The organism is Pseudomonas sp. QLc11A (assembly GCF_052112305.1).
Lineage (GTDB): Bacteria > Pseudomonadota > Gammaproteobacteria > Pseudomonadales > Pseudomonadaceae > Aquipseudomonas > Aquipseudomonas laurylsulfatiphila.
On sequence record NZ_JAVAJJ010000006.1, the window covers coordinates 57,672 to 114,469 of the forward strand.

At 59.9% G+C, this 56,798-nt stretch carries 53 protein-coding genes (2 of these 53 cut by a window edge); 25 read left to right on the forward strand and 28 right to left on the reverse strand.

What is annotated here, in order from left to right; genetic code table 11:
• Positions 1–478: the 3' portion of a hypothetical protein gene (locus tag Q8X48_RS10980; protein WP_407800769.1), read on the forward strand. 263 nt of this gene lie to the left of the window's left edge; only the last 478 of its 741 coding nucleotides appear in the window; the start codon falls outside the window, past its left edge; its stop codon occupies positions 476–478.
• A gap of 125 nt (positions 479–603) precedes the next feature.
• On the opposite strand, the gene Q8X48_RS10985 is transcribed toward Q8X48_RS10980, so the two are convergent.
• The gene (locus tag Q8X48_RS10985; protein WP_102673743.1) at positions 604–1,461 is read right to left on the reverse strand and encodes an SDR family oxidoreductase; all 858 of its coding nucleotides are present in this window, start codon (positions 1,459–1,461) and stop codon (positions 604–606) included.
• A 188-nt stretch (positions 1,462–1,649) separates the two neighbouring features.
• Here Q8X48_RS10985 and exbB point away from each other — a divergent pair, with 188 nt between their 5' ends.
• The 6 genes from exbB (at position 1,650) to Q8X48_RS11015 (ending at position 8,584) form a co-directional block, all read left to right on the forward strand.
• A complete protein-coding gene (gene exbB, locus Q8X48_RS10990) occupies positions 1,650–2,624 on the forward strand; it encodes a tonB-system energizer ExbB (protein ID WP_407800768.1) in 975 nt (324 codons plus the stop codon).
• Positions 2,625–2,630: 6 nt separating this feature from the next.
• Positions 2,631–3,059, forward strand: coding sequence for a TonB system transport protein ExbD (gene exbD / locus Q8X48_RS10995; protein ID WP_407800767.1), 429 nt, complete (start codon positions 2,631–2,633; stop codon positions 3,057–3,059).
• On the forward strand, positions 3,056–3,805 hold the full coding sequence (locus Q8X48_RS11000; RefSeq protein ID WP_008047091.1) for an energy transducer TonB family protein: 750 nt from the start codon (positions 3,056–3,058) through the stop codon (positions 3,803–3,805). Before exbD ends, Q8X48_RS11000 begins: the two co-directional genes overlap by 4 nt.
• 285 nt (positions 3,806–4,090) lie before the next feature.
• Positions 4,091–5,020, forward strand: coding sequence for a hydrogen peroxide-inducible genes activator (locus tag Q8X48_RS11005; protein ID WP_407800766.1), 930 nt, complete (start codon positions 4,091–4,093; stop codon positions 5,018–5,020).
• A 9-nt stretch (positions 5,021–5,029) separates the two neighbouring features.
• Complete coding sequence (recG, locus tag Q8X48_RS11010; protein ID WP_407800765.1) at positions 5,030–7,105, forward strand: ATP-dependent DNA helicase RecG; 2,076 nt, start codon at positions 5,030–5,032, stop codon at positions 7,103–7,105.
• Between the two features lie 78 nt (positions 7,106–7,183).
• A complete protein-coding gene (locus tag Q8X48_RS11015) occupies positions 7,184–8,584 on the forward strand; it encodes an aminoacyl-tRNA deacylase and HDOD domain-containing protein (RefSeq protein ID WP_407800764.1) in 1,401 nt (466 codons plus the stop codon).
• A 47-nt stretch (positions 8,585–8,631) separates the two neighbouring features.
• On the opposite strand, the gene Q8X48_RS11020 is transcribed toward Q8X48_RS11015, so the two are convergent.
• The 5 genes from Q8X48_RS11020 to Q8X48_RS11040 form a co-directional block, all read right to left on the reverse strand.
• Positions 8,632–9,945 (reverse strand): delta-60 repeat domain-containing protein, encoded by a 1,314-nt coding sequence (locus Q8X48_RS11020; RefSeq protein WP_407800763.1) that lies wholly within the window; start codon positions 9,943–9,945, stop codon positions 8,632–8,634.
• 150 nt (positions 9,946–10,095) lie between these two features.
• A complete protein-coding gene (locus Q8X48_RS11025) occupies positions 10,096–10,491 on the reverse strand; it encodes a helicase (RefSeq protein WP_407800762.1) in 396 nt (131 codons plus the stop codon).
• Positions 10,492–10,801: 310 nt separating this feature from the next.
• The gene (locus Q8X48_RS11030; RefSeq protein ID WP_003195589.1) at positions 10,802–11,077 is read right to left on the reverse strand and encodes an HU family DNA-binding protein; all 276 of its coding nucleotides are present in this window, start codon (positions 11,075–11,077) and stop codon (positions 10,802–10,804) included.
• A 194-nt stretch (positions 11,078–11,271) separates the two neighbouring features.
• The gene (locus Q8X48_RS11035) at positions 11,272–12,420 is read right to left on the reverse strand and encodes an NAD(P)/FAD-dependent oxidoreductase (RefSeq protein WP_407800761.1); all 1,149 of its coding nucleotides are present in this window, start codon (positions 12,418–12,420) and stop codon (positions 11,272–11,274) included.
• Positions 12,421–12,438: 18 nt separating this feature from the next.
• Positions 12,439–12,609, reverse strand: a complete 171-nt coding sequence (locus tag Q8X48_RS11040) for a rubredoxin (protein ID WP_007975200.1) — start codon at positions 12,607–12,609, stop codon at positions 12,439–12,441.
• A 199-nt stretch (positions 12,610–12,808) separates the two neighbouring features.
• On the opposite strand from Q8X48_RS11040, the gene Q8X48_RS11045 reads away from it, so the two are divergent.
• Positions 12,809–13,372: a chorismate--pyruvate lyase family protein gene (locus Q8X48_RS11045; RefSeq protein ID WP_407800760.1), complete on the forward strand. Its 564-nt coding sequence runs from the start codon at positions 12,809–12,811 to the stop codon at positions 13,370–13,372.
• Positions 13,372–14,262 carry a 4-hydroxybenzoate octaprenyltransferase gene (gene ubiA / locus Q8X48_RS11050; RefSeq protein ID WP_126048321.1) on the forward strand — a complete coding sequence of 297 codons (891 nt, stop codon included), beginning with the start codon at positions 13,372–13,374 and terminating at the stop codon, positions 14,260–14,262. Before Q8X48_RS11045 ends, ubiA begins: the two co-directional genes overlap by 1 nt.
• Positions 14,263–14,323: 61 nt before the next feature.
• Here ubiA and Q8X48_RS11055 read toward each other — a convergent pair whose 3' ends face one another.
• Positions 14,324–14,707 carry a COG4315 family predicted lipoprotein gene (locus tag Q8X48_RS11055; RefSeq protein ID WP_407800759.1) on the reverse strand — a complete coding sequence of 128 codons (384 nt, stop codon included), beginning with the start codon at positions 14,705–14,707 and terminating at the stop codon, positions 14,324–14,326.
• A gap of 153 nt (positions 14,708–14,860) precedes the next feature.
• Here Q8X48_RS11055 and phoB point away from each other — a divergent pair, with 153 nt between their 5' ends.
• From phoB to Q8X48_RS11070, 3 genes are all read left to right on the forward strand, one after another.
• Positions 14,861–15,550, forward strand: coding sequence for a phosphate regulon transcriptional regulator PhoB (gene phoB, locus Q8X48_RS11060; RefSeq protein WP_015097384.1), 690 nt, complete (start codon positions 14,861–14,863; stop codon positions 15,548–15,550).
• Positions 15,551–15,630: 80 nt separating this feature from the next.
• Complete coding sequence (gene phoR / locus Q8X48_RS11065; RefSeq protein ID WP_407800779.1) at positions 15,631–16,917, forward strand: phosphate regulon sensor histidine kinase PhoR; 1,287 nt, start codon at positions 15,631–15,633, stop codon at positions 16,915–16,917.
• A gap of 123 nt (positions 16,918–17,040) precedes the next feature.
• The gene (locus Q8X48_RS11070) at positions 17,041–18,381 is read left to right on the forward strand and encodes a hemolysin family protein (RefSeq protein ID WP_007975205.1); all 1,341 of its coding nucleotides are present in this window, start codon (positions 17,041–17,043) and stop codon (positions 18,379–18,381) included.
• A gap of 179 nt (positions 18,382–18,560) precedes the next feature.
• Here Q8X48_RS11070 and Q8X48_RS11075 read toward each other — a convergent pair whose 3' ends face one another.
• From Q8X48_RS11075 to Q8X48_RS11110, 8 genes are all read right to left on the reverse strand, one after another.
• Complete coding sequence (locus tag Q8X48_RS11075) at positions 18,561–19,457, reverse strand: peptidoglycan DD-metalloendopeptidase family protein (RefSeq protein WP_407800758.1); 897 nt, start codon at positions 19,455–19,457, stop codon at positions 18,561–18,563.
• 208 nt (positions 19,458–19,665) lie between these two features.
• Positions 19,666–20,568 (reverse strand): response regulator, encoded by a 903-nt coding sequence (locus Q8X48_RS11080; RefSeq protein ID WP_407800757.1) that lies wholly within the window; start codon positions 20,566–20,568, stop codon positions 19,666–19,668.
• 168 nt (positions 20,569–20,736) lie between these two features.
• Complete coding sequence (phoU, locus tag Q8X48_RS11085) at positions 20,737–21,498, reverse strand: phosphate signaling complex protein PhoU (protein WP_015097389.1); 762 nt, start codon at positions 21,496–21,498, stop codon at positions 20,737–20,739.
• A gap of 109 nt (positions 21,499–21,607) precedes the next feature.
• Entirely contained in the window at positions 21,608–22,441 is an 834-nt protein-coding gene (pstB, locus tag Q8X48_RS11090; RefSeq protein ID WP_015097390.1) for a phosphate ABC transporter ATP-binding protein PstB, read from the reverse strand.
• A gap of 143 nt (positions 22,442–22,584) precedes the next feature.
• Positions 22,585–24,255 (reverse strand): phosphate ABC transporter permease PstA, encoded by a 1,671-nt coding sequence (gene pstA / locus Q8X48_RS11095; protein ID WP_095964356.1) that lies wholly within the window; start codon positions 24,253–24,255, stop codon positions 22,585–22,587.
• A gap of 15 nt (positions 24,256–24,270) precedes the next feature.
• Entirely contained in the window at positions 24,271–26,304 is a 2,034-nt protein-coding gene (locus tag Q8X48_RS11100) for an ABC transporter permease subunit (protein WP_193601780.1), read from the reverse strand.
• A 411-nt stretch (positions 26,305–26,715) separates the two neighbouring features.
• The gene (locus Q8X48_RS11105; protein ID WP_015097393.1) at positions 26,716–27,717 is read right to left on the reverse strand and encodes a phosphate ABC transporter substrate-binding protein PstS; all 1,002 of its coding nucleotides are present in this window, start codon (positions 27,715–27,717) and stop codon (positions 26,716–26,718) included.
• Between the two features lie 252 nt (positions 27,718–27,969).
• On the reverse strand, positions 27,970–29,268 hold the full coding sequence (locus Q8X48_RS11110) for an MFS transporter (protein ID WP_126048331.1): 1,299 nt from the start codon (positions 29,266–29,268) through the stop codon (positions 27,970–27,972).
• Between the two features lie 363 nt (positions 29,269–29,631).
• Here Q8X48_RS11110 and Q8X48_RS11115 point away from each other — a divergent pair, with 363 nt between their 5' ends.
• Both Q8X48_RS11115 and Q8X48_RS11120 read left to right on the forward strand, forming a co-directional pair.
• On the forward strand, positions 29,632–30,036 hold the full coding sequence (locus tag Q8X48_RS11115) for an acyl-CoA thioesterase (protein WP_007942704.1): 405 nt from the start codon (positions 29,632–29,634) through the stop codon (positions 30,034–30,036).
• Positions 30,037–30,104: 68 nt separating this feature from the next.
• Positions 30,105–31,004: a D-hexose-6-phosphate mutarotase gene (locus Q8X48_RS11120; protein ID WP_407800756.1), complete on the forward strand. Its 900-nt coding sequence runs from the start codon at positions 30,105–30,107 to the stop codon at positions 31,002–31,004.
• Positions 31,005–31,066: 62 nt separating this feature from the next.
• Here Q8X48_RS11120 and Q8X48_RS11125 read toward each other — a convergent pair whose 3' ends face one another.
• The 5 genes from Q8X48_RS11125 to Q8X48_RS11145 all read right to left on the reverse strand — a co-directional run bounded on the left by Q8X48_RS11125 (position 31,067) and on the right by Q8X48_RS11145 (position 34,873).
• Positions 31,067–31,603 (reverse strand): DUF3299 domain-containing protein, encoded by a 537-nt coding sequence (locus tag Q8X48_RS11125; protein WP_407800755.1) that lies wholly within the window; start codon positions 31,601–31,603, stop codon positions 31,067–31,069.
• A gap of 87 nt (positions 31,604–31,690) precedes the next feature.
• Positions 31,691–31,936, reverse strand: a complete 246-nt coding sequence (locus Q8X48_RS11130) for a GlsB/YeaQ/YmgE family stress response membrane protein (RefSeq protein ID WP_095964360.1) — start codon at positions 31,934–31,936, stop codon at positions 31,691–31,693.
• 101 nt (positions 31,937–32,037) lie between these two features.
• Positions 32,038–33,120 (reverse strand): 5-(carboxyamino)imidazole ribonucleotide synthase, encoded by a 1,083-nt coding sequence (locus tag Q8X48_RS11135; protein WP_095964361.1) that lies wholly within the window; start codon positions 33,118–33,120, stop codon positions 32,038–32,040.
• 11 nt (positions 33,121–33,131) lie between these two features.
• Positions 33,132–33,623 (reverse strand): 5-(carboxyamino)imidazole ribonucleotide mutase, encoded by a 492-nt coding sequence (purE, locus tag Q8X48_RS11140; protein ID WP_007971731.1) that lies wholly within the window; start codon positions 33,621–33,623, stop codon positions 33,132–33,134.
• Positions 33,624–33,955: 332 nt separating this feature from the next.
• A complete protein-coding gene (locus Q8X48_RS11145; RefSeq protein WP_102673733.1) occupies positions 33,956–34,873 on the reverse strand; it encodes a LysR substrate-binding domain-containing protein in 918 nt (305 codons plus the stop codon).
• Positions 34,874–35,053: 180 nt separating this feature from the next.
• Here Q8X48_RS11145 and aspA point away from each other — a divergent pair, with 180 nt between their 5' ends.
• The 6 genes from aspA to Q8X48_RS11175 all read left to right on the forward strand — a co-directional run bounded on the left by aspA (position 35,054) and on the right by Q8X48_RS11175 (position 43,166).
• Positions 35,054–36,478 carry an aspartate ammonia-lyase gene (gene aspA / locus Q8X48_RS11150; RefSeq protein WP_003229645.1) on the forward strand — a complete coding sequence of 475 codons (1,425 nt, stop codon included), beginning with the start codon at positions 35,054–35,056 and terminating at the stop codon, positions 36,476–36,478.
• 530 nt (positions 36,479–37,008) lie between these two features.
• On the forward strand, positions 37,009–38,457 hold the full coding sequence (locus Q8X48_RS11155) for an alanine/glycine:cation symporter family protein (protein WP_015097402.1): 1,449 nt from the start codon (positions 37,009–37,011) through the stop codon (positions 38,455–38,457).
• 139 nt (positions 38,458–38,596) lie between these two features.
• Positions 38,597–39,601 (forward strand): asparaginase, encoded by a 1,005-nt coding sequence (locus tag Q8X48_RS11160; RefSeq protein WP_407800753.1) that lies wholly within the window; start codon positions 38,597–38,599, stop codon positions 39,599–39,601.
• A gap of 160 nt (positions 39,602–39,761) precedes the next feature.
• Positions 39,762–40,760 carry an AraC family transcriptional regulator gene (locus Q8X48_RS11165; RefSeq protein ID WP_407800752.1) on the forward strand — a complete coding sequence of 333 codons (999 nt, stop codon included), beginning with the start codon at positions 39,762–39,764 and terminating at the stop codon, positions 40,758–40,760.
• A 262-nt stretch (positions 40,761–41,022) separates the two neighbouring features.
• Entirely contained in the window at positions 41,023–42,054 is a 1,032-nt protein-coding gene (locus Q8X48_RS11170) for a histone deacetylase family protein (RefSeq protein ID WP_407800751.1), read from the forward strand.
• 11 nt (positions 42,055–42,065) lie between these two features.
• Positions 42,066–43,166 carry a polyamine ABC transporter substrate-binding protein gene (locus tag Q8X48_RS11175; RefSeq protein WP_407800750.1) on the forward strand — a complete coding sequence of 367 codons (1,101 nt, stop codon included), beginning with the start codon at positions 42,066–42,068 and terminating at the stop codon, positions 43,164–43,166.
• 63 nt (positions 43,167–43,229) lie between these two features.
• Here Q8X48_RS11175 and pdxR read toward each other — a convergent pair whose 3' ends face one another.
• Positions 43,230–44,783, reverse strand: coding sequence for a MocR-like pyridoxine biosynthesis transcription factor PdxR (pdxR, locus tag Q8X48_RS11180; protein ID WP_407800749.1), 1,554 nt, complete (start codon positions 44,781–44,783; stop codon positions 43,230–43,232).
• Positions 44,784–44,875: 92 nt separating this feature from the next.
• Between pdxR and Q8X48_RS11185 the strand changes: the two genes are divergently transcribed.
• From Q8X48_RS11185 to Q8X48_RS11195, 3 genes are read left to right on the forward strand one after another with little or no spacing between them, the layout of a single operon-like run.
• A complete protein-coding gene (locus tag Q8X48_RS11185; protein WP_126048349.1) occupies positions 44,876–45,499 on the forward strand; it encodes an FMN-binding negative transcriptional regulator in 624 nt (207 codons plus the stop codon).
• Positions 45,500–45,509: 10 nt separating this feature from the next.
• Positions 45,510–45,956: a GNAT family N-acetyltransferase gene (locus tag Q8X48_RS11190; protein WP_407800748.1), complete on the forward strand. Its 447-nt coding sequence runs from the start codon at positions 45,510–45,512 to the stop codon at positions 45,954–45,956.
• Between the two features lie 17 nt (positions 45,957–45,973).
• Positions 45,974–46,645: a GNAT family N-acetyltransferase gene (locus tag Q8X48_RS11195; protein WP_407800747.1), complete on the forward strand. Its 672-nt coding sequence runs from the start codon at positions 45,974–45,976 to the stop codon at positions 46,643–46,645.
• A gap of 158 nt (positions 46,646–46,803) precedes the next feature.
• Here Q8X48_RS11195 and Q8X48_RS11200 read toward each other — a convergent pair whose 3' ends face one another.
• The 4 genes from Q8X48_RS11200 to Q8X48_RS11215 form a co-directional block, all read right to left on the reverse strand.
• Positions 46,804–47,082, reverse strand: coding sequence for a helix-turn-helix domain-containing protein (locus Q8X48_RS11200; protein WP_095964371.1), 279 nt, complete (start codon positions 47,080–47,082; stop codon positions 46,804–46,806).
• Positions 47,079–48,431: a HipA domain-containing protein gene (locus Q8X48_RS11205; RefSeq protein WP_095964372.1), complete on the reverse strand. Its 1,353-nt coding sequence runs from the start codon at positions 48,429–48,431 to the stop codon at positions 47,079–47,081. The genes Q8X48_RS11200 and Q8X48_RS11205 overlap by 4 nt, the downstream gene beginning before the upstream one ends.
• A gap of 326 nt (positions 48,432–48,757) precedes the next feature.
• On the reverse strand, positions 48,758–50,566 hold the full coding sequence (gene oadA, locus Q8X48_RS11210; protein WP_407800746.1) for a sodium-extruding oxaloacetate decarboxylase subunit alpha: 1,809 nt from the start codon (positions 50,564–50,566) through the stop codon (positions 48,758–48,760).
• Positions 50,567–50,577: 11 nt separating this feature from the next.
• Complete coding sequence (locus Q8X48_RS11215) at positions 50,578–51,993, reverse strand: acetyl-CoA carboxylase biotin carboxylase subunit (RefSeq protein ID WP_007971702.1); 1,416 nt, start codon at positions 51,991–51,993, stop codon at positions 50,578–50,580.
• Positions 51,994–52,185: 192 nt separating this feature from the next.
• On the opposite strand from Q8X48_RS11215, the gene Q8X48_RS11220 reads away from it, so the two are divergent.
• Positions 52,186–53,148, forward strand: a complete 963-nt coding sequence (locus Q8X48_RS11220; RefSeq protein ID WP_007971700.1) for a LysR family transcriptional regulator — start codon at positions 52,186–52,188, stop codon at positions 53,146–53,148.
• Here Q8X48_RS11220 and Q8X48_RS11225 read toward each other — a convergent pair.
• Both Q8X48_RS11225 and hexR read right to left on the reverse strand, forming a co-directional pair.
• Positions 53,090–53,299 (reverse strand): PA3496 family putative envelope integrity protein, encoded by a 210-nt coding sequence (locus tag Q8X48_RS11225; protein WP_007971698.1) that lies wholly within the window; start codon positions 53,297–53,299, stop codon positions 53,090–53,092. The genes Q8X48_RS11220 and Q8X48_RS11225 overlap by 59 nt on opposite strands.
• Positions 53,300–53,500: 201 nt before the next feature.
• Positions 53,501–54,367: a transcriptional regulator HexR gene (hexR, locus tag Q8X48_RS11230; protein WP_007954250.1), complete on the reverse strand. Its 867-nt coding sequence runs from the start codon at positions 54,365–54,367 to the stop codon at positions 53,501–53,503.
• Positions 54,368–54,717: 350 nt separating this feature from the next.
• Here hexR and Q8X48_RS11235 point away from each other — a divergent pair, with 350 nt between their 5' ends.
• Complete coding sequence (locus Q8X48_RS11235) at positions 54,718–55,032, forward strand: hypothetical protein (RefSeq protein WP_407800745.1); 315 nt, start codon at positions 54,718–54,720, stop codon at positions 55,030–55,032.
• A gap of 60 nt (positions 55,033–55,092) precedes the next feature.
• Here the strand turns inward: Q8X48_RS11235 and Q8X48_RS11240 are convergent, their stop codons facing one another.
• Positions 55,093–56,798 carry the 3' portion of an EAL domain-containing protein gene (locus Q8X48_RS11240; protein WP_407800744.1) on the reverse strand. The gene runs 1,165 nt beyond the window's last position, so only the last 1,706 of its 2,871 coding nucleotides appear in the window; the start codon falls outside the window, past its right edge; the stop codon is at positions 55,093–55,095.

Here is a 56,798-nt window from a genome sequence, read left to right on the forward strand (position 1 = left end):
GAAAATCGACTTTTACGGCAGCTCGGCCAGCGAGCTGAAGCGTGATGGCAAGCAACTCAGCCAGTCCGCCAGCGAAAACGAACCCGAGCAGGTTTTCGACCGCGCCCCGATTCCGGTGCCGGACGGCGCTCCGATCGGCGCCAGTTTCGAGCGTGCACTGTACTCAGCCTACATGGGCGGCAGCTGGACAATCGTCAGCGGTACCGGCGAAGGCAACACGGTTCAATTCCAGGCCGACGGCCAGGTGACCGGTCTGCCCGGCAGCGACCGCTATGCGTTGTGCCTGGCTGGCGATTGCGCCTCCATGAGCGGCGGCAATGACAACATGTGGCTGCAACTCAATGGCCAGGGCAACGCCTGGATCTTTGCGCGCAAGGGCAAGGAGCTGGAGATTTTCCAGACCGTGAACACGGCGCAGGCGGACGAAATGCCTTCGTTCACTCCGGGTGAGCGCAAGTGGTTGCTCGAGAAGCAGTAATCTGCGCATAACCCATGTGGGAGCGGGCTTGCGAAAGCGGTGTAACAGCCAACAGAGATGTTGAATGTCATGCCCCATTCGTGAGCAAGCCCGCTCCCACATTTGGTTTGTGGCAAGCGGTAACGTCAGCAGCGCCCTTCAATGATCGCCGCATACCCCTCGCGAAAACTCGGGTACTTCGGCGTCCAGCCCAAGGCCTTCGCCCGCGCATTACTGCAACGCTTGCTGCCGGTGCGCCGCACGCTTGAATCGTCGTCCCACTCAGTCACGCCCAGATACCCGCGCAACCAGCCCACCACATCGGCCAGCGCTGCCGGCTCGTCATCGACGCCGATGTAGACATCCTCCAACGCCACACCACGCCGGTCCGCCTCAAGCAGGCACGCCATCAACCCTGCGGCATCGTCCGCATGTATCCGGTTGGCATACAACGGTGGTTCGACCGCCACGCGATAACCCCGGCGGACCTGAGTCAGCAACCACTCACGCCCCGGGCCGTAGATGCCGGTCAGTCGCACGACACTGGCCGGGATACCGCTCTTGAGCGCGATCTGCTCGGCCTCCAGCATCACACGCCCAGAATAACCGGACGCCACCGTAGACGAACTCTCATCGACCCACTCGCCATCCTGCTGCCCGTAAACACTGCTGCTGGACACAAACAACAGGCGATTGGGCACCTGACCGTAGTCGTTCAGCCACTCCAGCACATGCTCCAGCCCCTGGACATAGGCAGCACGGTAGCCGGCTTCGTCGTGATCGGTGGCTGCCGCGCAATACACCAGGTAATCCACGGCACCGATCGGCCAAGTGGCCGGGCAGTCCTTGTTGAACAAATCACCGGCAACGCCGATGACGCCCGCGGGCAGGCGTGAAACATCCCGCCGCAGGCCATGAACCTCCCATCCCGCCGCCAGCAACTGTGTGGCCAGGCGGCTGCCAACATCACCGCAACCGGCGATCAAAACAGTAGGCGCAGACATCAGAAAACTCCTATCGCAAAGCCACAGACTAGCGCCGGCAACAGACAGGCGGCTAGCAATGCAGGAAAAAAAGAGACGCTATTACTTCTGTTAACAAGAATTACTTGCAATAATACGCCCCACTTTTGTTCTCGGCCCTTCGAGGCCTGGAAGAACTTCACCCGTTTTTTCTCTCAGGTCCGGCCAGCATGACACGTAATCAACTCTCCGCTTCGCCAACCAAACGACCTCGCGCCTGGAGCGCGGTGGCCGCCCTGCTCCTCAGCCTGATGCTCGCGCCAGTCGCGGCTTTCGCCGATGCCCAGGCGCCAGCTACTCCGGCCGCCGCCGCAGCCCCTGCACCGGCCGATCACGCCTCCCCGGCCGTTGCGCCCGCCGCGACCGATCCTGCTCAGGCTGCACCGGCAGAGAACCTGGGTGAAGACGTTCCTGAAGTCCTCGAAGCCGACAACACTCTGGGCATGGCCCATGACCTGTCGCCGTGGGGCATGTACAAGAATGCCGACATCATCGTGAAAATCGTGATGATCGGCCTGGCCATCGCCTCGATCATCACCTGGACCATCTGGATCGCCAAGGGTCTTGAGCTGATGGGCGCCAAGCGTCGCCTGCGCGGTGAAATCGCCCAACTGAAAAAATCCACCTCCCTTAAGGAAGCCAGCGCCACGGCGGCGAAGGAAGGCACCCTCGCCAACCTGCTGGTGCACGATGCTCTCGAAGAGATGCGCCTGTCGGTCAACAGCCGTGAGAAAGAAGGCATCAAGGAACGCGTCAGTTTCCGCCTTGAGCGCCTGGTCGCGGCCTGCGGTCGCAACATGAGCAGCGGCACCGGCGTGCTGGCGACCATCGGTTCCACCGCGCCCTTTGTCGGCCTGTTCGGTACCGTGTGGGGCATCATGAACAGCTTCATCGGCATCGCCAAGACCCAGACCACCAACCTCGCCGTCGTCGCTCCCGGTATCGCCGAAGCCCTGCTGGCCACCGCACTGGGCCTGGTTGCAGCGATCCCTGCGGTCGTGATCTACAACGTCTTCGCCCGCTCCATCGCCGGCTACAAGGCTCAGGTGTCCGATGCGTCGGCACAGGTCCTGCTGCTGGTCAGCCGCGACCTCGACCACCAGCCTGAGCGCAGCTCGCAACCGCACATGGTGAAAGTGGGGTAATCGGCCATGGGCCTGCATTTGAAAGAAGGGGCAGACGACGATCTGTCCGAAAACCACGAAATCAACGTCACGCCGTTCATCGACGTGATGCTGGTGCTGTTGATCATCTTCATGGTGGCGGCCCCGCTGGCCACCGTGGACATCAAGGTCGACCTGCCCGCTTCCACCGCCAAACCGGCGCCGCGGCCAGAGAAACCGGTGTTCCTCAGCGTCAAGGCTGACCAGCGCCTGTTCCTCGGTGAAGACGAAGTGAAAGCCGAAGTACTCGGCGCCACGCTCGACGCCAGGACCCAGGGCAAGAAGGACACGACGATCTTCTTCCAGGCCGACAAAGGCGTGGATTACGGCGACCTGATGAGCGTGATGGACAACCTGCGATCGGCCGGTTACCTGAAGGTAGGTCTGGTCGGACTCGAGACGGCAGCCAAAAAATGATCACGACGCGCCATAAGCTGACGCGTTACAGCGGTAGCCTGGCCGTGGTGCTGGGTGTTCACGCGCTGGCCATCGCGCTGGCGCTGAACTGGTCCACCCGCCCGCCCATCGAATTGCCTCCTCAGGCAATGATGGTCGAACTGGCACCGGTCCCTGCCCCGCCACCGCCTGCTCCGCCGAAGGTCGTCACCCCACCGCAGCCACCGGCTCCGGTTGAAGAACTGCCGATCCCCAAGCTCGCCGAAGCGCCGAAAGCTGAAATTGCCGTGCCCAAGCCCGTCAAGCCAAAGCCCAAGCCACAGCCGCCCAAGCCGGTAGAGAAGAAACCCGAACCGCCGAAGGAAAAACCGGCCGAAGAAAAGCCTGCCGAAACGCAACAGACTCAGGCGCCAACGGAGAAATCCGCTCAGCCTGCACCGGGTCCTTCGCCGGCTCAACTGGCGGCCAAGGCCAGTTGGCAAGGCACGCTGCTGGCGCACCTGCAGAAGTACAAAAAGTACCCTGCCAGTGCACAGGCACGGGGCAAGGAAGGCATGAACCGCCTGCGTTTCGTCGTGGATGCCGAAGGCAATGTGTTGTCGTTTGAGCTGGTAGGCGCCTCGGGCACTGCCGATCTGGACCGGGCCACCCTGGAAATGATCCGTCGCGCTCAACCGCTGCCCAAGCCGCCGGCCGACATGCTGACCAATGGCTCCATCGAAATCGTTGCACCCTTTGTGTATTCGCTGGAAAAACGCCGTCGCTAAACGCACCACCGCCCCATGTGGGAGCGAGCTTGCTCGCGATAGCGGTCTAACATTCAACGTAGATGTCGAATGTTGGGCCCTCATCGCGAGCAAGCTCGCTCCCACAGAGATTTCTGCCAACAGGAAGGTCGCGTTCCAAGCCAAAAAGGCACCGAAAGGTGCCTTTCTCTTATCTGCCAGCGGCAAACCGGCGTTGCCCGGTGTCACCGGACACGTTCAGTCTGATAACGTGCGTCTATCGATTGCAGCCGGTATGCTTGGCCCGCAACTTCATGGACGCTTGCTATGACCCTCACAGAATTACGCTACATCGTTACCCTCGCCCAAGAGCAGCACTTCGGCCACGCGGCCGAGCGTTGCCACGTCAGCCAGCCGACCCTTTCGGTGGGCGTGAAAAAGCTTGAAGACGAACTCGGTGTGCTGATTTTCGAGCGCAGCAAAAGCGCCGTGCGCCTGACGCCGGTCGGCGAAGGCATCGTGGCCCAGGCGCAAAAGGTGCTGGAACAGGCCCAGGGCATCCGCGAACTGGCCCAGGCCGGCAAGAACCAGCTGACTGCCCCGCTCAAAGTTGGCGCGATCTACACTGTCGGGCCGTACCTGTTCCCGCACCTGATTCCACAACTGCACCGGGTCGCCCCGCAGATGCCGTTGTACATCGAAGAAAACTTCACCCACGTGCTGCGCGACAAACTGCGCAACGGTGAACTCGACGCGATCATCATCGCCCTGCCGTTCAGCGAAGCCGACGTGCTGACCCTGCAGCTCTACGACGAGCCGTTCTACGTGCTGATGCCGGCGCAGCACCCGTGGACGCAAAAAGAGTCCATCGATGCCAGTCTGCTCAACGACAAGAGCCTGCTGCTGCTCGGTGAAGGCCACTGTTTCCGCGATCAGGTACTGGAAGCCTGCCCAACCCTGACCAAAGGCAACGACGGCGCCAAGCACACCACGGTGGAATCCAGTTCCCTGGAAACCATTCGCCACATGGTCGCGTCCGGCCTGGGTATTTCGATCCTGCCGTTGTCGGCAGTCGACAGTCATCACTACGCCCCCGGCGTGATCAAGGTGCGTCCGTTGTCGGCACCCGTACCGTTCCGCACCGTGGCCATTGCCTGGCGCGCCAGCTTCCCGCGTCCGAAGGCGATTGAAATCCTCGCCGACTCCATTCGCCTGTGCTCGGTGGCCAAGCCAGCGGCGCAGGTCGCTGCGGGCTAAGCGACGGTCATGAGCGAGTTGTCGCAAGTGTCGGTTACGACACTCAAGGGTGTCGGTGAAGCCATGGCCGAGAAACTGGCCAAGGTCGGCCTGGAAAACCTCCAGGACGTGTTGTTTCACTTGCCCCTGCGCTATCAGGACCGCACCCGCGTGGTCCCGATTGGCGCGCTGCGACCCGGGCAGGATGCGGTCATCGAAGGCACCGTCAGCGGCGCCGATGTGGTCATGGGCCGTCGGCGCAGCCTTGTGGTGCGCTTGCAGGACGGCACCGGCGGACTCAGCCTGCGCTTCTATCATTTCAGCAATGCGCAGAAGGAAGGCCTCAAACGCGGCACGCGGATTCGCTGCTACGGCGAGGCACGGCCCGGTGCTTCGGGGCTGGAAATCTACCACCCGGAATATCGCGCTATCACTGGCGACGAACCACCGCCGGTGGATGAAACCCTGACTCCGGTCTACCCGCTCACCGAAGGCCTGACCCAACAGCGCCTGCGCCAGTTGTGCATGCAGACCCTCACCCTGCTCGGCCCCAGCAGCCTGCCCGACTGGTTGCCCAGCGAGCTGGCCCGCGACTACCAATTGGCGCCGCTGGCCGATGCAATCCGCTACCTGCACAACCCGCCCGCCGATGCCGACGTCGATGAACTCGCCCTCGGCCATCACTGGGCACAACACCGCCTGGCTTTCGAAGAACTGCTGACCCATCAACTGTCGCAACAGCGCCTTCGTGAAAGCATGCGCGCCCTGCGTGCGCCGGCGATGCCCAAAGCCACCCGGCTGCCAGCCAAATACCTGGCCAATCTTGGCTTCAACCCGACGGGCGCCCAGCAACGGGTCGGCAACGAAATCGCCTACGACCTCAGCCAGCACGAACCGATGCTGCGGCTGATCCAGGGCGACGTCGGCGCCGGCAAAACCGTGGTCGCCGCCCTTGCCGCACTGCAAGCGCTGGAGGCCGGTTATCAGGTCGCACTGATGGCGCCCACCGAGATTCTCGCCGAGCAGCACTTCATTACCTTCAAGCGCTGGCTCGAGCCGCTGGGCATTGAAGTCGCATGGCTCGCCGGCAAGCTCAAGGGCAAGAACCGCACCGCCGCGCTGGAGCAAATCGCCAGCGGCACGCCTATGGTGGTTGGCACTCACGCGCTGTTCCAGGACGAAGTGCAATTCAAGAACCTGGCGCTGGTGATCATCGACGAACAGCACCGCTTCGGCGTTCAGCAGCGTCTGGCCTTGCGGCAGAAAGGCGTCGGTGGACGCATGTGTCCGCACCAGTTGATCATGACCGCCACGCCGATTCCGCGCACGCTGGCCATGAGCGCCTACGCCGATCTCGACACCTCGATCCTCGACGAACTGCCCCCCGGCCGAACCCCGGTCAACACCGTGCTGATCACCGACACCCGGCGGGTCGAAGTCATCGAGCGGGTGCGCAGCGCTTGCGCCGAAGGGCGTCAGGCCTATTGGGTATGCACGCTGATCGAAGAGTCGGAAGAGCTGACCTGCCAGGCCGCCGAAACCACATATGAAGACCTCACCGCCGCCCTCGGCGAGCTGAAGGTCGGGCTGATCCACGGCCGCATGAAACCTGCGGAAAAAGCCGCGGTAATGGCCGAGTTCAAGGTCGGCAACCTGCAACTGCTGGTCGCGACCACGGTGATCGAAGTCGGCGTGGACGTGCCCAACGCCAGCCTGATGATCATCGAGAACCCCGAGCGCTTGGGCCTGGCGCAACTGCACCAGTTGCGCGGCCGCGTCGGTCGGGGCAGCGCCGTCAGCCATTGCGTGCTGCTCTACCATCCGCCGCTGTCGCAGATCGGCCGTCAGCGCCTGGGCATCATGCGCGAAACCAACGATGGTTTTGTCATCGCCGAAAAGGACCTGGAATTGCGCGGCCCCGGCGAAATGCTCGGCACCCGCCAGACCGGCCTGCTTCAATTCAAGGTCGCCGACCTGATGCGCGATGCCGATTTGCTGCCCGCCGTGCGAGATGCCGCCCAGGCATTGCTCGAGCGCTGGCCGACCCACGTCAGCCCGCTACTCGACCGTTGGCTGCGTCATGGCCAACAATACGGCCAAGTGTGACAACCGTCACAGTTTCTGAGGCGTGGCCTTAGGCAAGCTGGTTATACTCCTGCAATTGTTTAATCACGGATACAGACCATGACCGACGTTGCCTTCGCACCCGATACCCCGCACGCTCCGTCGGTTATTCGGCTGATGCTGGGCAAGTTGGGCATTGCCTACGAAGAAGTGTTGGAGCATCACGGCCTCAATGCCGCACGCAAAGTGCAGGCCGTTCTGCTCGATGACAGCGTCGGCGCGTTGATGGTGTTGTTCCCGCAAAGCCAGTTGCTGGACCTCAATCGCCTCACTGAACTCACCGGTCGCCGTCTCACCGCCGTACCGATCGAGCGCCTGACAAAAATGCTCGGCAAGCACAACCTCAGCTTGCTGCCGGGCCTGCCGGCGCTGACCAGTTCACCCTGCCTGTACGACGAAAGCCTGCTGCGTGAGCCGAAGTTGCTGATCAACTCTGGTGAGCCGGGCGTGCTGCTGGAAGTCTCCAGCGAAGACTTCAAGACCATGCTGACCAAGGCCAGCGCCGCCAACTTCGGCGAAAACCTGACCAGCATCCGTCCGAACCTCGACCGCCCCGATGACGACCGCAAGGAAATCACCCAGGCCGTCCAGGCGTTTACCGCGCGGCGCATCCAGCAGCGCCTGGAAGAGACCATCGAGATTCCGCCGCTGGCTGAAACCGCGCAAAAGATCATCAAGCTGCGTGTCGACCCCAACGCCACTATCGACGACATCACCGGCGTGGTCGAAACCGACCCGGCGCTGGCCGCGCAAGTCGTGAGCTGGGCAGCGTCGCCGTACTATGCCTCGCCGGGCAAGATCCGTTCCGTGGAAGACGCCATCGTGCGCGTGCTGGGCTTCGACCTGGTGATCAACCTGGCGCTTGGCCTGGCTCTGGGTAAAACCCTGAGCCTGCCCAAGGACCACCCGCAACAAACCACGCCGTACTGGCAGCAATCCATCTACACCGCCGCCGTCATCGAAGGCCTTACCCGCGCCATGCCGCGCACCCAGCGCCCGGAAGCAGGCCTGACCTACCTGGCCGGCTTGCTGCACAACTTCGGCTACCTGCTGCTGGCCCACGTGTTCCCGCCACACTTCTCGCTGATCTGCCGCCACCTGGAGGTCAACCCGCACCTGTGCCACAGCTACGTGGAACAACACCTGCTGGGCATCAGCCGTGAACAGATCGGCTCGTGGCTGATGCGCTACTGGGACATGCCCGAAGAGCTGTCCACCGCCCTGCGCTTCCAGCACGACCCGACCTACGACGGCACCTACGCCGAATACCCGAACCTGGTCTGCCTGTCGGTGCGCCTGCTGCGCAGCCGAGGCATCGGCTCCGGCCCCGACGAAGGCATCCCCGACGCACTGCTTGAACGCCTCGGTCTGAGCCGCGCCAAGGCCGACGACGTGGTTAGCAAAGTGCTGGAAGCTGAAGTGCTGCTGCGCGAACTGGCATCGCAATTCACCCAAGGCTGAAAGCATCGCGGGCAAGCCCGCGACAGAACCGACTTCACTTTTGGATTTTATAACAGGCTACGCAAAACAAACGGATACCCCCCCTCGTTCCCGATAAGAACCAACTTGCTGTCCTCTGTCAGCGCCATGTGGTGATAAGTGCTTTTATGGTGGAACCAACCCTTACCGTTGAACGAAGTATCAAGCTGACCAGTGGGCAAATAGCGTGCTGCCACTGATCTTGCAACCAGGATTGTGTTGTTATTCTCTTGCCAGGCACAGTTTTGCCAAACCCCCCCATCGGGCAATATGCTGGAAAACAATGGCTTGCCAGCATTAAACCCAAGATTGGGAGACCCGTTGGCGTTTAGAACTGCAATCCAGGGGGTAGATGGCAAACCAAAATCATGAGTCTTGGCAGCGGAGCCAGCCACTACAATCGCACCATCGCTGTTCCTGACTGAAATTGTCCCGGCCCTAATATGCTTTAGTTCGTCATTCTTAATAACGAACTTCTGACCATTGAAGCTGCGATCTCTCTTCCCATCCTTTTCCAAACGAATGACAAAAGCGTTTAAGGCTGCATTTTCAGAGTCATCCTCAAGATAACTACCAAACACCAGAATTTTTTCTTCATCCGTTAGCGCAATGCTGATGACTTCATGATCAAGGCCATCAAGGTTGATCAATAATTTACCGCCATCACCAAAGGTCGTGTCATATTTGCCGTCTGGCGTAAGTCGAATCAGCAATCCACGTACCCAGTATCGACCATTGTCCTGGCCGTAAATCCCACTGTGCGCGACAAGAATCCTGCCATCTTTCTGCACGCACACAGAACCGCCAATATATCCGGCTGCCATGGTTAAACTTTTTGCTTCACTTGTATTGTCGACATTTTTTCGGGGGGGGAATGACTTCCGGGAGCGTAATGACGCTGCGTCACGAGAGAACAGTCTATAGGGGTCTATTTTTTTATAACCCTCCTCTCCAAAATCAGTATCCAGCTGGCCATCCTTATTCAGCCGAGCAACAACCATATCTCGCTGCCCCATTTCATCAAGGTACGTACCTTTCACAAGGAATTTGCCCTCCGAGTATGGAAATAGTCCACATCTAGGGGCTACGCTCCAGTGAATTGGCAAGATCGTCGACCCATTGGCACCAAAAGAATCGTCGAAGACTCCACGATCATCCATTCGCCATAGCCTCATCGACACAACACCATCACGCTGGTATTTATCGGCACAAACCAGCTTTCCATTCATCGGAAGAACCGAATATAAAACAGCCCTCCACTCTTCTATTTCCACTACACCATTTTCACCAAAGGACGGGTCAAGTGTTCCTGCTGTCACTGTTTCACTCTGCATCTGGCTCATGATCGCACTCCACGTGTGTAGTAAGGGTGAACTACCCAATGTTCAGCACAGTGGAGCACGCAACAACCGCAACTGTGACCTGTCAGGAATGACAGTCATTTAGTCTTCTTCGAACTAAAATCGACGGAGATTAGTCCGAAACAACAACCTTTATGGCTGTCCTTGAACAGCTACAGGCTTTTTCTTCGGCTTCAAATACTTGGTCAGCCCCTGGAACCAGATCACCAGCGCCGGGTTGCCCTTGATCTGAATCGATTTGTCCTGAATCCCGGTCATGAACGCCAGTTGCTTGTTCTTCGCCTGCATCGTGGCAAAGCCATACGCGGCATCTTTAAAGGCAATCGCAAACGCAGGCTCGGCATGCACACCCGATCGGCTGGTGATGCGCTGGTCCTTCACGCGGAAATGCCGCGCCACTTTCCCGTCCAGGGTCTGCAGCTGAAACACCAGGTCCTTGTCACCCAACTGCTGCTGAAACGCCGGATTGGTCCGGCTGGCCTTACCCATCAAAAAACCCAGCATCCACAGCAGAAAACGAAATTTCATGCGCACAGCCTCAGAAGAAAAATGAACGGCTTGGGCAGTTTAACGGCTTCAGAGGATAACGCCAGTATCCAGCTGCGTTAGGAGAAGATCATTACCATTACCTGCACGATGACTACTAAGTCACAATTATCAACACGTCACTCCAGCCACTCCACACGCCACTTCTGCACCTGAAGAAACACATACATAGGAGCCGGCTTGCCGGACTCCTAGAGGGCGCGGTATTTCAGGTACAAAAAATGGGCACCCAACCCTGGTTGGCGTGCCCATTTTTTATTCCACCCCCCGCTACGCGAGAGGCGAAAACGGCTTACGGATTAACGCTGTCTTTCAACGACTTGCCTGGCTTGAACGCAACGGTGTTGCTGGCCTTGATTTTGACGGGTTCACCGGTTTGCGGGTTTTTGCCGGTGCGGGCACCGCGATGGCGTTGCAGGAAGGTGCCGAAGCCCACCAGCGTCACGCTGTCTTTGCGGTGCAGGGCACCGGTGATTTCTTCAAGAACGGCGTTGAGAACGCGGTTGGCTTGTTCTTTGGTGAGGTCTGCTTTTTCAGCAATGGCTGCAGCGAGGTCTGGTTTACGCATGTGAGTGAAGCCCCTTTGACGGTTTGTTGTTGTTATGTCCGTGCTGCTCTCTGCGGAGCAGCGCCAAAAGCGCCGCAGGTGCTCTACTCTGCGGCAGACGGGAGTGAGGATGGCACGCAGTGAGGCCCCGCGCCAGTATCGGCGCGGCCATTGTTAGGGCAAAAGGGGGGTGATTCCGACAGAACGACCGGTATTTATGCCAACAGGGCTGGAAGCTCTTTGTTCAGGGCCAGTTTTTCCATCACGGCGGCACCGGTGAGGGCATAACCGAGCAGTTTGCCTGCTGCATCGCGGCATAAAACCTTGATGTCGGCGCCCTGACCTTCGACGGTCCAGATGCCTTCTGCACCCCGTGGCGGCGGGGATACCACCAGCGGGCACACCGGGGTTTTGACGGTGATCGGCATAGGGCCATAGGTGACGGCGGTCGGGTTGCCGGCCAGGGTTTGCGCCAGCGCTCGCGCGCAGCTCATCAGGGGCATCACGTACAGCAGGTTCAGCCCATCGACCTCGGCACAATCGCCCAGGGCGTAGATGTTGGCGTGGGAAGTCTTCAGGTCCCGGTCGACCATGATGCCGCGGTTGACCTGCAAACCGGCCGCTGCCGCGAGGTCGACGCGCGGGCGCAGGCCAATGGCCGAGACCACCACGTCGCACGGGATCACCTGGCCATCGGACAGGTGTGCTTCGAGACCGTCCGACACGCGTTGCAGGCGGTTGAGCACCGGCCCGAGGTGGAAACGTGCGCCGAGGCTTTCCAGGCCAGCCTGCACCGCTGCCGCGGCCGCCGGGTGCAACAGGGTCGGCATGACCTGTTCGCACGGCGCAACCAGCTGCACTTCGTAGCCGCCCAGGGTCAGGTCGTTGGCGAACTCGCAGCCGATCAGGCCGGCGCCGAGCAGCAGCACGCGGCGCTTGCCAGCAGCTGCCGCACGGAAGCGTGCGTAATCTTCCAGGTCGTTGATCGGGAATACGCAATCCGCCGCGTCACCTTCAATGGGCACGCGCACGGTTTCGGCGCCCCAGGCCAGGATCAGGTCGCGGTATATCACCGCTTCTTCACCGATCCACAGGCGCTTGTGGCCCGGGTCAATGCCACTGATGCGCGTGTGGGTGCGTATTTCGGCCTTGAGTTGTTCGGCCATGGCGCCGGGTTCGGCCATACTCAGGCCGTCGGCATCCTTGTTTTTGCCGAAGCCGGTGGAGAGCATCGGCTTGGAGTAGGAGCGCCCGTCATCGGCGGTAATCAAAAGCAGCGGGGTTTCGCTGTCGAGCTTGCGAAACTCGCGGGCGACGTTGTAGCCAGCCAGACCGGTGCCAATGATGACGACAGGTGCGTTCATTCCTTACTCCTCAATTATTCAGGCAGCGATTTCGATCATTTCAAAATCCATCTTGCCCACACCGCAGTCCGGGCACAGCCAGTCTTCCGGCACGTCTTCCCAACGGGTGCCCGGCGCAATGCCGTCATCCGGCCAACCGTCGGCTTCGTTGTAGATCAGGCCGCAGACGATACATTGCCACTTTTTCATCAGGTACTTCCTCAGGGTTCAGGCGTTTTGCCGGCCGGACGGTCGATGGTTGTAGCACTGCCGTCCAACTCAGCGCGTTTTGTACTGATCGATGCCGCCGGATGCAAGCCTGTTCGGCGCAACGGCAGGCCAATTCAATCGATATCGGCGGCTGACATGTTAAGCTCGCCGCCTCATTTGCTGCCAATAATGACTCATTGTGCAACACACAGAATCCCCCTCTCCAGCTCCTCTCTGGCTCTCGCGCAGCGAACTGACGCCCCTCCCCGATGCTTCCATCCTGGACTGGCTGTTCGACGAAGGCTCGCTCACCCGACGTCTGATTCATCTGTCGAATGATGCCTTCAGCGTCTCGCCGATGTTCGAGGGCTGGCAAACCCTGCGCGCCGACGAATGCGCAGCGCTGGACCTGGCTAACGGCAGTGAAGGTTGGGTGCGCGAGGTGTATCTGCGCGGTCATGGTGAAGCCTGGGTGTTCGCCCGCAGCGTCGCGGCACGCAGTGCATTGCAAGGCGACGGCTTGCACATGGACGAATTGGGCAGCCGTTCCCTGGGTGAATTGCTGTTCTGCGATCAGGCCTTTCAGCGGCGGGCCATCGAGGTTTGTCATTATCCTCAAGAATGGCTGCCGGGCGAGGCGCGGGCACCGGATCTTTGGGGCCGCCGTTCACGTTTTGACCGCGGCGCGTTGAGTGTACTGGTGGCCGAAATCTTCCTGCCTTCCCTGTGGGACGCCGCACGCGCCCAATCGGAGAACCTCTGATGTACCAAAGCCTGCTCAAGTCCTTGAACCGCTTGAACCCTCGGGCCTGGGACTTCATTCAGCTGACGCGGATGGACAAGCCGATCGGCATTTACCTGCTGCTCTGGCCAACGCTGTGGGCGCTGTGGATTGCCGGCAAGGGTTCGCCGTCCCTGGCCAACATTGTGATTTTCGTCCTGGGCGTAGTGCTGACCCGCGCCGGTGGCTGCGTGATCAACGACTGGGCGGACCGCAAGGTCGATGGTCATGTGAAGCGTACCGAGCAGCGCCCGCTGGTGAGCGGCAAGATCAGCTCGAAAGAGGCGCTGGTGTTCTTCGCATTGCTGATGGGCGTGAGCTTCCTGCTGGTGCTGTGCACCAACGCCGCGACCGTGTGGCTGTCGCTGGGCGGCCTGGCATTGGCGTTCAGTTACCCCTTCATGAAGCGCTACACCTATTACCCGCAAGTGGTGTTGGGCGCCGCGTTCTCCTGGGGGATGCCGATGGCCTTTACCGCCGAAACCGGAGAACTCCCGGCCGCTGCGTGGCTGCTGTGGATCGCCAACCTGATGTGGACCGTGGGCTACGACACCTATTACGCGATGACCGACCGCGATGACGACCTGAAGATCGGCGTGAAATCCACGGCGATTCTATTCGGCGATGCGGACCGGGCGATCATCCTGACCCTGCAAGGGCTGGCGCTGGGTTGCCTGTTGCTGGCGGGTTCGAAGTTCGACCTGGGTGGCTGGTTCCACCTCGGATTACTGGTGGCGGCGGGCTGCTTTGCGTGGGAATTCTGGTACACCCGCGACAAGGACCGGATGCGTTGCTTCAAGGCGTTTTTGCACAATCACTGGGCGGGCTTGGCGATTTTCGTCGGGATTGTGCTGGATTACGGGTTGCGTTGACCGTTGAAAAGATCGCAGCCTTCGGCAGTTCCTACCCGAAGACTGCGATTCTTTTGCGGTGTTACATATGCTCGCGAACGACGTGCCAGACATCTTTTTTCTTGTCACCCGTCATGTCTCCGGGTTTTTTGTCGTCCTCGTAGTAGTACAGCGGCTTGCCGTCATAGGCCCATTGCATCGAGCCATCGTCACGCTTGACGACTGTCCATTTACCTTCGGCCTTGGCACCCGCCGGCGCCATCATTGGCGGCCAGTATTTGGCGCAGTCACCGTTGCACATCGACTTGCCGCCCGCGTCCTTGTCGAACGTGTAGACCGTCATGCCCTTATGGTCGACCATCATGCCGTCTTTCATCATCGCCGGGTCGGCGGCAAAGGCCAGTGTCGGCAGCGTTAACGCAGCAGTGACCAGCAAAGCCTTCCAGGATTGAGCAATGTAGTTCATGGAAACCTTCCTCTTGTGGTTGTCAGGATCCGGACTTAGAGCTTAGCCCAGGATCCAGCCAATCGCCGGTCGACTAAAATACTGTCACACGACTGCAATAATTCCGTTATCTAATGCGGCGCAAGACAGTTAAATGACAAGAGGATTTTGGGCATGGTTGGCAGGAGCATTCTGATCGTCGACGACGAAGCGCCTATTCGCGAAATGATCGCCGTTGCGTTGGAAATGGCCGGCTATGACTGCCTGGAGGCGGAAAACTCCCAGCAGGCCCACGCCATTATCGTCGACCGCAAACCGGACCTGATCCTGCTCGACTGGATGCTGCCCGGCACCTCCGGCATCGAGCTGGCCCGTCGCCTCAAGCGTGATGAATTGACCGGGGACATCCCGATCATCATGCTCACCGCCAAGGGTGAAGAGGACAACAAGATCCAGGGCCTGGAAGTCGGCGCCGACGACTACATCACCAAGCCGTTTTCCCCCCGTGAGCTGGTGGCGCGTCTGAAGGCGGTACTACGCCGTACCGGCCCGACCGATGGCGAGGCGCCAATCGAAGTCGGCGGCCTGCTGCTGGACCCGATCAGCCACCGCGTGACCATCGACGGCCGTCCCGCCGAGATGGGCCCGACCGAATACCGCCTGCTGCAATTCTTCATGACCCACCAGGAGCGCGCCTACACCCGTGGCCAGTTGCTGGATCAGGTCTGGGGCGGCAACGTCTATGTCGAAGAGCGTACCGTCGACGTGCACATTCGGCGTCTGCGCAAAGCCCTCGGCGATGCTTACGAAAATCTGGTACAAACCGTGCGCGGCACCGGTTACCGCTTTTCTACCAAAGCCTGACCCGGACCCTTACCGCCCGACAAGCTGACAAGGACGCGCGTCAAGTGAACCAAAACTGGCATGGCACCCTGATTCGCCACATGCTGCTACTGGTCACCGCCTGCCTGGTGATCGGCCTGATCACCGGCTATTACGGCTGGAGCCTCGCCGCAGGCCTGGGTCTTTACCTGGCCTGGACCCTCAAGCAATTGCTGCGTCTGCACGAGTGGCTGCGCCTGCACAAACCCGATGAAGCGCCGCCCGACGGCTACGGCCTGTGGGGCGAGGTGTTCGACAGCATCTACCACCTGCAGCGCCGCGACCAACGGGTACGCGGGCGCCTGCAAGCGGTGATCGACCGGGTTCAGGAATCCACCGCCGCGCTGAAAGACGCGGTGATCATGCTCGACACCGACGGCAACCTGGAGTGGTGGAACCGCGCCGCCGAAACCCTGCTGGGCCTCAAGACCCCGCAGGACAGTGGCCAGCCGGTGACCAATCTGGTGCGCCATCCGCGCTTCAAGGAATACTTCGAGCAAGACAGCTACGCCGAACCGCTGGAAATTCCTTCTCCGACCAACGACCGCGTGCGCATCCAGTTGTACATCACCCGTTACGGCAACAACGAACACTTGATGCTGGTGCGCGATGTGACGCGCATCCATCAGCTTGAGCAAATGCGCAAAGACTTCATTGCCAACGTTTCCCATGAACTGCGCACACCGTTGACGGTGATCTGCGGCTACCTGGAAACCCTGCTCGATAACGTCGACGAGGTGAACCCGCGCTGGGGCCGTGCCTTGCAGCAGATGCAGCAACAAGGCGGGCGCATGCAGACCCTGCTCAACGACCTGTTGTTGCTGGCCAAGCTGGAAGCCACCGATTATCCATCGGACAACCAGCCGGTGCCGATCGACGGCTTGCTGCAATCGATCAAGAGCGATGCGCAGCAGTTGTCCGGCCAGAAAAACCAGAAAATAACCCTGGACGCCGACCCGATGACTCTGCTCAAGGGCAGCGAGGCGGAGTTGCGCAGCGCGTTTTCCAACCTGGTGTTCAACGCGGTGAAATACACCCCGGCCGAAGGCAACATCCGCATTCGCTGGTGGGGCGATGACCAGGGGGCACACCTGAGCGTGCAGGATTCCGGGATCGGCATCGATACCAAACACCTGCCACGCCTGACCGAACGCTTCTATCGCGTCGACTCCAGCCGCAACTCCAATACCGGTGGCACCGGCCTGGGGCTGGCGATCGTCAAACACGTTTTGTTACGTCATCGGGCACGGATGGAAATCAGCAGCGTACCGGGTCACGGCAGTACCTTTACCTGCCACTTTGCCCCGGCCCAGGTCACCAAATCACGGGTTATCAGCACCGCCGATTGATACCGGTCAGCACGCGCCACTAGGCAACTGACCGGTCAGCCGCTACATTGGCTGACTTGCGCCTGCCCTTCAGGCGCGGATTTTTCTTCCCTCTCGAATACACGGAACCCGCAAAACTCCATCATGGACCCTTCCCCTGGCTTGACCCTCGCTACAATTTTCGCCGACTTCGGCATGATTCTTTTTGCTCTGATCCTGGTTTTGCTCAACGGCTTTTTCGTTGCGGCGGAATTTGCCATGGTCAAGCTGCGCTCGACCCGGGTCGAGGCCATCGCTGACAAAAACGGCTGGCGCGGGCACATCCTGCGCACCGTGCACAGTCAGCTCGATGCGTACCTGTCGGCCTGCCAATTGGGTATCACCCTCGCCTCCCTGGGCCTGGGTTGGGTCGGTGAACCCGCGTTTGCCCACATTCTTGAGCCGGTGTTGAGCGCTGTCGGCGTTGAATCGGCCGAAGTGGTCAAAGGCATCTCGTTCTTCACCGCGTTCTTCATCATTTCGTACCTGCACATCGTGGTCGGTGAGCTCGCCCCGAAATCCTGGGCGATCCGCAAACCCGAATTGCTGTCGCTGTGGACCGCCGTGCCGCTGTACCTGTTCTATTGGGCCATGTACCCGGCCATCTACCTGCTCAACGCCAGCGCCAACACCATCCTGCGCATTGCAGGGCAAGGTGAGCCCGGCCCGCATCACGAGCATCACTACAGCCGTGAAGAGCTGAAACTGATCCTGCACTCCAGCCGTGGCCAGGACCCGAGCGACCAAGGCATGCGCGTGCTGGCCTCGGCAGTGGAGATGGGCGAACTGGAAGTGGTCGACTGGGCCAACTCCCGCGAAGACCTGGTGACCCTGGAGTTCAACGCACCGCTCAAGCAGATCCTGGCGATGTTCCGTCGCCACAAGTTCAGCCGCTATCCGGTGTACGACAGCGAACGCCAGGAATTCGTCGGTCTGCTGCACATCAAGGATCTGCTGCTGGAACTGGCGGCGCTGGACCACATTCCCGAGTCGTTCAACCTCGCCGAACTGACCCGCCCGCTGGAGCGCGTGTCGCGGCACATGCCGCTGTCGCAGTTGCTGGAGCAGTTCCGCAAGGGCGGTTCGCACTTCGCCGTGGTCGAAGAGGCCGATGGCAACATCATCGGCTACCTGACCATGGAAGACGTTCTGGAAGTGCTGGTGGGCGACATCCAGGACGAACACCGCAAGGCCGAGCGCGGGATCCTCGCGTACCAGCCGGGCAAGTTGCTGGTACGGGGCGATACGCCGCTGTTCAAGGTTGAACGACTGTTGGGTATCGACCTCGACCACGTCGAAGCCGAAACCCTTGCAGGGCTGGTCTATGAGAGCCTCAAGCGCGTTCCGGAAGAGGAAGAAGTGCTGGAAGTCGAAGGCCTGCGGATCATCATCAAGAAGATGAAGGGGCCGAAGATTGTCCTGGCCAAGGTGTTGATGCTCGACTGATCTGTGGCTGACGGACTTTTTGTGGCGAGGGGGCTTGCCCCCGTTGGACGGCGAAGCCGTCCCAAAGCCATTGTTCGCGGTATTTCAGCAAAAACGTATTCACTGGATTCAGGGCCGCTTCGCAGCCCAACGGGGCGGTGCGGCGTTCCGACAAGCCCCCTCGCCACAATTGATCGCCTTCACTGCTTGCCCAACGCAAAGTTGGGCAAAGCACCCACCGGCTGGTTGAACTGGTACGGAATCGACACCAGCCCCAGCCCGGTATTGCGCTGAACCACGAAGTGCAAATGCGGCCCGGTGCTGTTGCCGGTGTTGCCGGACAACGCCAAAGCACTCCCTACCGTTACCCGCTGACCTTCCCGAACGCGGACCGAGCCCTTCTTCAGGTGCAGGTAAACACCCATGGTCCCGTCATCGTGCAGCACCCGCACGAAATTGCCGGAGGCATCGGTGCCGCGCCCGCTCTGTCTGTTCTCGGTCTTCACCACCACCCCGCCTCGCGCGGCAATGATCGGTGTGCCCTCGGGCATCGCGATGTCCATGGCGTAACGGCTCTTGGGGCCGAAGTGGCTGTAGGGCCCGTTGGCACCCTGACTGATCCGGAACGGGCCGCCACGCCAGGGCAACGGGTACCGATAGCCCACCGTGGGTCCTGAGGGGTCGCCCAAGGAATACTTGAACTTCGGGACGTACGCGAGGGGCCTTCCACCTTTGGCCGCCGTGAGCTGCGCCAGGCGAACGCTGCTGCGCATCGGTATCACGCGCCGAATCGTCCTGCCCGGCACACCGCTGGCGTTCTTCACCCTGGAAAAACTCAATTCGACCTCTACCGGCGCATACAGGTCATTGCGCACGTACACACTGTGTACGCCGTTCTTCTTCATGATGATGAGGCGCACCTGACGCTCAAGGTGCTCGACCATGCCATCGCGGAAAACGAACACATGGGCGCCTTTGCTGGGGCGGTCGCTGTAGGAAACAACGCCATTGGCGTCTTTGGACTTGTAGATGGTCATGGCCACGGCCGAGGTGGCGACCATGAACAGGCCACAGAAAAACAGCAGGCGCGTGAACATGGGCAAAGATTCTGTCGAGTGGGAACTGAGATGGAGCCTAGCAGCTGCTATGGACTCGGGTAGTCGGCAGATGTTTCAGAAAAGGTGTTCAGCAGATTTGCGGTAACAGTGTCGGCCCCTTCGCGAGCAGGCTCGCTCCCACATGAGAACGCATTACAAATGTGGGAGCGAGCCTGCTCGCGAAAGCGGACTGTCAGGCGACCCTATATCAAGCGCCAGGAATGAAGTGCTTCTGCGCCGTCCCCCGCGCAATCAGGCGCGAGATGTAATCGAGCTTCTGCGCATCCTGATCGACAAAGCGGAAGGTCAGTTGCAGCCAGTCGCTGTCGGGTTTCGGTTCGTGGGCCACGACGGCATGCAGATAGCCGTTGAGGCGGGCGATTTCGGCATTGTCGCCCTGCTCCAGGTCCAGCACGGCGCTGTCGAGGATCTGCGGCAGGGTCTCGGTGCGCTTGACCACCAACAGGGCTTCCTTGAGGCTCAGGGCCTTGATCACGCACTGCTGGATGCCGTTCGGCAAACGCAGTTGACCCTGGCCACGGCCGCTGGCGGGTACTGAAGAGGCCGCAGGCACCTTGACCGGCGGGCTGTTGAGCAAGCCTTTGGACGGTGCGGGCGCAGCTGTTGGCGTGGTGACGGGCGCCTTGCCAGCGGTCAGGGCGGCCAGGGAGTCGTTGGCGAATGCAGGGCTGGTTTTGGTCGCGGCGACGTTGATCAAGGCATCGAGTTTGCCGACCTTGTGCAGCGCCTGCTTGACCTTGATGATCAGTTGTTCGTTGGTGAACGGCTTGCTGACATAACCGGATACCCCGGCCTGGATCGCCTGGACGACGTTCTCCTTGTCGCCACGGCTGGTCACCATCACGAAGGGCATGGCTTTGAGGCTGTCTTGCTCACGACACCAGGTCAGCAGTTCCAGGCCGGACATTTCCGGCATTTCCCAGTCGCACAGGACCAGATCGAATGCTTCCTTGGCCAGCATGGCTTGGGCCTTTCTGCCGTTGATCGCGTCTTCGATCCGCATGCCCGGGAAATAATTGCGCAGGCACTTTTTCACCAAGTCACGAATGAACGACGCGTCGTCCACGACCAACACACTGACCTTACTCATCCACCACCCCTTTAAAAAATCCCGGCCAGCATACTGCCTTGCTGATGGCACATTGCCAAAAAACCTTCAGTCACGCCGGACTTTTCGTTCACGGGTGCTGCTTTTCGAATACGTAGGCCACAAACAAAAACGCCCGGCCAACAGGCCGGGCGCTTTACTTGGGCAACCTTACTTATCGTCAGTTTTGCCCGGAACATTAGCGGTTTCGCCGGTTGTTCCTTCGACTTCTTCCTTCATGCGCTTGAGACCCAGGTGTCGCACGTCGGTGCCACGTACCAGGTAAATCACCAGTTCCGAGATATTGCGCGCGTGGTCGCCGATACGCTCCAGCGAACGCAGTACCCAGATAATGCTCAGAACCCGCGAGATAGAACGCGGATCTTCCATCATGTAGGTCGCCAGCTCACGCAGGGCGGTCTTGTATTCGCGGTCGATGATCTTGTCGTACTGCGCCACCGACAAGGCCAGTTCGGCATCGAAACGGGCAAAGGCGTCCAATGCATCACGGACCATGTTGCGCACCTGGTCACCGATGTGGCGCACTTCGACGTAACCGCGCGGTGCCTCGCCTTCTTCGCATAGCTGAATGGCGCGACGGGCGATCTTGGTCGCTTCGTCACCGATGCGCTCCAGGTCGATCACCGATTTGGAAATGCTGATGATCAGTCGCAGGTCGGACGCTGCTGGCTGACGACGGGCCAGAATGCGCAGGCATTCTTCGTCGATGTTGCGCTCCATCTGGTTGATCTGGTCGTCGATCTCGCGCACCTGCTGGGCCAGGCCGGAGTCGGCCTCGATCAGCGCAGTGACCGCGTCGTTGACCTGCTTCTCGACCAGCCCGCCCATGGCCAGGAGGTGGCTGCGCACTTCCTCCAGTTCGGCGTTGAACTGCTGGGAGATGTGGTGTGTAAGGCCTTCCTTAGAAATCATGTTGTCTGCTCCGCAAAAGCTGTGAGCTGCAAGCTACAAGCTGCAAGCTGATGTGTTGTACCCGAACTACCCTGACTTGCCGCTTGAAGCTTGCGGCTCGTAGCTGCTGCTAGCCATAGCGACCGGTGATGTAGTCTTCGGTCTGCTTCTTCGCCGGATTGGTGAACAGGGTGTCGGTGTCGCCAAATTCCACCAGTTTGCCCATGTACATGAACGCGGTGTAGTCGGAAACCCGCGCCGCCTGCTGCATGTTGTGGGTCACGATCACGATGGTGAACTTGGATTTCAGTTCGTAGATCAACTCTTCGACTTTCAGCGTGGAGATCGGGTCGAGTGCCGAGCAGGGTTCGTCGAGCAGCAACACTTCCGGCTCAACGGCAATGGTGCGGGCGATCACCAGACGCTGCTGCTGACCACCGGACAGGCCCAGTGCCGACTCGTGCAGGCGATCTTTGACTTCGTCCCACAGCGCCGCGCCCTTGAGTGCCCACTCGACGGCTTCGTCGAGCACGCGCTTCTTGTTGATGCCCTGAATGCGCAGGCCGTAAACCACGTTTTCGTAGATGGTTTTCGGGAACGGGTTGGGCTTCTGGAACACCATGCCGACGCGACGACGCAGCTCGGCCACGTCTTCGCCCTTGCGGTAGATGTTGTTGCCGTACAGGTTGATCTCGCCTTCGACACGGCAGCCATCCACCAGGTCGTTCATGCGGTTGAAGGTGCGCAGTAGCGTCGACTTGCCACAGCCGGACGGGCCGATGAAGGCGGTCACGCGCTGTTTCGGAATGTTCATGCTGACGTCGTACAGCGCTTGCTTCTCACCGTAGAACAGGCTCAGGCCAGGTACTTCGATGGCTACGGTTTCCTGCTCGAGGCTCAGGCTCTGTTTATCGCGACCCAGTGCCGACATGTTGATGCCGTGGGTATGTGCTTCGTGCTGCATGGGAGGCTCCCTGTGCTAACAAATTCGGTTCGTTTTTTGTGGGAGCGAGCCTGCTCGCGATTCAGGCACTGCGGTTTGACTCTGAAACCGCGGTGATGCCTTCGCGAGCAGGCTCGCTCCCACATAGAAATCAGTGCTGCAAATCAGCTGTCCAGCGCCTTGTACTTCTCGCGCAGGTGGTTGCGGATGTACACCGCCGACAGGTTCAGCGTCGCGATCACCAGCACCAGCAACAGCGCCGTGGCGTACACCAGCGGTCGTGCGGCTTCGACGTTCGGGCTCTGGAAGCCGACGTCATAGATGTGGAAGCCCAGGTGCATGATCTTCTGGTCCAGGTGCAGATACGGGTAGTTACCGTCCACCGGCAACGACGGCGCCAGTTTCACCACACCCACCAGCATCAGCGGCGCCACTTCACCCGCGGCACGAGCCACGGCGAGGATCATGCCGGTCATCATTGCCGGGCTGGCCATCGGCAATACGATCTTCCACAAGGTTTCAGCCTTGGTCGCGCCGAGGGCCAACGAGCCTTCACGCACGGTGCGAGGAATCCGCGCCAGACCTTCTTCAGTGGCCACGATCACCACCGGCACTGCCAGCAGCGCCAGGGTCAGCGAAGCCCAGAGCAGGCCCGGCGTGCCAAAGGTCGGCGCCGGCAAGGCTTCCGGGAAGAACAGACGGTCGAGCGAGCCGCCCAGCACATAGACGAAGAAACCCAGGCCGAACACCCCGTAAACGATGGCCGGAACACCGGCCAGGTTGTTCACCGCGATGCGGATCACCCGGGTCAGGGTGTTCTGCTTGGCGTATTCACGCAGGTACACCGCCGCCAGCACGCCGAACGGGGTCACGATCATCGCCATGATCAGGGTCATCATCACGGTGCCGAAAATGGCCGGGAAGATACCGCCCTCGGTGTTCGCTTCACGCGGGTCATCGCTCAGGAACTCCCAGACCTTGCTGAAGTAGAAGCCGATCTTGGTGGTCGTGCTCATGGCGTTCGGCTGGTAGGCGTGAACCACCTTGCCGATGCCGATTTCGATTTCCTTACCGTTCGCATCACGGGCGGTCAGGCTGTCGCGGTTGAACTGCGCATGCAGATCGTTCAGGCGCGCTTCAACATCCTGATAGCGGGCATTGAGTTCGGCGCGCTCCGATTCCATGTCCGCTTGTGCGGCGGCGTCGAGCTTGCCATCCAGCTCCAGCTTGCGACCGTGCAGGCGAACGCGCTCAAGACCGGCGTTGATCGCGCCGATGTCGGTTTTTTCCAGGCTCTTGAGCTGTGCGGCCAGCTTGTTCACGCGATCGACACGGGCTTGCAACTCAGGCCATGCGGCTTCGCCTTCAGCGACAACCTTGCCGTCCTGTTTGACGTTGACCAGGTAACCGTAGAAGTTGCCCCACTCACGCCGCTCGATCGCCATCAACTCCGGCGGCGTCGTCTGGTTGGTCAGCCACTCGCCGACGACCCAGGTAAAGTCGTTGCCGTTCAGGTCACGGTTGCCGACCTTGATCAGCTCGCGAGTCATGAACTCAGGGCCTTCGTCAGGCACCGGCAGGCCGGCGCTCTTCAGACGGGCACGTGGCACTTCTTCCTTCTGTACGATTTCGCCGATCACCAGGTGCTGGCCCTGGCCCGGTACGTCGTAGCTAGCGTGGATCAGATCCGCCGGCCAGAAGTGACCCAGGCCGCGCACGGCAATCACTGCCAGCAGGCCAATGGTCATGATGACCGCGATGGACACCGCGCCACCGCTGATCCAGACGCCGGGGGCGCCGCTCTTGAACCATCCTTTCAGGGAGTTCTGTTTCACAGACTTCTACCTTTCTTAAAGCGACGAGTATTTCTTGCGCAGACGCTGACGAATCAGTTCTGCGAGGGTGTTCATGACGAAGGTGAACAACAGCAGCACCAGCGCCGAGAGGAACAGCACGCGGTAGTGGCTGCCGCCGACTTCCGACTCCGGCATTTCCACCGCGACGTTGGCGGCCAGCGTGCGCAGGCCTTCGAACAGGTTCATTTCCATGACCGGGGTGTTACCGGTGGCCATCAGCACGATCATGGTTTCACCGACCGCACGGCCCATGCCGATCATCAGTGCCGAGAAGATGCCCGGGCTCGCGGTGAGGATCACCACGCGAGTCATGGTCTGCCACGGCGTGGCACCGAGGGCCAGGGAGCCCAGGGTCAGGCCGCGAGGCACGCTGAACACGGCGTCTTCAGCGATGGAGTAGATGTTCGGGATAACCGCGAAGCCCATGGCCAGGCCGACCACCAGGGCGTTGCGCTGGTCGTAGGTGATGCCAAGGTCGTGGGAGATCCACATGCGCATGTCGCCGCCGAAGAACCAGTTCTCCATGAACGGGCTCATGTACAGCGACAGCCAGCCCACAAACAGGATCACCGGAATCAGCAGCGCACTTTCCCAACCGTCCGGGACTTTCAGGCGGATCGACTCAGGCAGTCGGCTGAAGGTGAAACCGGCGACCAGAATGCCGATCGGCAGCAACATCAGCAGGCTGAAGATGCCCGGCAAGTGCCCTTCCACATAGGGCGCGAGGAACAGGCCGGCGAAGAAACCGAGGATCACCGTCGGCATCGCTTCCATCAATTCGATCACCGGCTTGACCTTGCGGCGCATGCCCGGGGCCATGAAGTACGCGGTGTAGATCGCAGCGGCAACGGCCAGTGGAGCGGCCAGCAACATGGCGTAAAACGCGGCTTTCAGGGTACCGAAGGTCAGCGGTGACAGGCTCAGCTTGGGTTCGAAGTCGGTGTTGGCGGCGGTCGATTGCCAGACGTATTTAGGCTCGTCGTAGTTCTCGTACCAGACCTTGCTCCACAACGCGCTCCACGACACTTCCGGGTGCGGGTTGTCGAGCAGCAGCGGATGCAGCTTGCCGCCGGCTTCAACGATTACGCGGTTGGCGCGAGGCGACAGACCGAAAACGCCCTGGCCCTCAGCGACGGGTTCCACCAGCAAGGTGCGGTGGGCAGTACTGTGGAACACGCCAAGCTTGCCGGAAGCGTCCAGGGCAACGAAGCCCTTGCGGCGCTCTTCGGCGGTGATTTCAACGATCGGCGTAGTGCCCATCTGGAAGGTGCGGATCTGCTTCAGGCGTTGTTCGCCATCGGGATCGCGGGCCATGAACCACTGGGCCAGGCCACCCTTGGAATCGCCGATGATCAGCGAGATGCCGCCCACCAGCTGGGTGCTGGCGGTGACTTGCGCTTCACCGTCTTCAAGCAGTTTGTAGCGACCGTTGAGGCTCTTGTCGCGCAAGCTGAACACGTCAGCCTGGGCACGCCCGTTGATCACGTACAGCCACTGCTGACGCGGGTCGACGAAGATGCTCTTCACCGGCTCGGTCATCTGCGGCAGGTCGATGCGCTTCTGCTCGTTGGTGACTTCGCCGGTCATCATGTTCTCTTCGCTGGTCAGCGACAGAACATTGAGTTGCGAACCGGTGGAGCCCACCAGCATCAGGGTCGAATCGTTGGCGTTGAGGCTGACGTGCTCCAGCGCACCGCCGGCTTCGTTCACCGAGATTGGCGCTTCGCCATACGGGTACTCGACGGCCGGGGTAATGGTCTTTTTGCCTTCCGGGTAGCTGACCTTATAGGTGTGACGGAACACCAGTGCCTGACCGTTGGACAAACCCACCGCCACCAGCGGGTGGCCTGGCTGGTCTTCACCGATGGAGGTCACAGTGGTGCCGGCCGGAACCGGCAAATCGACGCGCTTGAGTTCGGCGCCACTGTCGATGTCGAAGAACAATGCCTGGCCCTTGTCGGAAACCCGCATCGCCACCTGGTTCTGCTCTTCCAGGGAGATCATCAGCGGCTTGCCGGCGTCTTGCATCCAGGCTGGCGTAATAGCGTCCTTGGCGGTCAGGCTGGCACCCTGGAACAGGGGCGCGACAATGTAGGCAAGGAAGAAGAAGATCAGTGTGATGGCTGCCAGCACCGCCAGGCCGCCGATAAGGACGTACCAGCGGGTGAAGCGATCCTTGAGCGCGCGGATGCGACGCTTGCGTTGTAGCTCAGGCGTATTGAAGTCAATTCGCTTGGGGGGATTAGTAGTCATGTTGGAATTGGCCAGATCATTCATGCGCACACCCTAGCGATCCTGTATGACAGAAAGATGACAATGCAGTGACGCAACAAATCCGCCGCTGGCGGTAACCAGCAGTGGATAGAGAATTAGAGGTGTATGGGGGTGACTCCTGCCGCCCCCATGTGAGTCCGAGGGGGTCACCCCGGACTCAATTTGTTACTTTTTTGCGACTTCAGCGCCGCCTTCCGCGAGACCCAGGTCAGCCAGAGCTTTTGCAGCAACCTTGGCTGGCAGTGGGATGTAGCCGTCTTTCACTACAACTTCCTGGCCCTGTTTCGACAGAACCAGTTTCACGAACTCGGCTTCCAGCGGAGCCAGAGGCTTGTTTGGAGCTTTGTTGACGTAAACGTAGAGGAAACGCGACAGCGGGTACTTGCCGTTCAGGGCGTTTTCTTCGGTGTCTTCGATGAATTCACCGCCATCTTTCTTGGCCAGGGCAACGGTTTTCACGCTGGCAGTCTTGTACCCGATGCCCGAGTAGCCGACGCCGTTCAGCGAGCTGCTGATCGACTGCACAACCGAAGCCGAACCTGGCTGTTCGTTGACGTTTGGCTTGAAGTCGCCTTTGCACAGGGCTTCTTCCTTGAAGTAGCCGTAGGTACCGGATACCGAGTTACGACCAAACAGTTGAACTGGCTTGTTGGCCAGGTCACCGGTCACGCCCAGGTCACCCCAGGTTTTGACATCGGTCTTGGCGCCGCACAGACGAGTCGAGGAGAAAATCGCGTCGACCTGAGCCATGGTCAGACCCTTGATAGGGTTGTCCTTGTGCACGAATACGGCCAAGGCGTCCACGGCAACCGGAATTGCGGTCGGCTTGTAGCCATACTTGGTTTCGAAGGCTTGCAGTTCGTTGTCCTTCATCTTGCGGCTCATCGGGCCCAGGTTAGCGGTGCCTTCTGTCAGCGCAGGTGGTGCGGTAGAAGAACCGGCGGCCTGAATCTGGATGTTTACGTTCGGGTATTCTTTCTTGTAGTTCTCAGCCCAGAGGGTCATGAGGTTGGCCAGGGTATCGGAGCCGACGCTGGACAGGTTGCCCGACACACCAGTGGTCTTGGTGTAGCTCGGGATAGCAGGGTCAACAGCGGCAACCGCGTTGGCAGTCGCAACGCCAGCAGCGACAAAAGTCATTGCCGCCATCAAACGCTTCAGTTTCATGCCTTACTCCTAGCAGATAGGGTGTGTTAAGTCGGGGCCAAGTATCAGCAGGCCGTGTGAACACTCTATGGCTGAAATATGACAATTGGATGAAAGGCCAGTATTTGGATTTTTTGCAGGATGATTCGCGTCGCCTGCCTTCGCGAACAAGCCCGCTCCCACAGTTGACCGCGCTCCTCCAGGAGAAATGCGATCGAATGTGGGAGCGGGCTTGCTCGCGAAGGCGTCAGTGCAGTCGCTGAGAAAGGTCGCTTAGCGCCCTTTTTTCCAGAGATATGCCCCCACCGCAATCCCGACCCCACACAGCACCGCCACATAATAAGCAGGCCCCATCGGGCTTTCCTTGAGCAGCAGGCTGACGATCATCGGCGTCAGGCCACCGAAAATGGCGTAGGCCACGTTGTAGGAGAACGACAAGCCGCTGAAACGCACTACCGGCGGGAAAGCCTTGACCATCACGTAGGGCACCGCGCCGATGGTGCCGACCAGCAGACCGGTCAGCGCATACAGCGGGAACAGCCAGTCCGGATGGTCGGCCAGGCTGTGATAGAAGGTCCAGGAGCTGGCCAGCAACGCAGCGCAGCCCAGGACGAAGACTCGCCCTGCGCCGAAGCGATCCGCCAGCGCGCCGGCGATGATGCAGCCAAAGCTCAGGAAGACGATCGCCAGGCTGTTCGCCTGCAAGGACGTGGTTGGCGAGAAGTGATAGACCGTCTGCAACACAGTCGGGGTCATCAGGATCAACACCACGATGGCGGCAGACAGCAGCCAGGTGAGCAGCATTGAAATGGCGATGGCGCCACGATGGTCACGCAGCACCGCGCGCAGCGGCACCTCTTCGGCCAGGGCCTTGCGCTGTTGCAGCTCGGCGAACACCGGGGTTTCGTGCAGCCAGCGACGCAGGTACACCGAGAACAGTCCGAACACGCCGCCCAGCAGGAACGGGATCCGCCAGGCGTAATCCGACACTTCCACCGGGGTATAGAGGCTGTTGATCGCCGTGGCGACCAGCGAGCCGAGCAGGATGCCCGCCGTCAGACCGCTGGTCAGGGTGCCACAGGCGTAGCCGATATGACGCTGCGGCACGTGTTCGGAAACGAAGACCCACGCCCCCGGCACCTCACCGCCAATGGCCGCACCCTGGATCACCCGCATCAGCAGCAACAGGATCGGTGCCCACATGCCGATCTGCGCATAGGTCGGCAACAACCCCATGATCAGGGTCGGCACGGCCATCATGAAAATGCTCAGGGTGAACATTTTCTTGCGGCCCAGCAGGTCGCCGAAATGCGCCATCACGATGCCGCCCAGCGGCCGTGCCAGGTAGCCGGCGGCGAAGATGCCGAAGGTCTGCATCAGGCGTAGCCACTCTGGCATGTCCACCGGGAAGAACAGCTTGCCCACCACCGTGGCGAAGAACACGAAGATGATGAAGTCGTAGAACTCCAGCGCACCGCCCAGGGCAGACAGCGATAGAGTCTTGTAGTCGTTGCGGGTCAGCGGACGTGCGGGTTGTTCTGGCTGCGCGATGCTCGAGGGCGCTGTGGTCATGGCAAGGGCTTCTCTTATAGTCGGATCTGCAACCTCAACAACGCTGGTTGAGGTCTGGGCAGGTCCGGCACGATAGCAAATTGTTCGAAAAAGCACATAGAGGTGCGTTTTTGACGGTCAAAATGAGAACCGGACGGTCGTCGCGGAGTCTACCGACCGATATACTCGTAGCCTTGCTCCGGTTTTTGAGGGTTGCTGTGCGAAAACGCCTGTCAGGTTCATAGGCGATTTCGCAGAGTTTCCCTTTAGGCGCCTTATGGAAAACGTGACGAACGCAGTATGTTCGGTGCTGAATCGTTTTTCCCGAAGACGGCTACCACCAGCAATACCAACGAAGAGTCACGGGTCAGAGGCACCCCCGGCATGATAGAGCTCGAACAAGAAGATCCGATCCCGCAAGGCGACCTGGCCCTGCAAATCACCGCGCTCCCTCGCGAAACCAACGGCTTTGGCGACATTTTCGGCGGCTGGCTGGTGGCGCAGATGGATTTGGCAGGCACTGCGATGGCCAGCAAGGTCGCTGGCGGGCGCGTTGCCACCGTTGCAATCGACCGCATGGCATTTCTGGTTCCGGTGGCGGTGGGCGCTCAGCTTTCCTTTTATACCCAGGCCCTGGAAATCGGCCGCAGCTCGATCAAGATGATGGTCGAGGTCTGGAGCGACGATCCACTGTCCAGCGAGTGGCGTAAAGTAACCGAAGCGGTGTTTGTGTTCGTTGCCATCGACGGCAGCGGTCGTACCCGCTCGGTTCCGCCCAGGGCTCGATAAAGAGTTTCTAAACCTGGTAGCCGTTTTGCGGTCGATAGTCGTCCACGTTACTGATCGAGAGCTGTCCCATGAGCACGCCCAATGTTGAAGCCGTAAAACTGGATGAACTGAACTGCTGGCGCATCCGCCACGGTCAGGCCGAATTACTGGTGGCCCAGCAAGGTGCGCACATCCTCAGCTATCAGCTGGCCGGCCAGCCGCCGCTGATCTGGCTCAACGACGAGGCCGTATTCAAGACCGGCAAGAGCATCCGCGCCGGCATACCGGTGTGCTGGCCGTGGTTCGGTAACTTTGCGCGCAACCCGCAAAGCGTGCAGGCGATGCGCATCAGTAATGAAGCGCCATCGGCTCACGGCTTCGTGCGAGCGATGGATTGGGAACTGGGTGGCATCGAAGCCGAAGGCGAAAGCCTGAAGGTCGAATTCCTGCTGCCCTACCCCGAAGGCGGCTTTCCTGGCTGGCCGCACCAGGTGGATTTGACCATGACCATTCGCCTCGATGAGCAATTGCACATCCAGCTGACCAGCCACAACCGGGGCACTGATACCGTCAGCATCAGCCAGGCGCTGCACAGCTACTTTGCCGTCAGCGATGTGCGTGATGTGCGCGTCGAAGGTGTGGACGGCCTCAACTACATCGAAACCCTGGATAACTGGAAAACCGTCACCCAGACCGGTGATCTGCATTTTACCGGCGAGACCGACCGCATCTACCTCGACGCCCCGCCACAGTTGAGCATCGTCGATCCAGCCTGGGAACGGCGCATCGTACTGACCAGCAGCGGATCGCGCACGGCAGTGATCTGGAACCCGTGGATCGACCGCGCCGCTGCGTTCAGCGACATGGCCGACGACGGCTGGCAGCGCATGCTGTGCATCGAGACGGCGAACGTGATGGGCGATGTGGTGACGCTCGCAGCAGGTGCTAGCCACACCTTGGGTGTCAGCATCGGTAGCAAACCGCTTTAAGATCAAAAGATCGCAGCCTCTGTAGGAGCTGCCGCAGGCTGCGATCTTTTTGCTTCACCCGATTACAGATCCGACTCCTGCACCACCCTCACCTTCGCCGCATCCAGCGCATAAGCCGCATCCGCCAGGTCATTGCTGACCTTCTCGATCTTCAGCGTACCGGTCACCCACAGCGGCGTGTAGATATCATCCAGCTTCAAGCCCTTGGGATAACGCACCAGCACCAGTTGATTGGGTGGCGGTGGCGGCACATGAATGCAGGCACCCGGGTACGGCACCAGGAAGAACAACGTACTGCGGCCTTGGGCGTCGGACTCCAGAGGCACCGGATAACCACCAATGCGGATGCTCTTGTCGTTCATCGAAGCAACGGTCTTGGTCGAGTACATCACTGCCGGCAAGCCTTTGGCCTGCTTCATCCCGCCCTTGTCGGTGAAGGTACCATTGGCTTCAGGGGAATTGTGGTCGATTTCGGGCATGGCCTCGAGGGCCTTCTGGTCCGACTTGGGCATCAATTCGAGCCAGTCGGTCTCCGGCAGTTCGCCGGCATGGGCAAGGCCCGTACCCAGTAAAACAAGAGTCAGTAAAAGACGGCGCATGAAGGTGCTCGGCAAAGGGAAGAACAGGAAACGCCGAACATTCTAGCCCTCCCGACCGGCTTGGCGGAGAGGGCTTTATCGTCTGGATCAGTTCTTTTTGATCAGCCCGTAGACCACCAGCAACACAACGGCGCCCACCAGCGCCCCAATGAAGCCTGCACCTTGGCCAGCCTGATAGATACCCAGGGCTTGGCCGCCATAGGTGGCCGCCAGCGAACCGCCGATACCGAGCAGGATCGTCATGATCCAGCCCATGCTGTCATCGCCCGGTTTCAGGAACCGAGCCAGCAGACCGACGATCAAGCCGATAAAGATGGTTCCGATAATTCCCATGGCATTTCCCTCTGATTAATTGGCTATAGCCTAGCCAGACTTTGGCATCCTGCCATGAGAGAACGGCGGCCCCTGAATGGTTCCGCCGCTGCCACATGAAACTATTCGGCGATGAGCGCTTCGACCTTGAGGATCTGCGCAGCCAGCGTCTCGCGGTCTGCACAACGCAGGTTGGCGTGCCCGACCTTGCGGCCGACCTTGAACGCCTTGCCATAGTGATGCAGATGGCAGTCGGCGATGGTCAGGACTTTCTCGGTCTCTGGCACTTTGCCGATGAAGTTGAGCATCGCGCTTTCGCCGACTTTGGCCGTCGAACCCAACGGCAGACCGGCAACGGCCCGCAAGTGGTTTTCGAACTGGCTGCACTCGGCGCCTTCGGTGGTCCAGTGCCCGGAATTGTGCACGCGCGGGGCGATTTCGTTGGCCTTGAGACCACCGTCGACTTCGAAGAACTCGAACGCCATCACGCCGACGTAATCCAGCTGCTTGAGCACACGGCTGGAGTAGTCTTCGGCCAGGGCTTGCAACGGGTGATCGGTGCTGGCCACGGACAGCTTGAGGATGCCGCTTTCGTGGGTGTTGTGTACCAGCGGGTAGAAGCGGGTTTCACCGTCGCGGGCACGCACGGCGATCAAGGAGACTTCACCGGTGAACGGCACGAAGCCTTCCAGCAGGCAGGCCACGCTGCCCAGCTCGGCGAAGGTGCCGACCACATCTTCAGGGGTGCGCAGGACCTTCTGACCCTTGCCGTCGTAACCCAGGGTACGGGTCTTGAGCACCGCCGGCAGGCCGATGGAGGCCACAGCGGCGTCCAGGTCGGCCTGGGACTGGATGTCGGCGAACGCCGGGGTAGGAATCCCCAGGTCCTTGAACATGCTCTTCTCGAACCAGCGGTCGCGGGCGATGCGCAAGGCTTCGGCGCTCGGGTAGACCGGGACGAATTGCGAGAGGAACGCGACGGTTTCCGCCGGAACGCTTTCGAACTCGAAAGTCACCAGATCGACTTCATCGGCCAGCTGGCGCAGGTGATCCTGATCGCCGTAGTCGGCTCGCAGGTGTTCGCCCAACGCGGCTGCGCAAGCATCCGGCGCCGGGTCCAGGAAAGCGAAGTTCATGCCCAGCGGAGTGCCCGCCAACGCCAACATGCGACCCAACTGGCCGCCACCGATTACACCGATCTTCATCGTCAACAACCTCAGGCGATGCGTGGGTCTGGATTTTCCAGGACGCTGTCTGTCTGCTCAGCACGGAAGGTTTTCAGCACCGCATGGAACTGCGGGTGCTTGGCGCCAAGGATACTCGCCGACAGCAGCGCTGCGTTGATCGCACCGGCCTTGCCGATAGCCAGGGTGGCAACCGGAATGCCTGCTGGCATCTGCACAATGGAGAGCAGCGAATCAACGCCCGAAAGCATTGCGGACTGAACGGGTACGCCCAGCACTGGCAAGTGGGTCTTGGCTGCACACATGCCTGGCAAGTGGGCCGCGCCACCGGCACCGGCGATGATCACCTCGATGCCCCGTGCTTCGGCCTCTTCGGCGTACTGGAACAGCAGGTCCGGGGTGCGGTGGGCAGAAACCACTTTCACCTCGTAAGGGATGCCGAGCTTTTCCAGCATATCGGCGGTGTGGCTAAGGGTGGACCAATCGGACTTGGAGCCCATGATCACGCCAACCAGTGCACTCATCGTCGTGCCTCTTCTCTCTGGGCGCCCGCAGGCGCATCAAAAAACAACAAGCCACGCAGGATGCGTGGCTTGATTGTACGAATTATGGCCAGTCGTAACCGGCCGAAGGCCGCGCAGTATACCTCAATGAAGCCAATAAACAGCCCCCGTTGCGACCATCTGTCATCTGCCGCAAAGCCCCGATTTTATTGACTTGAAGGTCAATGGAATACACCTCGAATTTCCTGTGGGAGCGGGCTTGCTCGCGAAAGCGGTGGTTCAATCAACATCGATGTTGAATGTACCAGCCTCTTCGCGAGCAAGCCCGCTCCCACATTGGGGTTTCATGGTATTCAGGAACCGGTCGTGCCCTGCGCCGCGCCACCTTCGAGTTTGCGCCAGAGCAACCGCACGTTGGCCTTGCGTACCAACGCACAGCGATACAGGCGAATTTCCAGCGGCACATGCCATTGCGGGCCGCCGCAGACCACCAGTTCACCGCGCGCCAGTTCTGCTCGCACGCTGAGCTGCGGCACCCAGGCAATGCCCAGGCCTTCCAGGGCCATGCTTTTCAGGCTGTCGGCCATGGCGGTTTCGTAGATCGTGGTGAAGCGCAGCGCCCGTTGGCGCAGCAGCATGTTCACCGAACGGCCGAGAAATGCCCCGGCACTATAAGCCAGCAGCGGTACGCTGGCCTCGCCCTCCAGATCGAACAGCGGTTTGCCGTCGGCGTCCGCCGCGCAAACCGGCAGCATTTCGGTGTGGCCAAGGTGCAGGGAGGGGAAGATTTCCGGGTCCATTTGCATTGCCGCGTCCGGATCATAGAAGGCCAGCATCAGATCGCAACCGCCTTCGCGCAAGGCATGCACCGCGTCGCCGACGTTCGTCGCCACCAGTCGCGTGGCGATGTTCAAGCCTTCGTTGCGCAACTGCGCAATCCACCGCGGAAAGAAACCGAGCGCCAACGAGTGTGCGGCCGCCACCTGCATCACTTCGCCCTGCCCGCCTTCCAGATGATGCAGATGGCGCAATACTTCGCCGAGTTGCTCGACCACGGTGCGTGCCGTGACCAGAAACAATTGTCCCGCCGCCGTCAGTTCGATCGGCGTGCGCGAGCGATTGACCAAGGTCAGCCCCAGCGCCGCCTCCAGGCTGCGGATTCGCCGGCTGAACGCCGGTTGCGTCACGAAGCGCCGTTCGGCTGCCTGGGAGAAGCTGCGGGTGGCAGCCAGGGCACTAAAGTCCTCCAGCCATTTGCTTTCCAGATTCATCACGTCCTCCCGGACACGCACCAATTTAGGTCACACGCTCGCCGTCAAGCCGGCGTCACACGGGCATTATGCCGAATGTGCATAGGCTAGTGTTTAACAGCATTGGCCCAAAATCCTGCACAAGCCTAGCATTCACAGCGTTCCGGCACAGCCCGGGTCCATATTGAGATGATTTCTATCATGTCCTCCGCTGCATCATTCCGCACAGAAAATGACCTGCTTGGCGCCCTCGAAGTACCGGCTCAAGCGTATTACGGTATCCAGACCCTGCGAGCGGTGAATAACTTCCGCCTTTCGGGCGTTCCGATTTCGCACTACCCGAAACTGGTTGTCGGTCTGGCCATGGTCAAACAGGCCGCTGCTGACGCCAACCGTGAGCTGGGTCACCTGAGCGAAGCCAAGCACGCTGCCATCAGCGAAGCCTGTGCACGTCTGATCCGCGGCGACTTCCACGAAGAGTTCGTGGTGGACATGATTCAAGGCGGCGCTGGCACTTCGACCAACATGAATGCCAACGAAGTGATCGCCAACATCGCGCTGGAGGCCATGGGTCACCAGAAAGGCGAATACCAGTACCTGCACCCGAACGACGACGTGAACATGGCGCAGTCGACCAACGACGCCTACCCGACGGCGATCCGTCTGGGTCTGTTGCTCGGTCACGACGCCCTGCTCGCCAGCCTCGACAGCCTGATTCAGGCGTTCGCGGCCAAGGGTGAAGAATTCAACCACGTCCTGAAGATGGGTCGTACCCAACTGCAAGACGCCGTACCGATGACCCTGGGTCAAGAGTTCCGTGCTTTCGCCACCACCATGGGCGAAGACCTGGCCCGTCTGAAGACACTGGCCCCGGAACTGCTGACTGAAGTGAACCTGGGCGGCACCGCGATCGGCACCGGCATCAACGCCGACCCGCGCTATCAGGCCTTGGCTGTACAGCGCTTGGCCCTGATCAGCGGTCAGCCGCTGGTTCCGGCCGCCGACCTGATCGAAGCCACCTCCGACATGGGCGCCTTCGTGCTGTTCTCCGGCATGCTCAAGCGTACTGCGGTCAAGCTGTCGAAGATCTGCAACGACCTGCGCCTGCTGTCCAGCGGCCCACGCACCGGCATCAACGAAATCAACCTGCCAGCGCGTCAGCCAGGCAGCTCGATCATGCCCGGTAAGGTCAACCCGGTTATTCCGGAAGCCGTTAACCAGGTGGCCTTCCAGGTCATCGGTAACGATCTGGCGCTGACCATGGCGGCCGAAGGCGGCCAGCTGCAACTGAACGTGATGGAACCGCTGATCGCCTTCAAGATCCTCGATTCGATCCGCCTGCTGCAACGCGCCATGGACATGCTGCGCGAGCACTGCATCGTCGGCATCACCGCCAACGAAGCACGCTGCCGTGAACTGGTCGAGCACTCGATCGGCCTGGTCACCGCGCTGAACCCGTACATCGGCTACAAAAACGCCACCCGCATCGCCCGTATCGCCCTCGAAAGCGGCCGCGGCGTGCTGGAACTGGTGCGCGAAGAAGGTCTGCTCGACGAAGCCATGCTCGCCGACATCCTGCGCCCGGAAAACATGATTGCTCCGCGTCTGGTGCCCCTGAAGGCCTAACCCGACGCGTTACTTGTAGCACCGCTCACCAGGTCGAGGGACTAGACACCTCTCACCTTTTGAGGGCTTGGAGATCATTCTCCAGGCCCTTTTTTTTAACTGTTTGCCAGTGAAAACCGTATGTCTGGGGACTGACCAATGTGGGAGCGGGCTTGCTCGCGAAGGCGGCGGCACATTCAACAATGATGTGTCTGATACACCGCTTTCGCGAGCAGGCCCGCTCCCACCCAGAGCAGCTCCCACATAGCCTGACAGCAAAAATGTCAGGTGTTTCAAGGGCTTCGTTTCACCGCATGCACCACAACCGTGCAGACGGACGGCACTGTCATCGGTATAGTGCCGCCCCTCTTCGCGTGAGCGGTCGTCGGTAGCGAGACCACAACCCATGCGAAACCCGAACTAATAACAAACCCGCGATATGAAACCGGGACGAACTTCGAACCGACCGTTGTGCCGTGCGCCCACCGGTGTAACTCGATGTGTCTGCCCGGCAAGCATTTGCCAACACAAAAAACAGCGAGGAATAATCCATGCTCGAAGTCATTAACGACTTCCTCTCAGGGAAAGTACTGATCGTGCTCATTGTCGGGCTCGGTAGCTACTTCACGATCCGCTCGCGTTTCGTTCAATTGCGTCACTTCTTCCACATGTTCGCGGTGTTCCGCGACAGCCTCAAAAGCAGCGCCGGGCAACTCAGTTCATTCCAGGCCCTGATGCTCAGCCTCGCCGGCCGCGTCGGTGCGGGCAACATTGCCGGTGTCGGCATTGCCGTGACACTCGGCGGGCCTGGCGCGGTGTTCTGGATGTGGGTGACCGCACTGGTCGGCATGTCCAGCAGCTTCTTCGAATGTTCCCTCGGTCAGCTGTACAAGCGCACTGACTCCGACGGCACCTTCCGGGGCGGCCCGTCCTACTACATCCAGCACGGTCTGCAGAAGCGCTGGCTGGGCATGCTCATGGCGTTCCTGTTGCTGGTGACGTTCGGCTTCGCCTTCAACGGCCTGCAAGCACACGCCGTGACCCATTCGCTGAACAACGCGTTCGGCCTCGATACCACTTACACCGGCATCGGTCTGGCCGTGCTGCTGGGTCTGGTGTTCATCGGCGGGATCAAGCGTATCGCCAAGGTTGCCGACCTGTTGGTGCCGGTGAAAACCCTGGTGTATATCGGCGTGACCATCTACGTGATCGTGCTGCAGTTCGACCAGGTACCGGGCATGCTGATCACTATCGTCAAGAGCGCCTTCGGTCTGGACCAGGCCTTCGGCGGCCTGATCGGCAGCGCCATCGTCATGGGTGTGAAACGTGGTGTGTTCGCCAACGAAGCAGGCCTGGGCAGCGCGCCGAACGTGGCGGCTGTGGCGGCGGTCGAGCACCCGGTGGCGCAAGGCGTGGTTCAAGCGTTCAGCGTGTTCCTCGACACCTTCGTGATCTGCACCTGCACCGCGCTGCTGATCCTGCTTTCGGGTTTCTACACCCCGGGCTTCGAAGGCGACGGCATTGCCCTGACCCAGAACTCGCTGGCCGCCGTGGTTGGTGACTGGGGTCGGATGTTCATCTCCGTGGCCCTGGCGTTGTTCGTATTCACCTCGATCCTCTACAACTACTACCTGGGCGAGAACAACCTGCGCTTTCTGATCGGTGAAAACCGCAAGGCGCTAATGGGCTATCGCGCGCTGGTACTGGTGCTGATCTTCTGGGGCGCCATCGAAAACCTCGGTACCGTATTTGCCTTCGCCGACATCACCATGACCATGCTGGCGTTCGTCAACCTGATCGCGCTGTTCCTGCTGTTCAAGGTCGGCATGCGCATCCTGCGTGACTACGATGACCAGCGCGCCGCTGGCATCAAGACGCCGGTGTTCGACTCCGCGAAGTTCCCGGACCTGGATCTGGATCGCCAGGCATGGCCGGCCAACCCGCCGGCCGCCGCTCAGAATCAGGCTGAGCCGCAAGGCGTGACCGCAGCGCAACGCTGATCGGTTAAAGTGCACAATCCCTTGTGGGAGCGAGCCTGCTCGCGAATGCGGACTGACATTCGAAATTGATGTCGACTGATACACCGCTTTCGCGAGCAAGCTCGCTCCCACAGGAACTCACCGTTCTCGGAGCACCTCCATGAATTCGTCGACCTACCCTGCCGCCCAGCACGTCATGGTGCTCTACACCGGCGGTACCATTGGCATGCAAGCCAGCGCCAACGGCCTTGCGCCGGCGTCCGGTTTTGAAGCGCGGATGCGCGAATGCCTGCACAGCCAGCCCGAACTTGTCGTGCCGCAGTGGCGTTTTCGCGAGATGTCGCCGCTGATCGACAGCGCCAACATGACCCCGGCGTACTGGCAGCAGTTGCGTGAAGCGGTGGTCGATGCGGTGGATGTTCAGGGCTGCGACAGCGTGCTGATCCTGCATGGCACCGACACGCTGGCCTATAGTGCCGCCGCCATGAACTTCCAGTTGCTCGGCCTGCATGCCCGCGTGTGTTTTACCGGTTCCATGCTGCCGGCCGGTGTCACCGATAGCGACGCCTGGGAGAACCTCGGCGGCGCGCTGGTTGCACTGGGTCAGGGCCTCGCGCCGGGTGTGCATCTGTACTTCCACGGCGAACTGCTGGACCCGACCCGGTGCGCCAAGGTTCGCAGTTTTGGCCGTCATCCGTTCAAGCGCCTGGAGCGACAGGGCGGTGGTGTGAAAGCCTCTTCGCTGCCAACAGCGTTGAACTACAACCAGGCAAAACAACTGGCGAAGGTTGCGGTGTTGCCGCTGTTCCCTGGCATCGCTGCCGAGATCCTCGATGGCCTGCTCGACAGCGGCATTCAAGGCCTGGTGCTGGAGTGCTACGGCAGCGGCACCGGGCCGAGCGACAACCCGGAGTTCCTCGCCAGCCTCGGCCGTGCTCGGGATAACGGCGTGGTAGTGGTCGCTGTGACGCAATGCCACGAAGGCGGGGTTGAACTGGACGTCTATGAGGCCGGCAGTCGCTTGCGCGGTGTCGGTGTGCTGTCCGGTGGCGGCATGACCCGTGAGGCGGCGTTCGGCAAGTTGCATGGGTTGTTGGGGGCGGGGCTTGAAACGGACGAAGTCCGTCGGCTTGTCGAACTCGACCTTTGCGGCGAACTGAGCTGACAAAACACAAAACCTGTGGGAGCGGGCTTGCTCGCGAAGACGACGGCACATCCAGCATTGATGTGACAGGCCGACCGCTTTCGCGAGCAAGCCCGCTCCCACAGGGGTTGTCGGCACACAACTTGCTCCGCATTCCAGCATCCCAAGGCTGGAAGTCCTCATGCTCCACTCCCACCTCACCACCCTCAATGCCGTCTCCCTGGTGCTCGATGCCTTCAAGGCACAAGGCTTGTCCAGCGAAGCGCTACTGGCCGGCAGCGGCATCAGTGCGGCGGATCTGAACCGGGCCGACACGCGCATCACCACCAATCAAGAAATGCAGGTCTGTGCCAACGCCGTTGCCCTCAAGCGCGACATCGGCCTGGAACTGGGTCGGCGGATGCACGTTTCCTGCTACGGCATGCTCGGTTACGCCCTGCTCACCAGTGCCACCTTCGGTGACGCATTGCGGCTGGCGATACGCTATCCGGCGCTGCTGGGAACACTTTTCGAGCTGAGCCTGGAGGACGACGGCGAGCGCATCTGGTTCGCCGCCGCCGATTATCGCGAGAGCCCGGCCATGGCAGTGTTCAACGCCGAGTTCTGCCTCGTATCGCTGAAAGTCACCTGCGACGACCTGCTTGGCCATCCCCTGCCCTTGCTCGGCGCACGCTTCGAACATGCCGCGCCCGACTACGAGCCGAGCTACGCCGAACACTTCAACTGTCCGCTGGATTTCGGCGCGCGCAACAATGCCTTCGCCTTCGACAAGCGCTGGCTCGACCAGCCGTTGCCGCTGGCCGATGTCATCACCCATCAAGCCATGGCCGAGCGCTGCCGCAAACAGAACATCGAGTTCACCGGGCGTCAGGCATGGCTCGGGCGGATCCGCCAATTGCTCAGCGCGCAATTGAATGCGGCGCCGGGGCTGGAGGGCCTGGCCGAGCAGATGAATTGCTCGGCGCGGACCTTGCGTCGGCATCTCAAGGACATGGGCTGCAGCTATCAGGAGTTGCTCGACGAACTGCGCTTCGAGCAGGCCAAGCAAATGCTGTGTGAGGATCAATTGCCGATCTACCAGATTGCCGAGGCGCTGGGCTTCAGCGAGACCGCGAGTTTTCGCCATGCGTTCGTGCGCTGGAGTGGTGTGGCGCCCAGCCAGTTTCGGCCACACGGATAACCCTGTGGGAGCGGGCTTGCCCGCGAAGAGGCCGGTACAACCGATACATCTCCATTGGCTGAAACACCGCTTTCGCGGGCAAGCCCGCTCCCACAGGTTTAGCATTTCATGCACTCACCCGGAACTCAGCCATGAGCAAGGGGCGAATTTCGGTCAAATGTTTTGGCCATATCGATCCCCTTTTGGCCTTTCCTGCCGTTCTCCGAAATCGTCCGTGCCGCAAGACTGTGTTCAACCGAATCAGCCTGCGGAGAACAACAAAATGCTGACGATCTACTCGAACGATCACCACCTGCACCACGGCCGTTGTGAATTGATAGACGGACAACTCAAGCCCTGCTTCGAAATGCCTTCGCGTGCCGACCACGTGCTGGCACGGGTGCAAAATCAAAATCTCGGCCCTGTCGAAGCGCCGAAGGATTTCGGCCTCGGACCGATCGAACGCATTCACAGCCGCGACTACCTCGACTTCTTCAAGGGCGCCTGGGCACGCTGGACCGAGTTCAACACCGACGGTGACTTGCTGCCTTACACCTGGCCAGCCCGTACCCTGCGCCGGATCAAACCCGCCAGCCTGCATGGCGAACTCGGTTACTACAGCTTCGATGGCGGTGCCCCGATCACCGCCGGTACCTGGCAGGCGGCGTATAGCGCAGCGCAAGTCGCCCTCACCGCCCAGGCGGAACTCCAGCGCGGCGCCCGTTCGGCCTTCGCCCTGTGCCGCCCACCGGGACACCACGCCGCCAGCGATTTGATGGGGGGTTATTGCTACCTCAACAACGCCGCCATCGCCGCCCAAGCCTTCCTCGATCAGGGCCACAAAAAGGTCGCGATCCTCGACGTCGATTACCACCATGGCAACGGCACGCAGTCGATCTTCTACGAACGCAGCGACGTGCTGTTCACCTCGATCCATGGCCACCCGGAAGCCGAGTTTCCGTTCTTCCTCGGCTATGAAGACGAATTGGGCGAAGGCCCCGGCGAGGGCTTCAACTTCAACTATCCTCTGGCCGCAGGTTCAGGCTGGGACACCTGGAGCGCGGCGCTGGAACAGGCCTGCAAAGAGATCGAAAGCTACGGCGCCGACATCGTCGTGGTCTCCCTGGGAGTCGACACGTTCAAGGACGATCCGATCTCGCAATTCAAACTCGACAGCCCGGATTACCTGGCCATGGGCAAGCGCATTGCGGCTCTCGGCAAACCAACGCTGTTCGTGATGGAAGGCGGCTACGCGGTAGAAGAAATCGGCATCAACGCCGTGAACGTTCTCGAAGGTTTCGAAAGCGCTCAATGAGGATTAGAACAATGACAAGACTCAAGCGTTTGATCGTTCCAGCCCTGGGCGCCCTGGTGCTCAGTGGCGTTGCCCATGCTGAAGAACGAACGTTGCGCGTCTACAACTGGTTCGACTACATCACCCCCAAGGCTCTGGAAGACTTCAAGGCCCAGAACAGCCAGACCAAGCTGGTCTACGACATTTTCGACACCAACGAAGCACTGGAAGCCAAGTTGCTGACCGGCAACTCCGGCTACGACGTGGTGGTGCCGTCCAACGTGTTCCTCGCCAAGCAGATCGAAGCCGGCGTGTTCCAGCCACTGGACCGCAGCAAGTTGCCGAACTGGAACCACCTCGATCCCAAGCTGATGAAGCTGATCGAAGCCAACGACCCGAGCAACAAATTCGCCGTGCCGTACATGTACGGGACCATCCTGATCGGCTTCAACCCGGACAAGGTCAAGGCCGTGCTCGGCGACAACGCACCAGTGGACAGCTGGGACCTGATCTTCAAGGAAGAGAACATCAGCAAGCTCAAGCAGTGCGGCGTCGCCCTGCTCGACTCGCCCTCGGAGATCTTGCCGCTGGCCCTGCAACACCTCGGCCTCGATCCCAACAGCAAAAAGCCTGCGGACTACGACAAGGCTGAAGCGCTGCTGATGAAGATCCGCCCGTACATCACCTACTTCCACTCATCGAAATACATGGCCGATATCGCCAACGGTGACATCTGCGTCGCGGTCGGTTATTCCGGCAGCTTCTCGCAAGCCGCCAACCGCGCCAAGGAAGCCAAGAACGGTGTGATCGTCGACATGCGCTTGCCGAAGGAAGGCGCGCCGATCTGGTTCGACATGCTCGCAATACCCAAGGGCGCGAAGAATCCGGAAGACGCCTACACCTTCATCAACTACCTGCTGCAACCCCAGGTGATTGCGCCGGTCAGTGACTTCGTCGGCTACCCGAACCCGAACAAGGACGCCACGGAACTGGTCGACCCGGCGATCCGCAACAACCCGAACCTGTACCCGACCGAAGCGGCAATGAGCACGCTCTACACCCTGCAACCGCTGCCGCGCGATGCCGAACGTGCGCGGACCCGGGCCTGGACCAAGATCAAGTCCGGTACCTGACAACCGCGTCATTCCCGTCATCATCAAGACCTGCGTTTACGCAGGTCTTTTTTTACCCGCGTTTCAGCCAGCACGCCACACCGCCCGCAATCGCTCCAGCGCAGACTCGATCGATTTTTCGGGCACGGCGGCGAAGCCCAGCACCAGCCCCGCTCGCTGATCCATCGGTGTCGTGGAATCGGGCAACCAATAGCTGCTCAAGCCGTTGATCTCGACATCGACGCTTTGCGCCAACTCGATCAGTTCACGTTCACGCGCCACGCCATCGACGGGGACGGTCACGTGCAACCCGGCGGCGACGGTGGGTAATGGCCCGACCCCGGGAATCTCCGCCGGCCAGCCATTGAGCAATGTGTTACGGCGACTCAACGCCGCACGGCGCATGCGGCGGATATGCCGCTGGAAATGCCCGGCCGCCATGAACTCGGCCATCACCGCCTGGGTACTGACCTCGGAATGGCGTACGTCCACGGCACGGCGTTGAGCAAAAGCCTGCACCAGCCCTGTCGGTAACACCAGGTAACCCAGGCGCAACGCCGGAAACGCCACTTTGCCGAACGTGCCGACATAGAGCACCCGGCCTTGCCGATCCAGTGCCGCCAGAGGCGCCAGTGGCGCACCGCTGTAGCGGTACTCGCCGTCGTAGTCATCCTCGACGATCCAGCCCTGGGTGCGCTCGGCCCAGGCCAGCAGCTCCAGACGGCGAGCCAGGCTCATCACCACCCCGGTGGGGTACTGATGGGACGGGGTGACGTAGGTCAAACGGCAATCACGCAGCTGTGCCAGTTCAGCGCAGTCGATGCCCTCGCCATCCACCGCCACCCCATGCAACTTCGCACCTGCCACGGCGAACGCATGACCGGCCGCCCGATACCCGGGATTTTCAATCGCCACCCCATCACCGGGCTCCACCAACAGCTGTGCACAAAGGCTGATCCCCTGCTGCGCACCACTGGTGATCACAATTTGTTCAGCCGTGCACTGCATGCCACGAGAACTGCGCAAGTACGCAGCAATCATCCCGCGCAAGCGCGCATCGCCAGCCGGGTCGCCGTAGCACAGCTGCTGCAAATCCGGTTTGCGCCAGAAAGCCGCATTCAGCTTGGCCCAGACCTCGAATGGAAACAGATCGAACGCCGGAACACCGACCCGAAATGCCCGCGGCGGACCGCTCGGCGGACTGGGTAAATGGTTGTTTTTTACCCGTGCCAACGGATTGGTGTGGATAACTTTGCTGGATGGATCCACAGGTAATTCGAGCCAATTTGTGGATAAGGCTGTTGATAACCCTGTTGAAAAGCCTGTGGATATTTTTGTGGATAGTTTTTTTGCCGGCAACGCCGCCTGAGGCAGTTGCGCGACATAAGTGCCGTCCCCGACTCGCCCCTCAATGAAGCCTTCGGCGTACAACTGATCGTAGGCACGCACCACGCTGTTGCGGGAAATAGCCAGCGCTGCGGCCAGGTCACGACTGGCCGGCAGACGCGTTCCACTGGCCAATCGTCCGTCGAGGACGCGCAGGCGCAAGGCCTGATAGAGCTGTCGACTCAACCCCTGGCGACGGTCGAGTTCGATACCGGCCGGGTTGAACGACAGGGAAAGCGGCGCATCCGTCATGACAATGGACCTATGAAATTGGTCATTAATGGCTCTTACAACAGACCAATAGCCTGCCTAGGATGAAGGCATTCGCCAAGGATAATATCTCCATGTATACGCCGCGCGCTTTTGCCATCGACGAGTTGTCCCAACTGCATGAACTGATCCTCGCCACCCGTCTCGCCATATTGGTGACCCACGGCGAAAGCGGCCTGCAAGCCAGTCATGTGCCGGTGCTGCTGCATTGCGAACAAGGCTTGAACGGCACGTTGTACGGGCATCTGGCCAAAGCCAATCCACAGTGGAAAGACCTGCGCGACGGTGCCGAAGCCCTGCTGATTTTTGCCGGTGCCGACGCCTACGTCAGCCCCGGCTTCTACCCGAGCAAGGCCGAACACGGCAAAGTCGTGCCAACCTGGAACTACGTCGCCGTACACGCCTATGGCCGAGCCGAAACCTTTAGCGATGGCGGGCGGCTGCTCGACATCGTCAGCACCCTCACCGACCGTCATGAAGCTGGCCGCGCCCAACCATGGTCAGTGGCCGATGCCCCCGCCGATTACATCGACGGCATGCTCAAGGCCATCGTCGGTTTCGCCATTCCCATCGACCGTCTGGAAGGCAAACGCAAGCTCAGCCAGAACCGCAGCCCCGTCGACATCGCCGGCGTACGCGATGGCCTGGCCGCCAGCCCCGACGTCAACGACCAGACCCTCGCCCAATTGATGCGCTAAGGAAATCACCATGAGTCAAATCGACATTCGCCAAGTCACCTCCGGTGATCACGCGGCATGGCTGCCGCTGTGGCAAGCCTACCTGCGCTTCTATAAAACCGAATTGCCAGAGGCCGTCACTCACAGCACCTGGCAGCGCATGCTCGACCCGAACGAACCGACCCACGCCGCCCTCGCCTGGGCTGACAACAAAGCCGTGGGCATGGTGCACTTCATCTACCATCGTTCGAACTGGGCCATCGAAAACGCCTGCTACCTGCAAGACTTGCTGGTGGTCCCCGAAACCCGAGGCACCGGTGTCGGCCGGCAACTGATCGAGTTCGTCTACGCCACGGCCAAGGCCGACGGCTGCAACAAGGTGCACTGGCTGACCCACGAAACCAACGCCACCGCGATCCAGCTCTACGAGCGCCTTGCAGAACGCCCCGGTTTCATCCAGTTTCGCAAAGCCATTTAAGGTTCAAGGAGAACAACATGTCGACTTCACTCGCCAACTGGAAAGGCGTCCCAGCCCCCACGACGCAACTGATCGAAGGACGCTTCATCCGCCTGGAAAAACTCGACCCGGCGCGCCACGGCGACGACCTGTTCAAAGCGCTGCAAGGCCCGGGCGCCGACCCGAAGCTTTGGGACTATCTGCCATACGGTCCCTTCCCGGAGCGCAGTGCCTTCAATGACTGGCTGAACAACCACGCAGCCAATAGCGACCCGTACTTCTTCAGCGTGATCGATCGCGCCAGCGGCGAGGTCCAGGGCATCCTCAGCCTGATGTCCATCGTCCCGGCCCAGGGCCGCATCGAAATCGGTCACGTCACCTTCGGCGCGCCGATGCAGCGCTCGCCGAAAAGCACCGAGGCGGTTTACCTGCTGGCCAAGGAATCCTTCGCCCTCGGCTACCGTCGCCTGGAATGGAAATGCAACAACGCCAACGCCCGCTCCAAATATGCGGCCGAGCGTTTGGGTTTCAGTTTTGAGGGTGTGTTTCGCCAGCACATGGTGGTCAAGGGGCAGAACCGCGATACGGCGTGGTACTCGATCCTGGATTCGGAATGGCCGGCGATTGGGGCCGGGTTCGAGAAGTGGTTGAGTGATGAGAACCAGACGGGGTCGAGGCAGTTGAAAAGCCTCGTTGAGTGCCGCGGCTAAAAGCATCAAAAGCAAAAGATCGCCCGAGCGCGGACCGAGCCTTCGGCAGCTCCTACAGGGTCGGTGTATATCCTGTAGGAGCTGCCGAAGGCTGCGATCCTTTGATCTTCAATATGCCGCGTTATAAAGCCGAATCAGGACGTACGATCGGAGCAGTTTCAGCTGATATCCCGTCGAATCCGCACCACACCCATTTTCAGTCCAAACGGACGGAACACTGCGTTCAAAGACTTCAGTGTCTGATTCCCTTCTCCATGTTCAATGTGCACCAGCGTGCGCACCGAGATTCTGCACATTTTGGCGAATTGGGTCTGGTGCAGGCCGGTGACTTCGACTCGCAACCGTCGAACCGCTTCGCCAATTTCAAGAGTGCCCTGAGCTAAAGCCTCTTGAATGCTTTCTATGAGCACTGTGCGCTCAGCAACGGTCATGCTCATTTCAAGCCCCACTCTTTCAAACGTTGCTCCAGATTTTTTAATGCAATTTGTGGGTGATTCATTGTCTGTCCAGGCAGACCGCTGGCCGAGAGAATATCGGGGAGCGCCATCAGACGATTTGCATCTTCACGCAGGCGCTCAAATAGATCCTGCACGTCACTCAAAGCGGCCAATGGATCATCCGGGTCAGCGATGTCGGCCAATGTACGGCACACCCCGCGCCAATCAACGTCACCCGCTCTCTCCAGATCTTTTGGCCACTTGGTGGTCCGTGTCACACCTTCGTCGTCCATCACCATGGGCGCTAAATCATAAATGGGTGCAAGGCGAAACGAGGCGTCATCTCGGATGATTGCGGTATTGCGTCCGTGGTTATCCGAGTTGCCGAGGATTTTGTTGATCAGATCCCGACGAAGATAATCGGCAACGAGATCCGGGATTTGATCCGCCTGCCCCGCCTCACGCCATAGTCCTGCCAACAAGCGGATAACGTCCATGTGGTCCAAAGCACTACCCGGCGTCGTAATGTTTGCCAGCGAGTAAATTGACTCCACGGCAAAGCGCTCGACGCCTTGGTCGGTCACTTGGCGGTCAAAACGCTGCATCCACAAGCTGGGTTTGGTTGCTTCTTCCAGTGCAAGCCCCTCGACGGCCACAGTTTCAATCCCCAGACTCTGGAGCGCCCTGTAGTAGTGATACTCGCTTCTGAGGATTACCTGATCAGTTTCCAGCCCCTTGTTGCGGGCGAACTTCACAAACCAATGTTGAGTGACGTCGGCATCCCCAAGTACTGCATCCGGGTACAGTAGCCCCGCCTTGTTCTGAGCCAACAAAAGCTTCGGAGCCTCGCCACCTGCACCTGTTGCGCCACCAATGGCAGCCCCCTGCTCATAGGCATACTCAAGAAATCGATTATTGCGACTTATGACGTCCTGGCGCTCAAAACCAATCGGCTCACGCTGATCCACTGCTTCGGCAGACGCCTTGACCCGCATATTTCCAATCGGCGCCGGTGTGCTTCTGGCCAGCAGGTAAAGGTCTGCACTTACGTCCGCGGGCTTGTCTTTGCCTATATGCGCCAAAAGGAACCTTTTGGCTGCACCTGCGGGTGCAACATCATGTAAAAATGCTGGCGCATTGGATCGTCTGCCATCCCAATCCAAAGGGAATCTCGCGCTCACTGCCTTGGCGAACGGAGTTCCAATATCTTCGTAATTTTCAAAAAGATACGTTTGCTGGTAGCCAAAATTGCAGCGACTTTCGAAGCCTTTTTCAGGGCTGTCGAAGCTCAAAATCATGGCGTCGTGCCAGTTTCCTGCCCAATAGATCTGTAGAGTCAGATCGTACATGTCGTCACCACCTGCATTTAAATGCATATTCTCATGGCTGATTATCGCGATGAATGCAATATAGTGCACACGAAGAGCGCAGGCACAGTGGCTATGTGTATTAAAATGCAGATCAAACCACTTGCGTGGTAAAAAAACGCAAAATAATGCAGATCACGCCGAACCAATAGTTCGAAAGCCACAAAACCAGAAATTGCCTTACGGACGATGCCGGAAAAGTCGGTCGCGACAACAGGGGATGAGCGTCTGATCGCCAAATCCAGAGCATAAAAAAAGGGGAGCACATGCCCCCCCGAGGTTTAAAGCGTTGTATCGAGGCTGTTAACTCAGCCTTCGATCTCGATCAGGATCTCGCCCGGGTTCACCCGGTCGCCCTTGGCCACGTGAATGGCGGTGACTTTACCGGCGATGGCCGCCTGGACTTCGGTTTCCATCTTCATCGCTTCGGTGATCAGCACGGCTTGGCCCGCCTTGACGGTGTCACCTTCCTTGACCAGCACATCGACGATGTTGCCCGGCATGGTGGTGCTGACATGGCCTGGTGCGGTGGCTTGCTTGCGCTTGCTGCTACCGCCGCCGACGAATTCGTTGAGCGGCTCGAACACCACTTCTTCCGGCATGCCGTCGATGGACAGGTAGAAGTGACGCTTGCCTTCAGCCTTGACGCCGACACCGGTGATGTCGACGCGGTAGGTTTCGCCGTGAACGTCGATGACGAACTCGGTCGGTACGCCTTCACCGCCCGCCGAAGCCACCTTGCCGGCTTCCGGAATCGGCAACAGCACTTCAGGTGTCAGGGTTCCGGCCGCGCGCTCTTCGAGGAACTTGCGACCGATGTCCGGAAACATCGCGAAGGTCAGCACGTCTTCTTCAGACTTGGCCAGAGCACCGATATCGGCACGCAGCTTGGCCATTTCCGGCTTGAGCAGATCGGCTGGGCGCACGTCGATCACTTCTTCGCTGCCGATGGCCTGGCGACGCAGTTGTTCGTTGACGATGCCCGGCGCCTTGCCGTAGCCGCCTTGCAGGTACAGCTTCACTTCGTTGGTGATGGTCTTGTAGCGCTCGCCGGCCAGCACGTTGAAGAACGCCTGGGTGCCGACGATCTGCGAGGTCGGGGTCACCAGCGGCGGGAAGCCGAGGTCTTCGCGAACTCGCGGGATTTCGGCCAGCACTTCGCTCATGCGATTCAGCGCGCCCTGCTCTTTCAACTGGTTGGCCAAGTTGGAAATCATCCCGCCCGGCACCTGGTTGACTTGCACACGGGTGTCGACGGCGGTGAATTCGCTTTCGAACTGGTGGTACTTCTTGCGCACGGCGTAGAAGTACAGGCCGATCTCTTGCAGCAATTCCAGGTTCAGGCCGGTGTCGAACTCGCTGCCCTTGAGGGCCGCGACCATCGACTCGGTGCCCGGGTGGCTGGTGCCCCAGGCGAAGCTGGAGATCGCGGTGTCGATATGGTCAGCACCGTTCTCGATTGCCTTCATCTGGCACATCGCGGCCAGGCCAGCGGTGTCGTGCGAGTGGATGAACACGGGCAGCGATTGCTCGGCTTTCAGAGCCTTGACCAGTTCGCCAGTGGCGTATGGGGTCAGCAAACCGGCCATGTCCTTGATCGCCACCGAGTCGCAACCCATGGCTTCCATTTGCTTGGCCTGGTTCACGAAGGCTTCGATGGTGTGCACCGGGCTGGTCGTGTAGGCGATGGTGCCCTGGGCGTGTTTGCCGGCGGCTTTCACCGCTTCGATGGCCACGCGCAGGTTACGCACGTCGTTCATGGCGTCGAAGATACGGAACACGTCGATGCCGTTGACCGCGGCCTTGGCGACGAAGGCTTTGACCACGTCGTCGCTGTAGTGGCGGTAGCCCAGCAGGTTCTGGCCGCGCAACAGCATTTGCAGGCGGGTGTTAGGCAGCGCGGCGCGCAGTTGGCGCAGACGCTCCCACGGGTCTTCCTTCAGGAAACGTACACAGGCGTCGAACGTTGCGCCGCCCCAGCACTCCAGCGACCAGTAGCCGACTTTGTCGAGCTTGTCGCAGATGGGCAGCATGTCTTCGGTGCGCATGCGGGTGGCGAGCAGCGATTGGTGGGCGTCGCGCAGGATCGTGTCGGTAACGTGGATTTGCTTTGTCATTGTTCTATTCCTCACAGGCCTGCGTGGGCGGCGATGGCGGCGGCGATGGCCAGGGCCAGCTCTTCGGGTTTGCGCTTGATCGAGTAGTTGGTCAGTTCAGGGTGGCTTTCAACGAAGCTGGTGTTGAACTGGCCGCTACGGAATTCCGGGTTACGCAGGATTTCCTGGTAGTACGCGGCAGTGGTCTTGACCCCTTGCAGACGCATGTCATCGAGGGCGCGCAGACCACGGTCCATCGCCTCTTCCCAGGTCAGCGCCCACACCACCAGTTTCAGGCACATGGAGTCGTAGAACGGTGGAATGGTGTAGCCGGTGTAGATCGCCGTGTCCGTCCGCACACCGGGACCGCCGGGCGCGTAGTAACGGGTGATCTTGCCGAAGCTCGGCAGGAAGTTGTTCTTCGGGTCTTCGGCGTTGATCCGGAATTGCAGGGCGAAACCACGGTGCTGGATGTCTTCCTGTTTCACCGAAAGCGGCAAGCCGGAGGCAATGCGAATCTGCTCGCGGACAATGTCGATGCCAGTGATTTCTTCGGTGATGGTGTGTTCCACCTGCACCCGGGTGTTCATCTCCATGAAGTACACCTCGCCCTCGGCGAGCAGGAACTCCACGGTGCCGGCGTTCTCGTAGCCCACGGCCTTGGCTGCACGCACCGACAGGTCGCCGATGTAGGCGCGCTGTTCCGGGGTCAGTTGCGGGCTCGGGGCGATCTCGATCAGCTTCTGGTTGCGGCGCTGGATCGAGCAGTCACGCTCGAACAGGTGCACCACGTTGCCGAAGCTGTCGCCAAGGATCTGCGCTTCAATATGCTTGGGATTGACGATGCATTTTTCCAGGAACACTTCCGCCGAACCGAATGCCTTGGTGGCTTCGGAAATGACCCGAGGGAAAGCCTGTTCGAGTTCTTCACGGCTGTTGCAGCGACGAATACCCCGACCACCACCACCGGATGTGGCCTTGAGCATCACCGGATAGCCAATGCGATCGCCTTCGGTGAGGGCTTCTTCGATGCCCGACACGTTGCCTTCGGTGCCCGGAGTGACCGGCACGCCGGCCTTGATCATGCTGCGGCGCGCTTCGGTCTTGTCGCCCATGCGGCGAATGACTTCAGCCGATGGACCAATGAATTTGATCCCGCGCTCAGCGCAGATTTCCGCCAGTTCGGCATTTTCCGACAGGAAACCGTAACCGGGGTGCAGTGCATCGCAACCGGTTTCCACAGCCAGGTTCACCAGCTTGCGCGGGTTCAGATAACCGGCCAGCGGTTCGGCACCGATGCTGTGGGCCTCGTCCGCACGCTTCACATGCAAGGCATGGCGGTCAGCGTCGGAATAGATCGCGACCGAGCGAATGCCCATTTCGGCACAGGCACGTACGATTCGTACGGCAATCTCACCACGGTTGGCGATCAGGATCTTTGTTATCACTTGGAGTTTCCCTTGAGCCGGTGGTACCTACAACCTGCTAGACACCAGGTCGACGAGTGACCAAATGTTTCAAATTGGTCGCAGGTCCACACTAGCGCCCACAAGGGATTAACAAAAATGAATAATAATTGGGTCGCGCATAAGTAAAGACTTATAGTTGATTCACCAGCCAGCGACCAGAGTGACCGGATAATGCGTAAGTCATTGATGCGTATGACTTTGCGGCAATTGCAGATCTTCAATGAGGTCTGTGATTTGCGCTCTTACAGCCGCGCGGCCGACGAAATGTCGCTCACACAACCTGCTGTCAGCCTGCAGATTCGTCAGCTCGAAGAGCTGATTGGCCAGCCGTTGTTCGATTACGTCGGCAAAAAGCTCTACATGACCGAAGCCGCTGAAGCGTTACAGCGAGCCAGCCGGGATATTTTCGGACGCCTGGAAAACCTCGACATGCAGCTGTCGGACATGCAGGGCTCGTTGCAGGGGCAATTGAAACTGGCGGTTGAATCCAGCGCCAAATATTTCGTGCCGCATCTGTTTGCCGCATTCAAACGCCAGCACCCGGAGGTGAACCTGCAACTGACGGTAGTCAATCGCGGCCAGGTGATTCGGCGTCTGTCGGACAACCGCGACGACCTGGTGATCATGTCCATGGTGCCTCAGGACATGGGCCTGGAGTTCCTGCCGTTCCTGAACAACCCGATCGTCGCCGTGGCGCCACCGGATCACCCGCTGTGTCACATGGGGCCGCTGCGCTTGCAGGATCTCGAGCCCTACACACTGTTGCTGCGTGAGCCAGGTTCCGGGACGCGGCTGGCGTGCGAAGAATACTTCAAAGAGAAGCGTGTGCACTTCAACCAGACTCAGGAAGTCTCGTCTGCCGAAGCTCAGCGAGAATGTGTACTGGCAGGCCTGGGCGTTGCGCTGTTGACGCGCCACGCCCTGAACCTTGAGCTGGCAACCGGTGGGTTGATCGAGCTACCCATCGAAGAGCTGCCACTGTTTCGCAGCTGGTGCCTGGTGCAGGCCAAGGCGAAACGCCTGTCACCGGTGGCTCACGCCTTCCTGGCGTTTATCCGCAGCGAACGGATCCAGATCAGCGCGCTGGTTGAGCGTTTCGACGGGAAGTCGAGGGAGATGCCTGCCAGAAGTTGAGTTCCAACTCCGGAAAGTCGCCAATTTCGGCCAGAAGCTGACGGCGTTCGCAGCGATCTTCGATGGCGCGACGGAATTCCATACGGCGCTGGTCTTCTTGTTGACGACGGGTTTTGACAGCGCTGTTGCGTTCTTCGTAGGGCATGGCCATTTCGAGTCTCCCAAGGCGAGTACGGGAGTTTCAAGATAGGCGCGAGGGATGACGGTTTGGCGGCTCGGGTGTTACAGACTGATGAAAATTGCGGAGTATCCGAGGACGCCATCGCGAGCAAGCTCGCTCCCACAGGAGATCGCGGTCAAAGGTGGGAGCGAGCCTGCTCGCGATTAAGGTCGGAACGACCTTACGACGACGTCAGTCGTCCAGCGCTTTCACCGACTTGGGTGACAACCGCAAACTGCGCAAACTGCGTTTAACGCTCTTGAGGTGATTGACCAGGCTCGGGCCGCGGGCCATGGCCACGCCCATCGCCAGCACATCGATCACCACCAGGTGGGCGATACGCGAGGTCAGCGGCGTATAGATTTCAGTGTCCTCGTGCACATCGATTGCCAGGTTGACCGTCGACAACTCGGCCAATGGCGTCTGGCTTGGGCACAACGTGATCAACGAAGCGCCGCTTTCGCGCACCAGGTTGGCGGTGATCAGCAGGTCCTTGGAACGACCCGACTGGGAAATGCAGATGGCCACGTCAGTCGGCTTCAATGTCACGGCCGACATCGCCTGCATGTGCGGGTCGGAGTACGCCGCTGCAGTAAGCAGCAACCGGAAGAATTTGTGCTGTGCATCCGCCGCGACCGCACCCGAGGCGCCAAAACCATAGAACTCGACGCGCTGGGCCTGGGACATCAGCGTCACGGCCCTCTGCAACTCCAGCGGATCGAGTTTCTCGCGAACCTCCATCAGGGTGTGCAGGGTGGTGTCGAAGATTTTCAGGCTGTAGTCGGCGACCGAGTCGTCTTCGTGGATCGCAAACTGGCCAAAACTCGCACCGGCCGCCAGGCTCTGGGCCAGCTTCAGCTTCAGGTCCTGAAAGCCGGAACAGCCGATGGCACGGCAAAAACGCACGATGGTCGGCTCACTGATGCCCACGCTGTGGGCCAGGTCGGCCATGGAGCTGTGCATCACGGCCGCAGGATCAAGCAGCACGTGGTCGGCGACCTTGAGCTCCGACTTGCGTAACAGGTGACGAGACTGGGCGATGTGTTGCAGCAGATTCAAAGGGCTGGACTCTTTGTTATTGGCAGGTGCCGGGGATGTAGCACGCTTGTAGTTATACTACATGAATCGGCTTTTTGCCTGCTCAATGCGTAACCACATCCCTCGGCATTCAGGCACGCGTGCCCCATGTAGCGCTCATTGCGCGCTTTCCCGTTGCTTATCAATGCCCGCCACCTGGCGCTACGGCTGAAATGTGCCTTTCTTACAAACGTCAGTACTGGTTACTCACCAACAACGTATAGCCCACATCAACTTACAAACAAGTTAAGTATCGCCATCCACCAACCAAACAGAGAGGGATATATTAAACAGGCAGGACGCAATTATCTTAATTACAGGAGTTACACACAATGACCATTACAACTAAAAATTGGGTCGCCCAAATTGACCGCATGCCCGGCGCGGCTTCCTTCCGTGCCTTTGGCACGGTAACCGTTCCAAACTCTGGCATTACGCCGAGGCTGGTATTGAGCGAAATCCAGGACAAGTCTTTTGATTTGCGACTCGACCTGGAACTTGAAACAACCCACGAAATTGCATTGCAAGTCCTGACAGACAAGTTTGTCGAATATAAAAAAATGGGGCCTTCCAGTGTCACCGGCGTCAGTATTTTTTTCGCAGGAAAGTTACTTCACCATATTGATAAAGTACTGATCACCGATTAAAGAATTACCCGCTGCAAACTTCCCGTCAGACCGCCATGGCCTGACGGGAAGCCATTTCGGTCAATCCACACCATTCTCTCGCAGCAAAACGGCCAGGACCTGCGCCTCGACCGGCCGACTGATCAGATAACCTTGCACCTCATCGCAGCGCTCAGCCTTGAGAAACTCAAGCTGCTCCTGGTGCTCCACCCCTTCCGCGACAACCTTCAACGACAAGCCATGAGCCATGGCAATGATCGCCCGTGTGATCGCGGCATCTTCGGTGCCCTCGCCCAGTCCGCGGATAAACGCCTGGTCGATCTTCACGTAGTCCACCGGAATGCGTTTGAGATAACTCAAAGACGAATACCCGGTGCCAAAATCATCGATCGCCAGCTTCACGCCCAGATCACGCAACTGCTGGAAGGTTGCGATGATGTGCTCGACGCTGTCCAGCAACTGGCTTTCGGTAAGCTCCAGCTCCAGGTAGTGCGGTGCCAACCCGGTCTCTTCCAGCACCTGTCGCACCAGACTGACCAGCTTGCCCTGGCGCAATTGATGCACCGACAGATTGACCGACACCCGAATCGCATCGAGCCCCTGCCGCTGCCACTCACAGGCTTGCCAGCAGGCCTGACGCAGCACGAACTCACCGATCGGGCCGATCAATCCGGTTTCTTCAGCCAGGCCGATGAAATCCCCCGGCGGCACACGGCCCATGGTCGGATGATCCCAACGCACCAAGGCTTCGGCGGCATTCAACCGGCCAGTGGCCAGGCACAGTTTCGGTTGGTAAAACACCTTCAGCTGTTTGTCTTCGATGGCTTTGCGCAGGTGGTTTTCCAGTTGTAAACGCTCCAGCGTGCTGGCTTGCAAGCTGTCGGTGTAAAACTGGAAATTGTCGCCACCCAGGTGTTTGGCATGCTGCATCGCCATGTTCGACTGACTGACCAGTGCCGATATTTCCCGGGCGCTATCCGGCAACAGACTGATGCCCATTGACGCACTGACCACCAGCTCATGCCCGTCAATGGTCACCGGCAAACGCAACTTGCTCGCCAGACGAGTCGCCACCCGGGCCAGGCTCGAAAGGTTGCCGTAGGCGTTGAACAGCACGGCAAACTCATCGCCCGAGAGGCGCGCGATGGTGTCTGCTTCAGGCAATGCATTCACCAGTCGCCGGGCCATTTTCTGCAACAACTGGTCGGCGACTTCATGCCCCAGGCTGTCGTTGAGTTGCTTGAACCGGTCGAGATTGATGTGCAGCAAGGCCAGGCTGCGATAACCGCCCTGTCGTACTCGTTGATGAGCCTCGCTGAGGCGCTCGCGGAACATCGCGCGGTTGGCCAGACCGGTGAGTTCGTCGTAATGGGTCAGATAGCGCATTCGCTCTTCGGATTCCCGGCGGGCAGAAAGATCCGCGAAGAAGCCCACGATATGGCTGACATTTCCCCGGCTATCGCGCACGGCATTCAATTGCAGCCATTGCGGATACATCTCGCCGTTCTTGCGGGTTTCCACCAATTCGCCCTGCCAACTGCCTTGCTGCTCCAGCGCCTGATGGATCGTGGCGTAATGCCGACGCGCATCGCGACTGCATGGCAACTCAACGACATTGCGTCCGATCATGTCTTCGATGGCATAGCCGGTCACCCGACTGAAGGCTTGATTGATTGCGATCAGGGCATAGTTCGGGTCGAAAATCACAATCCCTTCGCTGGCCGCCTCGAATACGGTCGCCGCCAGTTGCCGCTGCTCTTCCAGGTTTTTGCTGACGCTGATGTCGC

What these genes read in the sequence shown, in the direction of transcription:
- Q8X48_RS11160 (WP_407800753.1), top strand. Translation starts at nt 38,597, where the DNA reads ATGAATTCGTCGACCTACCCTGCCGCCCAGCACGTCATGGTGCTCTAC.
- Q8X48_RS10985 (WP_102673743.1), bottom strand. Translation starts at nt 1,461, where the DNA reads ATGTCTGCGCCTACTGTTTTGATCGCCGGTTGCGGTGATGTTGGCAGC.
- Q8X48_RS11185 (WP_126048349.1), top strand. Translation starts at nt 44,876, where the DNA reads ATGTATACGCCGCGCGCTTTTGCCATCGACGAGTTGTCCCAACTGCAT.
- Q8X48_RS11110 (WP_126048331.1), bottom strand. Translation starts at nt 29,268, where the DNA reads ATGACCACAGCGCCCTCGAGCATCGCGCAGCCAGAACAACCCGCACGT.
- Q8X48_RS11155 (WP_015097402.1), top strand. Translation starts at nt 37,009, where the DNA reads ATGCTCGAAGTCATTAACGACTTCCTCTCAGGGAAAGTACTGATCGTG.
- purE (WP_007971731.1), bottom strand. Translation starts at nt 33,623, where the DNA reads ATGAGTGCACTGGTTGGCGTGATCATGGGCTCCAAGTCCGATTGGTCC.
- Q8X48_RS11105 (WP_015097393.1), bottom strand. Translation starts at nt 27,717, where the DNA reads ATGAAACTGAAGCGTTTGATGGCGGCAATGACTTTTGTCGCTGCTGGC.
- Q8X48_RS11120 (WP_407800756.1), top strand. Translation starts at nt 30,105, where the DNA reads ATGAGCACGCCCAATGTTGAAGCCGTAAAACTGGATGAACTGAACTGC.
- Q8X48_RS11145 (WP_102673733.1), bottom strand. Translation starts at nt 34,873, where the DNA reads ATGAATCTGGAAAGCAAATGGCTGGAGGACTTTAGTGCCCTGGCTGCC.
- Q8X48_RS11195 (WP_407800747.1), top strand. Translation starts at nt 45,974, where the DNA reads ATGTCGACTTCACTCGCCAACTGGAAAGGCGTCCCAGCCCCCACGACG.
- pstB (WP_015097390.1), bottom strand. Translation starts at nt 22,441, where the DNA reads ATGCAGCACGAAGCACATACCCACGGCATCAACATGTCGGCACTGGGT.
- Q8X48_RS11025 (WP_407800762.1), bottom strand. Translation starts at nt 10,491, where the DNA reads ATGAAATTTCGTTTTCTGCTGTGGATGCTGGGTTTTTTGATGGGTAAG.
- pdxR (WP_407800749.1), bottom strand. Translation starts at nt 44,783, where the DNA reads ATGACGGATGCGCCGCTTTCCCTGTCGTTCAACCCGGCCGGTATCGAA.
- Q8X48_RS11135 (WP_095964361.1), bottom strand. Translation starts at nt 33,120, where the DNA reads ATGAAGATCGGTGTAATCGGTGGCGGCCAGTTGGGTCGCATGTTGGCG.
- Q8X48_RS11175 (WP_407800750.1), top strand. Translation starts at nt 42,066, where the DNA reads ATGACAAGACTCAAGCGTTTGATCGTTCCAGCCCTGGGCGCCCTGGTG.
- recG (WP_407800765.1), top strand. Translation starts at nt 5,030, where the DNA reads ATGAGCGAGTTGTCGCAAGTGTCGGTTACGACACTCAAGGGTGTCGGT.
- Q8X48_RS11040 (WP_007975200.1), bottom strand. Translation starts at nt 12,609, where the DNA reads ATGAAAAAGTGGCAATGTATCGTCTGCGGCCTGATCTACAACGAAGCC.
- Q8X48_RS11235 (WP_407800745.1), top strand. Translation starts at nt 54,718, where the DNA reads ATGACCATTACAACTAAAAATTGGGTCGCCCAAATTGACCGCATGCCC.
- Q8X48_RS11020 (WP_407800763.1), bottom strand. Translation starts at nt 9,945, where the DNA reads ATGAGCCAGATGCAGAGTGAAACAGTGACAGCAGGAACACTTGACCCG.
- Q8X48_RS11165 (WP_407800752.1), top strand. Translation starts at nt 39,762, where the DNA reads ATGCTCCACTCCCACCTCACCACCCTCAATGCCGTCTCCCTGGTGCTC.
- Q8X48_RS11130 (WP_095964360.1), bottom strand. Translation starts at nt 31,936, where the DNA reads ATGGGAATTATCGGAACCATCTTTATCGGCTTGATCGTCGGTCTGCTG.
- Q8X48_RS11000 (WP_008047091.1), top strand. Translation starts at nt 3,056, where the DNA reads ATGATCACGACGCGCCATAAGCTGACGCGTTACAGCGGTAGCCTGGCC.
- phoR (WP_407800779.1), top strand. Translation starts at nt 15,631, where the DNA reads ATGCTGCTACTGGTCACCGCCTGCCTGGTGATCGGCCTGATCACCGGC.
- Q8X48_RS11035 (WP_407800761.1), bottom strand. Translation starts at nt 12,420, where the DNA reads ATGAACGCACCTGTCGTCATCATTGGCACCGGTCTGGCTGGCTACAAC.
- Q8X48_RS11015 (WP_407800764.1), top strand. Translation starts at nt 7,184, where the DNA reads ATGACCGACGTTGCCTTCGCACCCGATACCCCGCACGCTCCGTCGGTT.
- oadA (WP_407800746.1), bottom strand. Translation starts at nt 50,566, where the DNA reads ATGACAAAGCAAATCCACGTTACCGACACGATCCTGCGCGACGCCCAC.
- Q8X48_RS11225 (WP_007971698.1), bottom strand. Translation starts at nt 53,299, where the DNA reads ATGGCCATGCCCTACGAAGAACGCAACAGCGCTGTCAAAACCCGTCGT.
- Q8X48_RS11030 (WP_003195589.1), bottom strand. Translation starts at nt 11,077, where the DNA reads ATGCGTAAACCAGACCTCGCTGCAGCCATTGCTGAAAAAGCAGACCTC.
- Q8X48_RS11220 (WP_007971700.1), top strand. Translation starts at nt 52,186, where the DNA reads ATGCGTAAGTCATTGATGCGTATGACTTTGCGGCAATTGCAGATCTTC.
- exbD (WP_407800767.1), top strand. Translation starts at nt 2,631, where the DNA reads ATGGGCCTGCATTTGAAAGAAGGGGCAGACGACGATCTGTCCGAAAAC.
- Q8X48_RS11075 (WP_407800758.1), bottom strand. Translation starts at nt 19,457, where the DNA reads ATGTTCACGCGCCTGCTGTTTTTCTGTGGCCTGTTCATGGTCGCCACC.
- Q8X48_RS11190 (WP_407800748.1), top strand. Translation starts at nt 45,510, where the DNA reads ATGAGTCAAATCGACATTCGCCAAGTCACCTCCGGTGATCACGCGGCA.
- Q8X48_RS11080 (WP_407800757.1), bottom strand. Translation starts at nt 20,568, where the DNA reads ATGAGTAAGGTCAGTGTGTTGGTCGTGGACGACGCGTCGTTCATTCGT.
- Q8X48_RS11055 (WP_407800759.1), bottom strand. Translation starts at nt 14,707, where the DNA reads ATGAACTACATTGCTCAATCCTGGAAGGCTTTGCTGGTCACTGCTGCG.
- Q8X48_RS11070 (WP_007975205.1), top strand. Translation starts at nt 17,041, where the DNA reads ATGGACCCTTCCCCTGGCTTGACCCTCGCTACAATTTTCGCCGACTTC.
- ubiA (WP_126048321.1), top strand. Translation starts at nt 13,372, where the DNA reads ATGTACCAAAGCCTGCTCAAGTCCTTGAACCGCTTGAACCCTCGGGCC.
- Q8X48_RS11205 (WP_095964372.1), bottom strand. Translation starts at nt 48,431, where the DNA reads ATGTACGATCTGACTCTACAGATCTATTGGGCAGGAAACTGGCACGAC.
- Q8X48_RS11170 (WP_407800751.1), top strand. Translation starts at nt 41,023, where the DNA reads ATGCTGACGATCTACTCGAACGATCACCACCTGCACCACGGCCGTTGT.
- exbB (WP_407800768.1), top strand. Translation starts at nt 1,650, where the DNA reads ATGACACGTAATCAACTCTCCGCTTCGCCAACCAAACGACCTCGCGCC.
- phoB (WP_015097384.1), top strand. Translation starts at nt 14,861, where the DNA reads ATGGTTGGCAGGAGCATTCTGATCGTCGACGACGAAGCGCCTATTCGC.
- Q8X48_RS11100 (WP_193601780.1), bottom strand. Translation starts at nt 26,304, where the DNA reads ATGCAAGACGCCGGCAAGCCGCTGATGATCTCCCTGGAAGAGCAGAAC.
- Q8X48_RS11200 (WP_095964371.1), bottom strand. Translation starts at nt 47,082, where the DNA reads ATGAGCATGACCGTTGCTGAGCGCACAGTGCTCATAGAAAGCATTCAA.
- Q8X48_RS11115 (WP_007942704.1), top strand. Translation starts at nt 29,632, where the DNA reads ATGATAGAGCTCGAACAAGAAGATCCGATCCCGCAAGGCGACCTGGCC.
- Q8X48_RS11005 (WP_407800766.1), top strand. Translation starts at nt 4,091, where the DNA reads ATGACCCTCACAGAATTACGCTACATCGTTACCCTCGCCCAAGAGCAG.
- Q8X48_RS11125 (WP_407800755.1), bottom strand. Translation starts at nt 31,603, where the DNA reads ATGCGCCGTCTTTTACTGACTCTTGTTTTACTGGGTACGGGCCTTGCC.
- aspA (WP_003229645.1), top strand. Translation starts at nt 35,054, where the DNA reads ATGTCCTCCGCTGCATCATTCCGCACAGAAAATGACCTGCTTGGCGCC.
- phoU (WP_015097389.1), bottom strand. Translation starts at nt 21,498, where the DNA reads ATGATTTCTAAGGAAGGCCTTACACACCACATCTCCCAGCAGTTCAAC.